Genomic DNA, 57,671 nt, shown 5'->3' with positions numbered 1-57,671 from the left:
TCGGCGTGGTCCGTCGAGGCATCGAGCTAAAAGACCTGCGTAACCGCGGCGTGCTGTTCGAGCCTTTGAAAAACCGCGTGCTGGGGATGGTGTTCGAAAAGTCTTCGACGCGCACGCGGGTGTCCTTCGAAGCGGGCATGATCCAGCTCGGCGGCCAGGCCATCTTCCTTTCGCCGCGCGATACCCAACTGGGGCGCGGCGAGCCGATCTGCGACAGTGCCAAGGTGCTGTCGCGGATGGTCGATGCCATCATGATCCGTACCCACGCCCACGCAACCCTGACCGAGTTCGCCGAACATTCACGGGTGCCGGTCATCAACGGCCTATCGGACGAATCGCACCCTTGCCAGTTGCTGGCAGACATGCAGACCTTCATCGAGCATCGCGGCTCGATCCAGGGCAAGACCGTGGCCTGGGTGGGCGATGGCTTCAACATGTGCAACTCCTATATAGAAGCGGCCGTTCAGTTCGACTTCCAGCTGCGCATTGCCTGCCCGGAGGGCTACGAGCCCGATCCGCGCTTCATGGCCTTGGGCGGTGACCGCGTGCAGATCGTGCGTGATCCCAAGGCCGCCGTCAGCGGTGCTCATCTTGTGACTACGGATGTCTGGACTTCCATGGGTCAGGAAGAGGAAACTGCACGGCGCCTGGCGCATTTTGCGCCGTACCAGGTCACCCGCGAACTGCTCGATCTGGCAGCACCCGACGCCCTGTTCATGCACTGCTTGCCTGCCCACCGCGGGGAAGAAATCAGCCAGGATCTGCTCGACGACCCACGTTCGGTCGCCTGGGACCAGGCTGAAAACCGCCTGCATGCGCAAAAGGCTCTTCTCGAATTCGTCATCGAACCGGCTTACCACCACGCATGAGTCAATCCCTACTGCTGAACCTGCGCAATCTGGCCTGCGGCTACGGCGATCAGCGTATCGTCCAGTCGCTCAACCTGCACCTCAACGCAGGCGACATCGGTTGCCTGCTGGGCTCGTCGGGCTGCGGCAAGACCACCACCCTGCGCGCCATCGCCGGTTTCGAGCCCGTGCATGACGGTGAAATCAGCCTGGCGGGCGAGGTCCTCTCCCGCCCGGGCTTCACCCTGTCGCCGGAGAAACGCCGGATCGGCATGGTGTTCCAGGATTACGCCCTCTTCCCCCACCTCACCGTGGCGCAGAACATCGCCTTTGGCATTGGCAAGCATCCACGGCAGGCCGCAGTGGTCGACGAGATGCTCGATCTGGTCAAGCTTGGCGGCTTGGGCGGGCGCTACCCCCATGAGCTGTCTGGCGGGCAGCAGCAACGCGTGGCGCTGGCCAGGGCGCTGGCCCCCGAACCTCAACTCCTGCTGCTCGACGAGCCGTTCTCCAACCTGGACGTCGAGCTGCGCCGCCGCCTAAGCCATGAAGTGCGCGACATCCTCAAGAGCCGCGGCACCAGTGCCATCCTGGTTACCCATGATCAGGAAGAAGCGTTCGCGGTCAGCGACCAGGTCGGGGTGTTCAAGGAGGGAAGGCTCGAGCAGTGGGATACGCCCTACAACCTCTATCACGAACCCCGGACGCCATTTGTCGCCAGCTTTGTGGGCCAGGGCTACTTCATCCGTGGCCAGATGAGCAGCCACGAAGCCGTCACCACCGAGCTGGGCGAACTGCGCGGCAACCGTGCCTACCCCATGGTCGCCGGCACTTCGGTCGATGTGCTGCTGCGCCCCGACGACATCGTCTACGCCCCGCACAGCCCGCTGCGCGCGCGCGTGGTGGGCAAGAGCTTCCTGGGGGCCTCGACCCTCTACCGCCTGCAGCTGCCCACCGGCAGCGAACTCGAAGCGATCTTCCCCAGCCATAACGACCATCAGTTGGGCGCGGATGTCGGTGTCAGCGTTGCGGCGGATCACCTGGTGCTGTTCGCCGCGCCTGGCAGCGTCGCCGCGTAGCTTACCGCCCTCGACGACATGCCCTAAAAGACATGCTCTGAAAGACACGCTCTGAAAGATAGCGCTCGCCGGCACAGCTCAGCCAGGTAACCGAACCTGGCCCGCCTCGTTCAAAGGGGTCGGGCCAGGCTGCATCTCATCCCCTGCCGATTACGGCAAAACTGCCTTGCGTGCACTGCGCCAGGACTGCCGCTGCCAGCTCGACCTCCAACCCCCGGCGCCCGGCGCTGACATGAATCGTCGCAAACGCCTGAGCCGACGTGTCGATGAAGGTACGCAGGCGTTTCTTCTGCCCTAACGGACTGATACCCCCCACCAGGTACCCCGTGGCCCTCTGCGCGGCAGTGGGGTCGGCCATTTCGCATTTCTTCGCGCCTGCGGCATGCGCCAGGGCCTTGAGGTCCAGGGTACCGACCACGGGTACTACGGCCACCAGCAACTCGTTTTTCTCGGTACAGGCCAGCAGCGTCTTGAAGACCTGCTGCGGATCGAGCCCAAGCTTCTCGGCCGCCTCCAGGCCATACGACGCTGCCTTCGGATCATGCGCATAACTGTGCACGCGGTGCTCGGCGCGCGCTTTCTTCAGCAGGTCAAGGGCGGGGGTCACGGGCAGCTCCGGTCAGCATCGGTGGGGTGGCTACTGTAGGCGAAAGCGCAGATTCGGCCAACGCATCGATGGTCACGCAAATGATCAAGATCATTGCGCTCGGTCAGAATATGGCCGAACGTTCACTTTCGACCTTTGACATCTGCGTTTCTTGTCTATATTTTTTCGTTTTTGAATAGAGGGTGCACTTTCTTGGTGCATCAACGCTGCTCGCCCACCGTCAACCGGACGACCACGGGCCTTGCTGTCAGGTGCCCTGCGCGCCTCACTACAACAAAAAAAGAGGTCATGTATGACGACTGCACTCCGCCAACCCACACTGGCAGCTCAATGTCTGGCCGAATTTCTCGGCACCGCACTTCTCATCTTCTTCGGCACTGGCTGCGTAGCAGCGCTCAAGGTCGCCGGCGCCAGCTTCGGACTCTGGGAGATCAGTGTCATCTGGGGTATCGGCGTCAGCATGGCGATCTATCTCACGGCCGGTGTCTCCGGTGCACACCTGAATCCGGCGGTCAGTATCGCGCTGGCCGTATTCGCCGACTTCGACAAGCGCAAACTGCCGTTCTACATCATTGCCCAGGTATTCGGCGCCTTCTGCGCCGCCGCGCTGGTGTACACCCTCTACAGCGCGCTGTTTTTCGATTACGAACACACCCATGCGATGCTGCGCGGCAGCGAAGCCAGCCTCGATCTGGCCTCGGTGTTTTCCACCTACCCGCACCCGTCCCTGACGATGGGCGGCGCGTTCCTGGTAGAGGTGGTGATCACGGCGATTCTGATGGCCGTGATCATGGCCTTGACCGATGACAACAACGGCCTGCCGCGCGGCGCCATGGCGCCGCTGCTGATCGGCCTGCTGATCGCGGTGATCGGCAGCGCCATGGGCCCGCTCACCGGTTTTGCGATGAACCCGGCACGGGATTTTGGCCCCAAGCTCATGACCTTCTTCGCCGGCTGGGGCGAGATCGCCTTTACCGGCGGGCGCAGCGTGCCGTATTTCCTGGTGCCGATCTTCGCGCCGATCCTTGGCGCCTGTGTCGGCGCCGGGCTGTATCGCGTCTTGATCGCGCGCCATCTGCCGGTTGGGCAAGCGCCCGTACCCGGCGATAATGCCCAGACTGAAACCCAGACTTCCTGACGTCATGCCGGGTGGCCTCACCCGCAAGACCTGACTCAATCCTTTGCAAGGCCAACGACCATGACTGCTACCCAGGATAAGCAATACATCATCGCTCTGGACCAGGGCACCACCAGTTCGCGAGCGATCATTTTCGACCGTGACGCCAACGTGGTGGGCACCGCCCAGCGCGAGTTCGTCCAGCACTACCCACAAGCCGGCTGGGTCGAACACGACCCGATGGAGATCTTCGCCACGCAGAGCGGCACCATGGTCGAAGCGCTGGCGCAAGCCGGCATCAGCCACGCACAAGTGGCCGCCATCGGCATCACCAACCAGCGTGAAACCACTGTCGTGTGGGACCGCGAAACCGGCCGCCCGGTGTACAACGCCATCGTCTGGCAGTGCCGACGCAGCACCGAAATCTGCGCTCAGCTCAAGCGCGATGGCCATGAAGACTACATTCGCGAAGCCACCGGCCTGGTCACCGACCCCTATTTCTCTGGCTCCAAGCTCAAGTGGATTCTCGACAACGTCGAAGGGGTTCGCGAGCGTGCCGAGCGTGGTGAACTGCTGTTCGGCACCATCGATACCTGGCTGATCTGGAAATTCACCGGCGGCAAGGTGCACGTTACCGATTACACCAACGCCTCGCGCACCCTGATGTTCAACATCCATACCCTGCAGTGGGATGAAAAACTGCTGGAAATCCTCGGTATTCCTCGGCAGATGCTGCCCGAAGTGAAGGCCTCTTCCGAGGTGTACGGGCATACCAAGAGCGGTATCGCCATCGCCGGCATCGCCGGTGACCAGCAGTCTGCCCTGTTCGGCCAGATGTGCGTGGAGCCGGGCCAGACCAAGAACACCTATGGCACCGGCTGCTTCCTGCTGATGAACACTGGCAGCAAGGCGGTGAAGTCGTCCCATGGCCTGCTGACCACCATCGCCTGCGGCCCGCGGGGCGAAGTGGCGTACGCCCTGGAAGGCGCCGTGTTCAACGGTGGCTCCACGGTTCAGTGGCTGCGCGACGAGCTGAAGATCGTCAACGATGCCCTCGACACCGAGTACTTCGCCAGTAAGGTCAAAGACAGCAACGGGGTTTATCTGGTACCCGCCTTCACCGGCCTGGGCGCGCCCTATTGGGACCCGTACGCCCGCGGCGCGTTGTTCGGCCTGACCCGTGGGGTGAAGGTCGACCACATCATCCGCGCGGCCCTGGAATCGATCGCCTACCAGACCCGCGATGTTCTCGACGCCATGCAGCAGGACTGCGGCGAGCGCCTGTCGGAATTGCGTGTCGATGGCGGTGCCGTGGCTAACAACTTCCTCATGCAGTTCCAGGCCGACATCCTCGGCACCTGCGTCGAGCGCCCGAAAATGCGCGAAACCACAGCGCTGGGTGCGGCCTACCTGGCCGGCCTTGCGTGCGGGTTCTGGAGTGGGCTGGACGAGTTGCGCAACAAGGCGGTGATCGAGCGCGAGTTCAGCCCGCAGCTCGATGATGCGCAGAAAGAAAAACTCTACGCCGGTTGGAAAAAAGCCATCGCCCGCACCCGCGACTGGGAAGACCACGAGGCCTGATCGGCAAGGGCCAATTGCACCCTGGAGCCTGTGGGCTCCAGGGTGGCGCCAGGCACAGTCCAGGCGCGCGCCTGGCATGCTGGTCGTCAGCCGTTTCCTACGGCATGATTGCAGGATTTTTCCGGCAGCCCAGAAGGACCGCCCATGAACCTGCCCCCACGCCAACAACAAATTCTCGAACTGGTGCGCGATCGCGCCTACGTCAGTATCGAGGAAATGGCGCAGTTGTTCGTCGTTACCCCTCAGACCATCCGCCGTGATATCAACCAGCTCGCCGAACAATCCTTGCTGCGCCGCTACCACGGCGGCGCTGCGCACGACTCGAGCATCGAAAACACCGCCTACACCATGCGCGCCGACCAGATGCGCGATGAAAAACAGCGGATCGCCGAGACCGTGGCGCGACAAATACCCGACCACGCCTCGCTGTTCATCAATATCGGCACCACCACCGAGTCGATCGCCCGCGCCCTGCTCAATCACCACCACCTCAAGGTGATCACCAACAATCTGCACGTCGCCTCCATCCTCGGTGCCAAGGAAGACTTCGAAGTCCTGCTGGCCGGTGGCACGGTGCGGCCCGACGGCGGAGTGGTCGGGCAGGCGAGTGTCGACTTCATCAGTCAGTTCAAGGTGGACTTCGCCGTGGTGGGAATCAGCGGGATTGACGAAGATGGCAGCCTGCTCGACTTCGATTACCAGGAAGTGCGGGTCTCCCAGGCGATCATCGCCAATGCCCGGCAGGTCATCCTCGCGGCCGACTCGAGCAAGTTCGGGCGCAACGCCATGGTCCGCCTGGGCTCGATCAGCCTGGTCGACTGCCTGGTGACCGATCGCCTGCCGAGCCCGACACTCGGCCAGCTGCTGACCCAGCACAAGGTGCGCCTGGACGTGGTCTGAGCGTGACCGCAGCGCGTTTGTCATGGAAATGTTCGTTAATGTTCATTTGATCGTCATCTGGTCGCCTTTCTGACGATCGAACTGGCAGGCGCCAGCCTGTTGCGTTAGTATTTTCGCAAACGAACACAAATGTTCATTTGTGATGATGATTGCATCCAGGAGGCTATCGCCCGTGTCCCAGCCCGCCCACCCCACCTCCCACCTCGCTGACTGCTATGACGTTGCCGTGATCGGTGGCGGCATCAATGGCGTGGGTATCGCCGCTGACGCTGCCGGGCGTGGCCTGAAGGTCTTCCTGTGCGAAAAGGACGACCTGGCCCAGCACACCTCTTCGGCCAGCAGCAAGCTGATCCACGGGGGGCTGCGCTACCTGGAGCACTACGAATTTCGTCTGGTGCGCGAGGCACTGGCCGAACGCGAGGTCTTGCTGGCCAAGGCGCCGCACATCGTCAAACCGATGCGTTTCGTGCTGCCGCACCGTCCGCACCTGCGCCCGGCCTGGATGATCCGCGCCGGCCTGTTCCTCTACGATCACCTGGGCAAGCGCAAGCGCCTGGGCGCTTCGCGCAGCCTGCGTTTCGGCCCCGGCTATCCGCTCAAGCCGGCCATCACACGCGGTTTCGAATATGCCGACTGCTGGGTCGATGACGCCCGCCTGGTCGCGCTCAATGCCATGGCCGCCCGTGAACAGGGCGCCGATATTCGTACCCGCACCCGCTGCCTCAGCGCCAAACGCGTTGACGGCCTGTGGAACGTCGAACTGCAGCAGGCCGATGGCACCCGTCATTCGATCAAGGCCCGCGCACTGGTCAATGCCGCAGGTCCTTGGGTTGCCAGCTTCATCAAGGATGACCTGCAGCTCACCGCCCCTTACGGCATCCGCCTGATCCAGGGCAGCCACCTGATCGTGCCGCGGCTGTACGAGGGTGAGCAGGCCTACATTCTGCAGAATGAAGATCAGCGCATCGTGTTCTGCATTCCGTACCTGGACCGCTTCACCCTGATCGGCACCACAGACCGCGAATACAGCGGGGACCCGGCCAAGGTGGCGATCACTGACAGCGAAACCGACTACCTGCTCAACGTGGTCAATGCTCATTTCAATCACCAGCTGAGCCGCAACGACATCAAGCACACCTACTCTGGCGTGCGCCCGCTGTGCAACGACGAGTCGGACAACCCCTCGGCGGTCACCCGCGATTACACCCTGGCGCTGTCGGCCGAAGCCGGGCAAGCGCCGCTGTTGTCGGTGTTCGGCGGCAAACTGACCACGTACCGCAAGCTGGCCGAGTCGGCCATGGCGCAGCTCAAGCCGTTCTTCTCGCAGATGCGTGGCAGCTGGACCGCCACTTCACCGCTGCCAGGGGGCGAGCACATGAGCAGCGTGCAGGCACTGGTTGATGAGGTGCTGGCCAAGCACGCCTGGCTGTCTGCTGATATCGCGCGGCGGTGGGTACTGACCTACGGCAGCCGTGTCTGGCGTCTGCTGGAAGGCATCGACGGGCCCGAGGCACTCGGCCAGCGCATTGGCGGTGGGTTGTTCGCCAAGGAGGTCGAGTACCTGTGCGACCACGAGTGGGCGATCGATGCGGACGACATCCTGTGGCGCCGCACCAAGCTGGGCCTGCTGACGACGCCTGCCGAACAACAGACCCTGCGCGACTACCTGGCCCTTCGCAAAGCCAGGTCCGCAGAAGGCTGTGCGGCCTGACGCGGCCAGCCAGGCAACTGCCGCTGCCCTGTCAACGGGCAGCGGCCCGAGCATAGGCTTCCTCAGCCAACGTCCTGATCAGGGTGCGCTCGGCGACCTCCAGTTCTTCTTTCAGACGATTGCTCGACTCCAGCCACTGGGCGGAACTTATCGAGTCCGCCTCGAGCGCCTCCAGTCGCTGATAGAACGGCTGCGCAAGCGCTTCAAAACGCGCTGCCGCGTGGTGACGGACGTACGCCTCCCAGAACGGGCGCTGGGCGAGCGAAGCGGACAGCGTTTCTGCGTTTTCCATCGCCAGCACCTCACGCGCTGCATGGCGCAGATCACTGGTGGTGACCGGGGCGAAATCTTCGTAGTGCATGTCTTCCGGCGTGGCAGGCAGGTCAAGCACCCGCCGAAGCTTGACCCTGAAGTACAACCGCACCTCGATTTCATCGACCAGCGGCAACTTCGCGGCATGCAGCCGTGCGATGTGCCGAGTGGCGATCGCGTCCAGCGCGTCCACCCGGAACAGTGACCGATCAAGTGCAAGCAGCCGCCCCTCTACCTCTTCTGCGGGTCCATCGATCAGCGCGCGCTCGGCCATTACGCTCAGCTCCAATTGGCTCATGATCAACAATAGGCGGTCATCGCAGGTCCTCTCACCGGCGGCGGTTTCGAACAGACGCGTTCGCAGTGCCTCGTGCGCATGGGCCGCTTCGAGCATCTGCCAGACCCGTCCCTGATAGTGGTCCTGTTGCTGGGCAAAATCCTCGGTGCTGACGAAGTCGGCCAGAAAGCGAAACAAGTCGCTGGAATCCTCTTGCTCACGCAACTCGTTCCATAGCTGCGTACGGCGGGAACGCTCCAGCACGGACGGCGAGCCGATCCAGTAGTCCAGCAGAGCTTCATGGGTCGGATTGTGCTCATAGGACACGCTTGCACGGGCGCTTGAATCGCTCGCACCGCTGAGGCGATCAAGGGCATTGGCGCTGGCCGCATCCAGCGGGTTGTCATGCAGACCCACTCGATGCAGGTTGTGCCACAGGCTGAGGATGTCCTGCCGCACTTGGCGGATGCGGTTATCGCGCAGATCCAGGTGTGCACGCCACGGCAATGCATCGGTGAGGTCGGGCAAATCCTGCACCCCGGTATCGCGCAACCGCACGTGGGTGAGGCTGTCCAGCTCGACCAGCTCCGGTAGCCGCCCCAACGGGTTATGGCTGAGATCCAGGACATGCAATCGCGTCAACGCCAGCAGTTGCTGGTTGCCTTCAGCCGTCATCACGATCTGATTGCGCGAGAGGCGCAACTGGCGCAGTCGGCTGAGCTGGTCGAGCCCCGGCGGTATCTGGGTCAGTTGGTTGCGACGCAGGTCAAGCTCGGTCAGCTGGCTGAATCGACCGAGAAAGTCGGCATCGATGCTGGAGAGTGCCATGTTACGTAGCACCAGTCGGCTGACGTGGGAAAAGTCCACGCCAGGCGGCAACTGCGGAAGGTGTCCAACACGCTCGCCATCGATCACCAGCACGTAGTCGCCCGCGTAGTTGGTGAGCTTTCGCCGCCAACAGCGGCGGAGCTGAGTGGCCACGCGCCTGCGTCTGAAGGAAGCGATCAGGCCGACTTCGCTGCGCCACTGCTGCAACGCCTGATTGAGCCGGGCCAGGGTTTCGTTCAGTTGCGCACAGTGCTGCCAGAGGTTGACGTGACGATCGAGCAAGTCGAATACGTAGCGATCGAGCTGCTCCCCCTCAAGCGTTGGGAAAATTCGGTGAAGCCCACTGCGCAGCGGCTGGCGCCCGCCCGGAAGTCGGCCACTGAGCGGGTAGCCCAGACGTCCATCGGCCAGGCGTATGGGAGGTCGCAGACCCGTGCCTACGGGCGCCATGCCGAGCACATCGGCGCAGCGCTGGCGGTCCGCTGCTGCCTGCTCGGCAAGCCACTGACGTAACTGCTCATCGCTGAGCGCCGGGTTGCCCAGCGCTTGCTTTTGCCCAGGCTCGAGGTGTTCCAGCAACGCCTGCCAGAGGCTGCCGCTCGATTGTGCGGATGGCGCAGCGCTGGCGAGGTAGCCCTCGGCCTCACGCACGATCACGCGGACCTGCGTCGCCAGGCGCCGCCGGGTCGCCGCGACGACCGGCCCTGTGGCGCTGCCATCACGAATTTCCACTCTGACGTCGTCCGGCCAGGGCGCTGCGCGTTCGAGCAGCCCGATGGCCAGGTGTTCCGTATCGGCGGTTACCGCTTGCGCCAATTGCAACCCCAGGCACGCCCGGTCCAGGCGCGCGTCGCGTATCGCCCAGCGAGCCTGTTCGGCAAGCGCCAGTGGCACTCGCCCTGTAGCCTGCATGGCGTCGATCTGGAGCGTGCTGCCGTGTTCGAGAATCTCCTCGGCCTGACGCTGGGACAGACTCGGAAAGGCCCTCAGCAATGGCGCTTGCGCTGGCGACACTGCCGGTTGGCGCCGCGCCAGCTCCGTTTCGAGGGCGCTGCCACGCAGGGCTGGCAACTGCTGATGCAGTTCGATGCGCTCGTGGGCGTCGAGCACCCTCGCCAGCGGCCCTGCTTGTTCAAGATGCAGGCGACGCACGTGCTCAGGCTTCAGCCCCGTGGTGTGCAGCAAGGCCTGTGCATGCCAGTCGGGCGCATCGACCAGAGGTGGGCCCAGACGCCGGATCAGCTCGCCCGGATCAGCAACGTGATGCATCGATTCGCCATCGTTGCGCAGGTAGATCTGCCCTGCAGCACCGCTGGCAGGCGTCAAACCATCGACGAACGTGACTCGCCGCAAGGCGCTGAGCGCCGTCAGGCCAACGGCAGTGCTCGCCGCACCCAGCACGACGCATTCGGCAACGCCGAACAGATGCTCGAGCGCCCCCTCGCGGTCACCCAACTGCCAGTCCTCATAGCCCTCATACACTTGACTGGCGATCTGGACGGCGGTGACCACCAGCATGATCTCACCCAGACCCGGCACGAACAGTGCGGCAAGGTTCAAGAGATCCAGCCCGGCGTTGAGCGACGCCTGCAGGCGCAGATGCCGGCTGGCCATGTCTTCGTCAGCGGTGGGCACTGCCAGAACCCGCGCATCGTCACGCATCTTGCCGATCTGAAGCATGCGCAGGTGGCTCAGCAGCGGGCCCTCCACGGCAAAATTGCGTCCATCGAGCATGAGCGGGGCGCCGCTCGCGCTGGCACTGCGCAGGTGCATCAGCGTTTGCAGGAACGCAGGTCGGTCTCGCTCACTGATGAAACGCGCGAAGAAGCGCGGGTATCGTTCATCGCGCAGGCGCTGCCCAAGCCACTGGTAGAGCGCCTCCCATGAAGCGTGCTGGCTCACCGGCGTTTCAGGATCGCGGGGGACCCAGAGGGTGATCGAGCGTGCCGCACCCTCCACGTGTGCGCGCTGCTCGAAGGCGACCACACCCCGAATGCATTTGCCCAGCAGATAGAGCTGGCGTGGCGTCGCACTGCCCTGGACCGGCTGCACGATGGGCGTCTTGGCCCAATGGGGCTGCAAGCGGTGATAATCGAACGTTTCAAGCGCGCCTTTGAGCCTGGCCAGGCGCATGGCGACTTCCAACTGCGCGCGCACGTTACGCTCCAGCAACTGTTCCACCGCTTGCGCTCCGGAACCCGGCGGTGCTGTGGGCCGGGTCTTGGGCGCCAACACCCTGGTCAGCAACTGCTGATAACGCCCGCCCAGATCCAGTTGCCTGCAGCAACGGGCGAAGCGTTCGAAGCTCAACGCCAGCCTGCTGCCATCGACGTCGATCAACCAGGCCTGCCGAAACAGGTCAGGGGCCAACTCTTGCTCGTCGAAATTATGCAGTGCAGCCGCGAGCAGGCTTCGCCGCGAACGATAGGTCAGGCGATTGACCAGAAGCCTGGGTGCTGCGCTGGGCAACTCGATCACCTGCTCTATCTCAACCTTCATCCCCCGTATGTCGGGTTGGGCAATGCCCGCCTCACGTAACGCGTGAACCAACAGCGGGGTGGCGAACGCCTCGATCGAGGGCAATGCCTTGAAGTGGCTGGCGACCTGAGCAGCTGCCTGTTGCTCCGTACGAATGGCACTGTGCAGCGCTCGCAACTGATCCACGTCGGTGTCGGTCAGCCAGGCGGGCAGGCGGTCGGCAATCAGGCGATCAATGGAATCGCCAGGTATGAAGGTGGTGGGCATGCGGGGTGTCCTCGGGGCAAAACCACAGAACACCCGATCCCGCGCCGGGCCGGGCTTGATGGGGCTACCGCCACCGCTCTAAAGGGTGCATTGAAGCGCGCCACTCGTTCGGAAATCCGAATGCAATAGGAAGATAGATTCGGAAAGCCGGACAAAATGAGCCTAAAAATCTCAGGAACAGGCGAAATAGACGTGCTGCTCGTCAAGCTTCTGCCGGTTTTCTCCCCCTTGGCACGACTCATGCTCTACACTTTGCAGCCGAATGCTCTGGTATTCGTTGAAACGAAAGAGTCCGCCAACGGCTCCATAAAAAAAACAAACACGTCGAGGAAAATTTGATGCGAATCGTTCGTCAATTGCTGGGCGCGGCCATCGCGGCTGCGGTAATCGCTTCTCCGGTCATGGCTGAAGAGCTGACCGGCACCCTCAAGAAGATCAAAGACTCCGGCACCATCACCCTGGGCCACCGTGACTCGTCCATTCCTTTCTCGTACCTGGCCGGCAAGTCTGAGCCTGTGGGCTACTCCCACGACATCCAGCTCGCCGTGGTCGATGCCCTGCAAAAGCAACTGGGCACCGACATCAAGGTCAAGTACAACCTCGTCACCTCCCAGACGCGCATCCCATTGGTGCAAAACGGCACCGTTGACCTGGAATGTGGCTCAACCACCAACAACGTGGAACGCCAGCAGCAGGTTGGCTTCACCGTGGGCATCTTCGAAGTGGGCACGCGCCTGCTGACCAAGGTCAAAGACGGTCAGCCGACCTACAAGGACTTCCCGGACCTGGCTGGCAAGAACGTGGTGACCACCGCTGGCACCACTTCCGAGCGTCTGCTCAAAGCCATGAACGCCGACAAGCAGATGAAGATGAACGTCATCTCGGCCAAAGACCACGGCGAAGCCTTCAACATGCTCGAAAGCGGTCGCGCCGTGGCCTTCATGATGGACGATGCCCTGCTGGCAGGCGAAATGGCCAAGGCCCGCAAACCGTCTGACTGGGTCATCACCGGCACGCCGCAGTCGTATGAAATCTACGGCTGCATGGTCCGCAAGGACGATGCGCCCTTCAAGAAAGCCGTGGATGAAGCGATCGTGGCCTACTTCAAGTCGGGCGATGTCAACAAGAGCTACGACAAGTGGTTCCAGCAGCCCATCCCACCGAAAGGTCTGAACCTGCAGTTCAAGATGAGCGACGAGCTGAAGAAACTGATCGCCGAGCCAACCGACAAAGCGGCTGACGACAAACAGTCCTGACCCCCACTCCAGGCCTGCAGTGCGTTACGCACACGAATTAACCCGGCAGGCCTTCCGTTAGTGTCTAACCTTTCATCCGAGGGCGCCCGCGCCCCCGGATGTTCAAAGGTGCCCGTGAAACAATCGTCTGAGGGGAAATCCCGATGAATTACAACTGGGACTGGGGCGTTTTCTTCAAGTCCACCGGCGTGGGCAGCGAGACCTACCTCGACTGGTACATCACAGGTCTGGGCTGGACCATCGCCATCGCCATTTCGGCCTGGATCATCGCCCTGCTTCTGGGTTCGGTGCTCGGCGTCATGCGTACCGTACCGAACCGCCTGGTGTCGGGAATCGCCACGGCTTACGTTGAGCTGTTCCGTAACGTGCCGCTGCTGGTGCAGCTGTTCATCTGGTACTTCCTGGTACCGGACTTGCTGCCCGAAGGCCTGCAGCAATGGTTCAAGCAAGACCTCAATCCGACCACCTCTGCCCTCATCAGCGTGATCATCTGCCTGGGCCTGTTCACCGCTGCACGGGTGTGCGAGCAGGTGCGTACCGGCATTCAGGCATTGCCACGCGGTCAGGAATCGGCCGCTCGGGCCATGGGCTTCAGCCTGTCGCAGATCTACACCAACGTGCTGCTGCCGCAGGCCTACCGGATCATCATTCCGCCGCTTACCTCCGAGTTCCTCAACGTGTTCAAGAACTCCTCGGTGGCCTCGCTGATCGGCCTGATGGAGCTGCTCGCACAGACCAAGCAGACCGCGGAGTTCTCTGCCAACCTCTTCGAAGCCTTCACCTTGGCCACGCTGATCTACTTCACCCTGAACATGGGCCTGATGCTGCTCATGCGCCTGGTCGAGAAGAAAGTGGCGGTACCGGGCCTGATTTCCGTAGGAGGCAAGTAAATGGAACTGGATTTCAGCGAGATCATTCCCGCCCTGCCCGCGCTGTGGGACGGCATGCTGCTGACCCTGGAGCTGATGGTGATGGGCATCATCGGCGGCATCGCACTGGGCACGGTGCTGGCGCTGATGCGTCTGTCGTCGAGCAAGCTGCTGTCGCGCCTGGCCGGTGCCTACGTCAACTACTTCCGCTCCATCCCGCTGCTGCTGGTGATCACCTGGTTCTACCTGGCGGTGCCGTTCGTGCTGCGCTGGATCACCGGCGAAGACACCCCCATCGGGGCGTTCACCTCGTGCATGGTGGCGTTCATGATGTTCGAGGCGGCCTACTTCTGCGAAATCGTCCGTGCCGGTGTGCAGGCCATCTCCAAGGGCCAGATGGGCGCCGCCCAGGCGCTGGGCATGACCTACGGCCAGACCATGCGGCTGATCATCCTGCCCCAGGCGTTTCGCAAGATGACCCCGCTGCTGCTGCAACAGAGCATCATCCTGTTCCAGGACACCTCGCTGGTGTACACCGTGGGCCTGGTGGACTTCCTCAACGCTTCGCGCGCCAACGGCGACATCATCGGACGCTCTCACGAGTTCCTGATCTTCGCCGGTGTCGTGTACTTCATCATCAGCTTCTCCGCTTCCTGGCTGGTCAAGCGTCTGCAAAAAAGGATCGCCGTATGATTTCCATCAAGAACGTCAACAAGTGGTACGGGGACTTCCAGGTACTGACCGACTGCAACACCGAGGTGAAGAAAGGTGAGGTGGTGGTGGTGTGCGGTCCTTCTGGCTCCGGTAAATCGACCCTGATCAAGTGCGTCAACGCCCTGGAACCGTTCCAGAAAGGCGACATCGTGGTCGACGGCACCTCGATCGCCGACGCCAAGACCAACCTGCCCAAGCTGCGCTCGCGGGTGGGCATGGTGTTCCAGCACTTCGAGCTGTTCCCGCACCTGAGCATCACCGAAAACCTCACCATCGCCCAACGCAAGGTGCTCGGCCGCAGCGAAGCCGAAGCCACCAAGAAAGGCCTGGCGCTGCTCGACCGCGTAGGCCTCAGCGCACATGCCAAGAAACACCCGGGGCAGCTGTCCGGTGGCCAGCAGCAGCGTGTGGCGATTGCCCGCGCACTGTCGATGGACCCGATCGTCATGCTGTTCGACGAACCCACCTCGGCGCTCGACCCGGAAATGGTCAACGAGGTGCTCGATGTCATGGTTGAACTCGCCCACGAAGGCATGACCATGATGTGCGTGACCCACGAAATGGGCTTTGCCCGCAAAGTGGCCAATCGCGTGATCTTCATGGACAAGGGCCACATCATCGAGGACTGCCAGAAAGACGCCTTCTTCGGTGATCCGACGGCACGCCACGAACGCACCCAGCACTTCCTCAGCAAGATCCTGCAGCACTGAGTATCGTCAGCCTGCGCCGCTTCGGTGGCGCAGGCTGGCGATGACAAGGCCACTGTGATGAAATGCAACCCCGCGCTTGTTCGCCTCACCAAGCCTGCCGTGAAATCCCGCCTGCTCCGCCAACTGCTCATCCCGCCCCTGATCATCCTGCTGATGCTCGGCTTTGGTGTGGTCGCCTATCTGATCAGTGAAAACAACGGCATCCGTAGCCTCAGCGAAAACGGCGAGCGCCAGCTGGAGCTGCATGCGCGCACTGTGGAAAGCGAGATCAGCAAGTACACCTACCTGCCCAGCCTGCTGGAGCTCGAAGGCTCGGTCTCGACATTGCTGCTGCAGCCTGAGGGCGCCGACCGGCAGTTCGTCAACGAATACCTCGAAGGCATGAAGCGGCGCAGCCGTAGCCGAGCGATCTACATCCTCGACACCAGTGGCCGGGTGCAAGCCACCAGCAACTGGCGCGATGCCGATTCCTTCCTGGGCGAAGACCTGTCGTTCCGCCCCTATTTCCAGGATGCGGTGCGCGGCAAACCCGGGCGCTTCTACGGCATCGGCAGCACCACCGGTGAGGCCGGTTACTACCTGTCCCACGGCCTTGAGGAGCACGGCAAGATCATTGGCGTGGCGGTCATCAAGGTGCGCCTGGACACCTTGGAAGAGCGTTGGCAGCGCGCGCGCCTGGAGGCCTTCGTCAGTGACGAGAACGGCATCATCATTCTTTCCAGTGACCCCGAGCGCCGGCTCAAATCGCTGCAGCCGCTGACGCCGCAGGTAAAAGAGCGGCTGGCGCGCAGCCTGCAGTACTACTGGTGGCCACTCAACGAGCTGCAACCGCTGGCGCGCGAGCCGTTGGGCGATGGCGTGGAAAAGCTCACCTTCCCGGTCAACAGCGAAACCGAGCCGACCGAGCAGACGGAGGTGACCTACCTGTCACAGACCCGCCGCCTGGCCGACACACCCTGGAACTTCACCCTGCTGACACCGCTGCAGGACCTGCGCCGCGAGTCGATGGTGCAAGGTGCTCTGGTCGCCTTCGCCTTTGCCCTGCTGACGATCCTTGGCATCGCCTGGAACGAGCGCCGCAAGGTGCTCGCCACGCGCCTGGCCGCACGTGAAGCCCTGGAAGAAGCCAACAGCCAGCTGGAGCGGCGCATCACCGAACGCACGGCCGACCTGCGCGCCAGCAATGAACGCCTCAAGGGCCAGATCCGCGAGCGCCGGCATGCCGAACAGACCTTGCGCCAGGCCCAGGACGAGCTGGTTCAGGCCGGCAAGCTGGCGGCCATCGGCCAGATGTCCACGAGTATCGCCCATGAACTCAACCAGCCGCTGGCCGCGCTGCGCACGCTGTCGGGCAACACGGTGCGTTTTCTCGAGCGCGGCGCGATCGATGTCGCCTCGACCAACCTGCGCACCATGAACGAGCTGATCGACCGTATGGGCCGCATCACTGCCAGCCTGCGTTCCTTTGCCCGGCGCGGCGACGACGGCGGTCAGGCTTCGCTGTGCAAGGCCGTCGACGCCTGCCAGCAGATGCTTGCCGCGCGTCTGACCAGCCGTGGCCTGCGCGTGCATCGCGACTTCGATGAACAGCGCCTGGCCATCGACCAGACCCGGCTCGAACAGATCCTCGCCAACCTGATCAGCAATGCCCTGGACGCCACCGCCGATCAGGAACGGCCTACGCTGTGGCTGGAGGGCGAACTGCTGGGCGACAAGTATCGTCTGCAGGTGCGAGACAACGGCCACGGTATCGATGACGAAACCCGCAAGCACCTGTTCGAGCCCTTCTTCACCACCAAACCCGGTGAACACGGCCTCGGCCTGGGCCTGACCCTCTCGGCCAGCCTCGCAGCGGCCGCCAAGGGCAGCCTCAACGTCGAACACCCGGGCGCTGGCGGCAGTGCCTTCGTGCTGTTGCTGCCGCTGGTCACACCCCCTACTGACACGGCCCCGCTACCATGACCCAAGCCCCCCTCACCGTCCTCATCGTCGAAGACGATCCCCATGTGCTGCTCGGCTGCCAGCAGGCGCTGGCCCTCGAGGACATCGCCTGCGAAGGCGTGGGCAGCGCCGAGCTTGCGCTCGAGCGCATCGGTGATGACTTCGCCGGCATCGTGGTCAGCGACATTCGCCTGCCCGGCATCGATGGGCTGGAGCTGCTGTCCAGGCTCAAGGCGCGGGACCGCAGCCTGCCCGTGGTGCTCATCACCGGGCATGGCGATATCGATATGGCGGTCGGCGCGATGCGCAACGGCGCCTATGACTTCATGGAAAAGCCGTTCTCCCCCGAGCGCCTGGTGGACGTGGTACGCCGTGCGCTGGAACAGCGCGGCCTGTCACGCGAGGTCAGCGCGCTGCGCAAGCAGTTGGCCGGGCACGGCTCGCTGGAAGCGCGGATCATCGGGCGTTCACCGGCGATGCAGCACTTGCGTGAGTTGATCAGCAATGTCGGCGACACCTCGGCCAACGTGCTGATCGAGGGCGAAACCGGCAGCGGCAAGGAGTTGGTCGCGCGTTGCCTGCACGAATTCAGCCGCCGCCGCAGCCAGCCGTTCGTGGCCATCAACTGTGGCGGACTGCCGGAAAACCTGTTCGAGAGCGAGATCTTCGGCCATGAGGCCAATGCCTTCACCGGCGCGGGCAAGCGGCGCATCGGCAAGATCGAGCATGCCAACGGCGGCACCTTGTTCCTCGATGAAGTCGAGAGCATGCCGATCAACCTGCAGATCAAGCTGCTGCGCGTCTTGCAGGAGCGCACCCTGGAGCGCCTCGGCTCGAACCAGAGCATTCCGGTGGACTGCCGGGTGATCGCGGCGACCAAGTCCGATCTGCAGGCTCTTGGCCAGCGTGGCGAATTCCGCAGCGACCTGTACTACCGGCTGAACGTGGTGACGCTGGAATTGCCGCCGCTGCGCGAGCGGCGCGAAGACATCCTGCAGTTGTTCGAGCACTTTCTTGAACAGGCCGCGTTGCGTTTCGACCGCGAACTGCCGCAAACCGACAGTCAGACCCTGTCCCAGATCATGGCCCATGAGTGGCTGGGCAACGTGCGCGAACTGCGCAACGTGGCCGAGCGCTTCGCCCTTGGTCTGCCGGCCTTCAAGAAGAGCGCCACCGGCACCAACCAGGGGCTGGGGTTTGCAGAAGCCGTCGAAGCGTTCGAGCGCAACCTGCTCAGCGAAGCGTTGTTGCGTACCGGCGGCAATCTCAGCCAGGCCAGCCAGGAGCTGGGCATGGCCAAGACCACGCTGTTCGACAAGGTAAAAAAATACGGGCTCGGCTGAGGCTGCTCCCCACCCTGCTACAAGCCCGCCAGGTGCGACGTCTGCAGTTGCTGGGTGTGCAGATAGGGCAGGATCGCGCCCAACAGTGCCGCCTTGAACGGTGCCTGAAAACGATGACCCAGGCCTGGAATCAAACGCAGCTGGCTGCCGCGCAGGTGCGCGGCCAGGTGCACACCATGCATCACCGGCAACAGTGGATCGGCCGTGCCATGCACGACCAGGGCCGGTACGCGCAAGCGATCGAGCAGCGGCACCCGGCTCGGCTCGGCCAGAATCGCCAGGATCTGCCGCCGCCCGCCCTCAGGCTGATAGGCGCGGTCGTAGGCAGTCGCGGCCTGGCGCAGCAGCTCGGCCCGGTCGTCACTGACCTGTGGACTGCCAAGCGCCGCCAGCAGATCGGCCTGTTGCTGGAGGGCGTCTTCGCGATTCGAGGCGCGGGGCCGGGCAAACAGTTGCACCAGGGCCGCACTCGGCGCAGGCAGGCCCGTTGCGCCGGAGCTGGTCATCACCAGGGTCAGGCTGCGCACCCGCTGCGGGGCTTGCGCGGCCAGGTGCTGGGCAATCATGCCGCCCATGCTCACGCCCAGTACGTGAAACCGCTCGATGCCCAATTGATTCATCAAACCAAGGCCATCGTCGGCCATGTCGGTCAGGCTGTAGGGCGCGCTGACGGTCAGGCCCAGCTTGAAGCGCAGCAACCCCAGGGTGAGGCCTGGCGAGGCAGGCGGCTGGCGCCAGCGGGTCAGGCCCGCGTCGCGATTGTCGTAGCGGATGACTCGAAAGCCTTGCAGACAGAGGGCTTCGACCACCTCGTCAGGCCAGTCGATCAACTGCCCGCCCAGGCCCATGACCAGCAACAAGGCCGGGTCGTGCGCTGCGCCCACGCTCTGGTACGCCAGGCTGACCTCGTTCAGTTCGACCCGCTGCACAGGCGCCTGTACATCGCAACGCGACGCCGCCCATCCGTAGGGTACTGCCAACAACCACCACACCATCACCATGAACACACGCATCGACCCGACACCAACTCGCCAACTTCCAGAGGAGCGCAAGTCTGCGCAAACCGGCGACAGCGCGCTGCCACACTTGGGTGACAGTTTGATGAAGCCAGCCGAGCGGTCAGCCGCATGCCTGTCGACACACATGGCAACATGAGGGAAACTCATTCCCCCCAAGATGCCGATGGCGCTTACCCCCGGAGCTGCGTGTGCTGGAAATCCGTCACCTGAAAACCCTTCATGCCCTGCGCGAGGCAGACAGCCTGGTCGAGGCTGCCGAGCGCCTGCACCTGACTCAATCGGCACTCTCGCACCAGTTCAAGGAGCTGGAAGAGCGTCTGGGCCTGCCGCTGTTCGTGCGCAAGAGCAAACCCCTGCGGTTTACCAGCGCCGGGCTGCGCCTGCTGCAACTGGCCGACGCAGCCTTGCCGCTGCTGCGGGGCGCCGAGCGCGACATCGCTCGCCTGGCCGGCGGCACCGCTGGGCGGCTGCACATGGCCATCGAATGCCACAGCTGTTTCCAGTGGCTGATGCCGACCATCGACCAGTTCCGCGATGCCTGGCCAGAAGTGGAGCTGGACCTGGCTTCGGGCTTTGCCTTCGCACCGCTACCGGCACTGGCGCGTGGCGATCTGGATCTGGTGGTCACCTCAGACCCGCTGGACCTGGCCGGCATCACCTACGTGCCGCTGTTCACCTATGAAGCGATGCTTGCCGTGGCCAACCAGCATGCGCTGGCCAGCAAGCCGTACATCGTGCCCCAGGATCTGATCGACCAGACCCTGATCACCTACCCGGTCGAGCGCGACCGGCTGGACATCTTCACCCGTTTCCTCGAGCCGGCCGACATCGAGCCCGCGGCCGTGCGCAATTCGGAACTGACGGTGATGATGATGCAGCTGGTGGCCAGCGGCCGCGGTGTGTGCGGCATGCCGCACTGGGCGCTGCACGAATACAGCGCGCGGGGCTATGTGAAGGGCAAGCGACTGGGTGAGAAGGGCCTGTTCGCCACGCTTTATGCGGCGGTGCGCACCGACATGCTCGATGCACCGTACATGCGCGATTTCCTCCTGACCGCCAAGGACACCTCGTTCGCTACCCTCGATGGCGTCAGCGCGGCGCGTTGAGCCGCGCGCGGTACAGCGGCAGGATCTGTTCGACGGTCAGCGGCGCGAGGGCCAGGTCGGGTGTGTCGTCGGCGCTCACCCAGCGGATTTCTTCGATTTCAGCCGCTGGGGTCACGCGCTCGGCGGTGAGCACTTCGAACAACTCAGCCTGCACTTCATGGCCAGGCTCGTTCGCAGCCGGCGCGCTGAAGCGGCCCAAGGGCAAGGCCTGGGCCGGATCGATGCGCAAACCCAGCTCCTCGAACAGCTCGCGGGCCAAGGCCTGTAGCGCGGTTTCACCGGCGTCGATCTTGCCGCCAGGCTGCATGAAGGCGGTGGTGCCGCGTTTGCGGACCAACAGGGTGCGCTGCTGGGGATCGATCAGCAGTGCGGCGGCGACACGGATCACGCTGGACATGAAGGACCTGCCTGGAAATGGGCGGGCGAGCTTGCCACGCACCCCCACCCCAGGCAACCCTCCTTTGGCAGGGTCGACAGCCTCACTCGCTGCGCGGGCGCGAGAAGCCGGCGAAGCGTTTGTTGAAGCCGGCAACTCGGCCCTCCACCGTGGTCTTGCGCTGTTGACCGGTGTAAACCGGGTGCGAGGCACTGGAGACGTCCAGCGCCACATAGGGGTAGGTCTGACCATCGGTGTGCTGCTGGGTACGGTCGGTGTCGACCGTCGAGCCGATGAGGAAATAGGTGTCTGCCGCCGTGTCATGGAACAGCACGGGACGATAGGTCGGGTGGATATCGGGTTTCATGGGGACTCGCCTGCTGGGTTAATTGATACCTTATAACATATTACTCAGGAATCACTCTCGACAAGCCCCTCGCTTGATTTCACCACCGATCAGGCCGCATGCCTTCTGCGGAACCGCCACCGCTCGCCGATGATCCTCTGCTCATGCCCTCACAACCAGGCCGTGCCCATGAACAGCCAACGCGATCTGCGCATCGACTTCTTCCGGGGCCTGGCACTGGTGTTCATCTTCTGGGACCACGTTCCCGACAACCCGCTGGCCAACCTGACGATTCGCAACCTCGGCTTCAGCGATGCCGCAGAAATCTTCGTGTTTCTCGCAGGCTTCGCTGCGGTGATGGCCTACGGCAAGATCGCCCGGCGCGATGGCTGGCTGGTGGCCTGCATGCGCATGCTGCGCCGCGCCTGGGTGTTGTACGTGGCGCACATCTTCCTGCTGGTGGTGCTGATGGGCATGGTGTTCGTGGCCAACAATCAGGTACAGACCCGCGACATGGTCGATGCCATGGGCCTGACCTATTTCATCGACCACCCCCAGCAGGCGCTGGTCGATGAGCTGTTGCTGCGCTTCAAGCCCAACCTGATGGACCCGCTGCCGCTGTACATCCTGCTGCTGGCCGGGTTGCCGGTCATCCTGCCGCTGCTGATGCGGCGTACCGCACTGACCGTCGGCGCGTCGCTGGCGCTGTATGGGCTGGTGCAAGTGTTTCACTGGAACCTGCCCGCCCAGCAAGGGCACTTCTGGTACTTCAACCCACTGGCCTGGCAGCTGCTGTTCATCCTCGGTGGCGCCGCAGCCTTGCACGCTGGCCGCGCTCAAGCCTCGCCACCTGCGCCTGCCAGCCCCTGGCGACAACCGCTGTTTCTGGTGGCAGCCGCGCTGGTACTGGTGTGCGCGGTCATCACCTTGCTCTGGCGCTGGCCGACCCTGCATGACGCGCTGATGCCGGCAACCTTTGCCCAATGGCTGTACCCGATTGACAAGACCGCCCTGGCCCCCGCGCGCCTGCTGCAGTTCCTGGCCCTGGCCTATTGCACCGCGCGGCTGGTGAGCGCGGGCCCCTGGCTCAACGGCTGGCTGGCCCGACAAAGCTGCCGCATGGGGCGTTTCTCGCTGGAAGTGTTCTGCCTGGGCGTACTGCTCGCGCCCCTGGCAGACATGCTCAATGCACTGGGTGGCGACCGCTGGCCGGTGCAGATCGCCACGGCGCTGGCCGGTGTGGCGGCCATGGCATTGCTGGCCTTGTGGTTGGACTGGAGCCGGCAACTGGGGCATGCCCAGCAGGGGCAACCGGTCTCTGCTTCATAGAGCGGAACCTGCGCGCAGCCGCTGCAGGGTAACGACGGTCACCAGCAAGTCCGCATTATCGTTGACAAATTTTTCACATTATCTGCCCAGGGTCTAAACTCCAGCCCAGCATGTGGAAACTACTTGGTCGGATTTTGAACTATGGGCGCACCGCGGCACACGGAACCTCCTCGAATGGAAGCACGCGATACCGAACACGCCCCGGCTCCTCGGCCTGAACTGCGCAGGCGGCGCAATAGGTGGTGGCTCCTGCTGGCCCTTGTCGTCCTGCTGGGCCTGATCGCCGTGGGCGTCGCCGTGTATGACGAAACGCAGACTTCCAAGCTGCAATCGCGCACCTTCAGCCGTCTGGCCAGCACCCTGACCTATTCGCTGCAGCCCGGCCCCAGCGAGACCGTGGTGTACCCGGGCGAGGGCCCGTTCGACAAACGTCTGGGTTACAGCAGCATTGGCGAATTCCTGCCACGCCTGCTCAAACGCGACTACGTGATCAGCGAGCAGACCCGTTTTTCACCCGCACTGGTCGATTACGTCAGTCACGGGCTGTTCGTGCCATTCGAGGAAAAGAGCCAGGCCGGCCTGTCGATCACCGACTGCCGCGGCGATACGCTGTATCAATACACCTACCCCCAGCATCTCTACCCGACCTTCGCTGACATCCCGCCGGTCATGGTCAACAGCCTGCTGTTCATCGAAAACCGCGACCTGCTCAATCCGCGGACCGTGCAGAACAACCCGGCCGTCGACTGGCCACGTTTTGCCAAGGCGGCGTACAGCCAGGTCGCCAAGTACCTTGCCCTGCCCGGCCAGTCCGCTGGCGGCAGCACCTTGGCGACGCAGCTGGAAAAGTACCGCCATTCACCCGATGGCCTGACCGTCTCGGGCGCCGAGAAGCTGCGGCAGATGTTCTCGGCCAGCGTACGTGCCTATCAGGGCGGCCCGGACACCACCCTGGCCCGCCAACGCATCGTGCGTGACTACCTCAACAGCGTGCCGCTCTCAGCCGTACCCGGCCACGGCGAGGTGCACGGCATGGCCGAGGGGCTGCGCGTCTGGTACGGCGCCGATTTCGACCAGATCAACGCCGCGCTCACCAGCACCGCCACTGATCAGAAAAGCCTCGCCGAGCGCGGTCTGGCGCTGCGTGAAGTGCTGTCGCTGATCATTGCCCAGCGCCGGCCCTCGCATTACCTGTCCAAGGGCCGCATCGAACTGGCCGAGCTGACCGATTCGCACCTGCGCGTGCTGGCCGCCAACGGCATCATCGAGCAGCCACTGGCAGACGCTGCGCTGGCCAGCAAGGCGGTGTACCGCGACTGGGTCGCGCAGCCGACCATCGTGCCGATCGTCACCAACAAGGGCATCAGCCTGGCGCGCAACCGCCTGGCGGCCATGTTCGCCCGCCCCTTGTACGACCTCGACCGCCTTGATCTTTCAGCCACCAGCACCTTGCAGGCCGGCTTGCAATTGCAGGCCAGCCAATACCTGAAAAACCTCGCCGACCCTGTGTTTGCCGGGCAGATCGGCCTGATCGGCCAGCGCCTGCTGACCGCCAGGACCACCGACCAGGTGAGCTACAGCTTCACCCTCTTCGAGCGCACCGCCGACGGCTCGCGGGTGCGGGTGCAGACCGACAGCACCAACCAGCCCTTCGACATCAACGAGGGCAGCAAGCTGGAACTGGGCTCCACTGCCAAGCTGCGGGTACTGACCACCTACCTCGAGATCATCGCCGAGCTGCACGAGCGCTACGCCGGCAAGCCGGTGGCCGAACTGCGCAAGGTCGAGGTGGCCGACCTCGACGCCATCAGCCGCTGGTCCCTGGGCTGGCTGATGCAGAACAGCAAGGACCCGAACCTCGACGCCATGCTCGACGCCGCGCTGGAGCGCAAATACTCGGCCAGCACGGGCGAGTCGTTCTTCACCGGGGGCGGCATGCACGTGTTCAACAACTTCCGCCGTGAAGACAACGGCCGCAACCCGAGCCTGAAGGACGCCCTGCGCGAATCGATCAACCTGCCGTTCATTCGGCTGATGCGCGATGTGGTGCGCTACGTGACCTACCAGCAGCCCTACAACCGCGAGCCGCTGCTCAAAGACGACGCCGACCCACGCCGCCAGGAATACCTGGCGCGTTTCGCCGACCGTGAGGGCACCAACTACCTGATGCGCTTCTGGAAAAAGTACCAGCGCAAAACCTCCCAGCAGCGCCTGGACACCTTCCTCGACAGCCTGCGCACCACGCCGCAACGGCTTGCCGCAGTGCACCGCTACCTGTTCCCCGAAGCCCGCCAGGAAACCTTCAACGCCTTCGTGCGCGCCCATAGCCAGGACAACAAGGCCGTACTGGCCAAGCTGAGTGACAGCCGTCTGGTCGAGATGTACACCGCCTATGGTCCGGGCAAGTACGACCTGCCTGACCAAGGCTATATCGCCAAGGTCCATCCCTTGGACCTGTGGCTGCTCGGCTACCTGCTGAAGAACCCCAGCGCCACCCAGCGCGAAGCGATCAACGCCAGTCGTTTCGAGCGCCAGGAGGTGTACAGCTGGCTGTTCAAGAGCCGTCACCAGGGCGCGCGTGACAGCCGCATCCGCACCATGGTCGAGATCGAAGCATTCCTCGACATCCATCAGCGCTGGAAACGCGTGGGCTACCCGTTCGATCACCTGGTGCCGTCGCTGGCCACCGCCATCGGCAGTTCGGGTGATCGCCCCGCGGCGCTGTCGGAGCTGGTCGGCATCATCCAGAACGATGGCGTGCGCCTGCCGACCTTGCGCATCGACACCCTGCACCTGGCGGCCGACACGCCCTACGAAGTGAAACTGGTCAGCGACCCGGACCGCGGCCAGCGCATCTTGCCCGTCGAGGTGGCGCGCGCACTGAAAGGTGCGATGTCGCAAGTGGTCGACGCTGGCACCGCGCGGCGCATCGCTGGCAGTTTCGTCCTGCGCGATGGCACTCCGCTGGTGATGGGCGGCAAGACCGGCACCGGCGACAACCGGATCGAAAGCTTCGGCGCCGGCGGCCGGCTGATCGGCTCACGCTCGCTGAACCGCACCGCCACCTTCGTGTTCTTCCTCGGCGAGCATCACTTCGGCACCCTCACCGCCTTCGTCCCGGGCCGTTCGGCAGAAGCCTTCACCTTTACCTCGGCGCTGCCGGTACAGGTGCTCAAGGGCATGGCGCCGATTCTGATGCCGTACCTGGAGCCGGGCAGCGCCACCGAGTGCAAGGCGCCGGGGACGGTCGACAGTGGTGCGCAGCCGCCGGCCGTGGCGGGGGTCACCGGCAATCCATCGATTTAGTTGATGAGAACGAGGCGCATTCAAGATTGGTCTTCGGATGGCGCTTGAGTAAGCTCTCAAGCGTTATCGCACGCCGGCAAACCTGTCGATGCGCAAGCCCCTTGCTCAAGGCGCCTGCGAACGCCGGAGCGGCCGTGCCCCCTCTGCGAAGGAAACACCCCATGAACGACACCAGCTACCGCGTCAACCATCCCCTCCGTCAACGTGCCCTGCAGGTTCTGCGGGTCACCGACCTGACCCCGCGTATGCGCCGCATCACCCTCGGTGGCGCGGCGCTGGAAGGCTTCACCAGCCTGGGCAGCGACGATCACGTCAAGCTCCTGTTCGCCGCCGACGCCCAGCAACAGGCGGCGCTGGAGGCCGGGGAGATGAGCCGTGACGCCAGTGCCCGCCCCGTGATGCGCGAATACACGCCGCGGCGCATCGACCTCGGGGCGTTGGAGTTGGACATCGATTTCGTGCTGCATGGCGACGGCCCTGCGTCCACATGGGCCGCCCAGGCGGCGGTCGGGCAAACCCTGCACATCGCCGGCCCGCGGGCTTCGCTGGTGGTCACCGACGCGTTTGACAGCTACCTGCTGATCGGCGACGAAACCGCCATCCCGGCCATCGCCCGGCGCTTGCAGGAACTGCCCGCCGGGCGCCGGGCCGTGGTGCTCATACAGGTGGAAGACGCGCGCGAACAGCAGCCTCTGGCGAGCGATGCCGAGGTTGAGGTCACCTGGGTATTGCGCCATGAAGACGACCTGCTGGAGCAGGTCCGCAGGCTCAGCCTACCGGCTGGCAGCCTGTACAGTTGGGTGGCCCTGGAAAAGCGGCTGAGCCGCGACATCAAAGGCCTGCTGCTGGAAAAAGGCGTAGCCGAGCAGGCCCTGAAAGCGGTCGCCTACTGGCGCGCCGATGACACGCCTGACGAGGACTGAGCCGCTCAGCGCGGCGCCGTTGCGCGGGCGCCCCGCCAGCGGTCCAGCGCAATGAAGACCAGGCCGGTAACCCAGAAGCCGGCCAGGACTGCCAGGGCATTGAGCATGACCTGCGCATAGCCGAGCTTGGCCACATCGATGAACGGATACGGATACATGCCGATCTCGAAGCCGCGCCACAGTGCATAGGCGAAGTACCCCGCCGGGTACAGGCTCCATGGCAGCAGGTGCCACAGCCGCAGGCAGCCCTTGGGCACCACACGCCACCAGTACACCACGAACAACAGCGGCATCACGTTGTGCAGCAGCACGTCTGCCAGCCACTGCCAGCCCTCGGGCTGCCACAGGTTGCGCAGCAGCAGGGTGTAGACCATCGCCACCAGCACGATGCTGACGCCCACTGCGGTGGTGAACGCCGGTGAGAGAAACCAGCGCCGCACCGCACCCGCCTGCCCCCAGGCGGCATAGCTGAGCACCGTGGCCACCAGGGTGTTGGTGAGCACCGTGAAATAGGTGAACACACTCACCAGCCCGCCCATCAGGCTGGCATCGGCCTGCCAGCGGGCCAGCAGCACCAGCCAGACCTGCACGGCAAGGCCGCTCCAGCCGAGCGCAGCGGCCACCGACAGCCAGGGGTGACGCACCCTCAACGACCGCGCTGCAGGGCGACGTACAGCTGTTCGACCTTGGTTCGCGCCCACGGCGTCTTGCGCAGGAAGGTCAGGCTCGACTTGATGCTCGGCTCGCTCTTGAAACAACGCACGTCGACGCGCTCGGCCAAGCCGGACCATTGGTAGTGGCCGACCAGCTCAGTGAGGATCTGTTCGAGGGTCTTGCCGTGCAGGACGTTGTGTTCAGGCAGGCTCATGGGCAGCTCCGATGGGAAAAGGGCGCACTGTACACGCCTGGCGTGCGCCGAGGTGGATTCACACCTCGATGCGCTGCGACGCTCTTCCCTACGGGTTTAGCACACGGCCTGCCACAGAGAAAAAACTGCTGGCCAGATGACACGTACTCATGCTGCAATGGCAACGTTATATTGTAACGTTATCGCTCTTTGCCAAGGAACGTCATCGCTCATGCGCCGCTCTCCCTCTACCCTCTCGCCCCTGGCTGCCGCCCTGTGCCTGGCCTCGCTCTCAAGCCACGCCGTGGAACTGCCCACCCAGGTCATTACCGCCAACCCGCTCGGCGCTGCGCAACTCGCCGCACCGAGCACGGTGCTCGAGGGCGATGACCTGCTCCAGCACCAGCATTCCAGCCTGGGAGAAACCCTCAACGGCCAACCCGGGGTGGCCTCGACCTGGTTCGGGCCCGGGGCCAGCCGCCCGGTGATTCGTGGCCTGGACGGCGATCGCATTCGTATCCTGCGTAACGGCGTCGGTGCGTTGGACGCTTCATCGCTGTCGTATGACCACGCCGTGCCGCTCGACCCCAACAGTGTCGAGCGCATCGAAATCGTCCGTGGGCCTGCCGCGCTGCTGTACGGCGGCAACGCCATCGGCGGGGTGGTCAATACCTTCGACAACCGCATCCCGGACGCGCCCATCGACGGCCTGCACGGCGGTGGCGAACTGCGCTATGGCGGCGCCGATACCACCCGCAGCAGCGCTGGCAAACTGGAAGCCGGCGATGGCACCTTCGCCCTGCACCTGGACGCCAACAGCCGCCAGTTCAACGACCTGCGCATCCCCGGTTACGCGCGCAGCAGCAAGGTACGCGAGGCCGATGACCCCGGCAGCCACGGTCGCCTGGAAAACAGCGATGGCCGCCAGGACGGCGGCGCCATCGGCGGTTCGTACAACTGGGAGCATGGGTACAGCGGCCTGTCCTATAGCCGCTACGACAGTAACTACGGCTCGGTGGCTGAACCCGGCGTGCGCCTGGACATGCAACAGGACCACTACGCCTTCGCCTCGGAACTGCGCGACCTCGAAGGCCCTTTCACCTCGGTCAAGCTCGACGCCGGCTACACCGACTACCAGCACCGCGAAATCGAAAGCGGCGAAGTGCATACCACGTTCAAGAACAAGGGCTACGAGGCCCGTGTCGAGGCCAGGCATCAGCCGCTCGGGCCCGTCGAAGGGGTCATTGGTGCGCAGGTCAGCCGTAATGAGTTCTCGGCCCTCGGTGAAGAAGCCTTCGTGCCGCACACCGATACCGACACCCTGGCGCTGTTCATGCTCGAACAGTGGAAAGCCACCGAGCGCCTGGACCTGAGCCTCGGCGCACGCCTGGACCACACCCGCGTCGAGCCCGATGGCAAAGGCAACGAGACCTTCGCCAACCTCGGCAGTACCCGCCAGTTCAATGCCGTGAGCCTGTCGTCAGGTGCGGTATACCAGCTCGACCCGGTCTGGGCGCTGGCCGCCAACCTCGGCTACACCGAACGCGCGCCGACGTTCTACGAGCTGTATGCCGACGGCGCCCACGTCGCCACGGGTGCCTATGAAGTGGGTAATGCCGGGCTGAGCAAGGAAAAGGCTGCATCGGCCGACCTTGCCCTGCGTTTCGACAACGGCACGCACAAAGGCAGTGTCGGTGTGTTCTACAGCCACTTTCGCAACTACATCGGCCTGATCGGCAGCGGCAACCTGCGCGAAGGCCACGACCATGGCGATGACGAAGCAGAGCATGATCACGACCACGATCATGACCACGGCGGTATCCCGGAGTACCTGTACCAGGGCGTGCGGGCACGCTTCTACGGCCTCGAGGCCCAGGACCGCTGGCAATTGCTGGAGAACCGCTACGGCCGCTTTGCCCTGGAGCTTTCCGGCGACTACACCCGCGCCAAGAACCTCGACAACGGCCAGCCTCTACCGCGTATCGCCCCGCTGCGCCTGAACAGCGGACTGCTCTGGGAACAGGACCGCTGGCAAGCGCGGGTCGATGTGCAGCACGCCGCGGCCCAGCGGCGCACGCCCAGCAATGAATCCCACACCTCGGGCTACACAACGCTGGGTGCCAGCATGGGCTATCGCTTCGACATCGGCGACAGTCAATGGCTGGCGTTCGTGCGCGGCGAGAACCTGACCAATGAAACCGTGCGTTATGCCAGTTCGATCCTGCGCGACATCGCCCCGGCACCGGGGCGCAGCGTCGAGGTGGGCTTGCGCACGACGTTCTGAGCCAAGCGCACTGCCGATGAGGCTGGCCCCAGCCTGATGCCGCTCTGGCTCGGGCCAGCAGCGGTGGCGCTCACCTGACTGCAATGGCGCCGGTCAACAGGGCCGGCCCCTATACCCTCACTGTTACCGGCAGCGCAACAGACCCCTGCGACATTTTGTCTTTTTTTTCCGCACATACCTCTATATCCTCGCCGCCTCGCTGAACCGCTTCAGCCCCCACACCCCCTGTTTCCATCGACGGTGGCCGCCACCCTCGATGCTTTTGGCATTCGTTCTGATCATGACAAGACAGCGCTACCTTTCGAGCACCGTGTCTCGCCCTTTCACTGTACCCGTCGCGCTTGCCGCCTTGCTTGCCGGCCTTGCGCCCGCCGCCAACGGGCAGTCGGCGTTCAGCAGCGACGCCCTCTGGATGCTCGGCGACTGGAACGGCACGCGCAGCGCGCTGCAAGCGCAAGGTTATGACTTCACCCTCGGCTACACCGGCGAGATGGGCAGCAACCTGCACGGTGGCTACGACCACGATCGCACCGCGCGCTACAGCGACCAGTTCACCTTTGGCAGCCACCTGGACCTGGAAAAGATCCTCGGCTGGCACGCCACCGACGTGCAGTTCACCGTCACCGAGCGCAGCGGTCAGAACATCAGCAATGACCGCATCAACGACCCACGGGTCGGCGGCTTCACCTCCGCTCAGGAAGTGTGGGGACGCGGCCAGACCTGGCGCCTGACCCAACTGTGGATTCGCCAGCAGTACCTCGATGGCGCCCTTGACCTGAAATTCGGCCGTTTCGGTGAAGGCGAAGACTTCAACAGCTTCCCCTGCGACTTCCAGAACCTGGCGTTCTGCGGCTCGCAGGTCGGCAACTGGGTGGGCGGCATCTGGTACAACTGGCCGGTGAGCCAATGGGCGCTGCGCGTGCGTTATCACCTGAACGACACGCTGTATGCCCAGGTCGGGGTGTTCGAGCAGAACCCCTCGAACCTGGAAACCGGCAACGGCTTCAAGCTCAGTGGCAGCGGCACGCAAGGCGCAGTGATGCCCATCGAACTGGTGTGGAGCCCGATGGTCAATGGGCTTAAGGGGGAATACCGCGCCGGCTATTACTACAGCAGTGCCAGCGCCAAGGATGTGCTCAAGGATGAACACGTACAGCCCGCCGCACTCAGTGGCGCCGCCTACCGCAGCAGTGCCAGCAAGCATGGCCTGTGGTTGGGCGTGCAGCAGCAAGTGAGCGCGCAGGCCAGCGATCGATCTCGCGGCTTGACTCTGTTCGCCAATGCCACGCTGCACGACAAGAAGACCAACGCCATTGACCACTATCTGCAAGCTGGCCTGGTGTACCGAGGCCCCTTCGATGCGCGCCCCAAGGACGACGTCGGCTTCGCCGTCGCCGGCGTGCACGTCAACCCCGCCTATCGCAAGAACGCCCGCCTGGCCAATCAGGCGAGCGCCATCGACGACTACCAGAACCCAGGCTTCCTGCCGGTGCAAGACACCGAGTACAGCGCTGAGCTCTATTACGGCATTCACTTGGCCAACTGGCTCACCGTGCGCCCCAACCTGCAGTACATCCGCCACCCGGGCGGGGTCAGCCAGGTCGACGACGCACTGGTGGCCGGCCTGAAACTGCAGAGCAGCTTTTGAACCCTTTCAACTTTGACATGACGGAGAACCTGCAATGAGCACTGACAGTGCCAAACACGCCTCGCCCTGGCTACCTCGGCTGATGGGCGTGCTGCTGCTGATGATGGGCCTGGGCCTGGTGGTCGGAGGTCTGCAACTGATCTCGGCCCACGGCTCGTGGTACTACCTGATCGCCGGGGCCGCCCTGGTGCTGTCGGGCATCCTGTTGCTGGCGCGCCGGCGTCTGGGCCTGGGCCTGTACGGCCTGATGCTGCTGGGCAGCACGGTCTGGGCGCTGCTGGAAGTCGGCCTGGACTGGTGGCAACTGGTGCCGCGCCTGTCGCTGTGGTTCGCCCTTGGCGTGGTGCTGTTGCTGCCGTGGGCACGCCGCCCGCTGATCGGCTCGGCGGCCGTTGCCAATACCGCCCTGCTGAGCGTCGCCGTCATTGCCTCCGGTGCTTGCGCCGTGGCCAGCCAGTTCACCCATCTGGGTGAAATCCGCGGCGAACTGGGCCGCGACAGCAGTGAGATGGCCAGCGCTGCACCGGCCATGCCCGAGGGTGACTGGCAGGCCTATGGGCGTACCGAATTCGGCGACCGCTACTCGCCGCTGCGCCAGATCACCGCGCAGAACGTACACGGCCTCGAAGAAGCCTGGCGCATCCAGACGGGCGACCTGCCCAGTGGCGACGACCCGGTCGAGCTGACCAACGAGAACACCCCGCTCAAGGCCAACGGCATGCTCTATGCCTGCACCGCGCACAGCAAGGTGTTGGCACTGAACCCGGATACCGGAGCGGAAATCTGGCGTTTCGACCCGCAGATCACCAGCCCGACGAAGTCGTTCAAGGGCTTTGCCCACATGACCTGCCGCGGCGTGTCGTACTTTGATGAGAACCAGTACGTCAGCCGTGATGGCAGCCCTGCGCCGAGAATCTCCGACGCCGGCAAAGTGGTGGCCCAGGCCTGTCCACGTCGCCTGTACCTGCCGACTGCCGACGCGCGCCTGATTGCCATCAACGCCGACACCGGCAAGGTCTGCGAAGGCTTCGCCAACCAGGGCGCGGTCGACCTCTCCCGCGGCATGGGTCCGTTCACCGCCGGCGGCTACTACTCCACTTCCCCGGTCGCCGTGACCCGCGACCTGGTGATCATCGGCGGCCATGTCACCGACAACGAGTCGACCAACGAGCCGTCCGGCGTGATTCGCGCCTATGACGTGCACGACGGTCGCCTGGTGTGGAACTGGGACAGCAACCGCCCAGAAGACACCAAGCCCCTGGCGGACGGCCAGACGTACAGCCGCAACTCCGCCAACATGTGGTCACTGGCCAGCGTCGACGAGTCGCTGGGCATGGTCTACCTGCCGCTGGGCAACCAGACCCCTGACCAGTGGGGCGCCGACCGCACCCCAGGTGCCGAGAAGTACAGCGCCGGCATCGTCGCGCTGGACCTGGCCACCGGCAAAGTACGCTGGAACTACCAGTTCACCCACCACGACCTGTGGGACATGGACCTGGGCAGCCAGCCGACCCTGACCCACCTGAAGACCGACGAGGGCGTCAAGCCTGCGGTGATCGTGCCGAGCAAGCAGGGCAGCCTGTACGTGCTGGATCGCCGCGACGGCACGCCCATCGTGCCGATCCGCGAGATCCCGGTGCCACAGGGCGCGGTCAAGGGTGACCACACCGCACCGACCCAGGCCCGCTCGGACCTCAATCTGCTCGGCCCCGAGCTGACCGAAGAAGCCATGTGGGGCGCCACCCCGTTCGACCAGCTGATGTGTCGCATCCAGTTCCGCAGCTTGCGCTACGAGGGCCAGTACACCCCGCCGTCCGAGCAGGGCTCGCTGATCTATCCGGGTAACGTCGGCGTATTCAACTGGGGCGGTGTGTCGATCGATCCGGCGCGCCAGTTGCTGTTCACCTCGCCCAACTACATGGCCTTCGTGTCGAAGATGGTGCCGCGCGCCGAGGTCGATGCCGACAGCAAGCGCGAAAGCGAAACCAGCGGCGTGCAACCCAATACCGGCGCGCCGTATGCCGTGATCATGCACCCGTTCCTCTCGCCGCTCGGCCTGCCGTGCCAGGCACCGGCCTGGGGCTATGTGGCCGCCATCGACCTGTTCACCCACAAAGTGGTGTGGAAGCACAAGAACGGCACCACCCGTGACAGCACCCCGGTACCGATCGGCCTGCCGGTCGGTGTGCCGAGCATGGGCGGCTCGATCGTCACCGCTGGCGGCGTCGGCTTCCTCAGCGGCACGCTGGACCAGTACCTGCGCGCCTATGACGTGAATAACGGCAAGGAGCTGTGGAAAGGTCGTCTGCCGGCCGGTGGCCAGGCCACACCGATGACCTACACCGGCAAGGACGGCCAGCAGTACGTGCTGATCACTGCCGGCGGTCATGGCTCGCTCGGCACCAGGATGGGCGATTACATCATCGCTTACAAACTGCCCAACTGACCCACCGCGCCCCGGCTCCGGGGCGCACCTGCCAACCCGCGCGCCCAGCGCGCGGCGTGGGCCAGCCCCTTCCCCGCCGCGGTCCATTGAAACCACTTCCCCTGCGCCCCATCTAAGCACCATTGCCCATCACGCAGGTGCCCCATGAGCGACCAGCAGGATCATCCGGACGCGCACGACGAAAGCAGCGAAGTCGAGCACATCGAAGCCGACAAAGACACCGGCCGCTACCTGGCCTTGCCCGGCCAGCAGTTGCCCGACAAGGTCTACGTCATCCCCATTCACAACCGTCCGTTCTTCCCGGCGCAGGTCTTGCCAGTCATCGTCAACGAAGAACCCTGGGCGGAAACCCTCGACCTGGTCGAGAAGACCCCGCACCACTCGCTGGCGCTGTTCTTCATGGACACCCCGGCCGAGGACCATCGCCACTTCGATACCAAGGCGTTGCCCGAGTACGGCACCCTGGTCAAGGTCCACCACGCCACCCGCGAGAACGGCAAGCTGCAGTTCGTCGCCCAGGGCCTGACCCGCGTGCGCATCCGCACCTGGCTCAAGCACCACCGCCCACCGTACCTGGTGGAAGTGGAATACCCGCGCCAGTTGTCCGAGCCTACCGATGAGGTCAAGGCCTATGGCATGGCCCTGATCAACGCGATCAAGGAACTGCTGCCGCTCAACCCGCTGTACAGCGAAGAGCTGAAGAACTACCTCAACCGCTTCAGCCCCAACGACCCCTCCCCGCTGACCGACTTCGCCGCCGCCCTCACCTCCGCCACCGGCAGCCAGCTGCAGGAAGTGCTCGACTGCGTGCCGATGCTCAAGCGCATGGAAAAAGTGCTGCCGATGCTGCGCAAGGAAGTCGAAGTCGCGCGCCTGCAGAACGAGATTTCCGCCGAGGTCAACCGCCAGGTCGGCGAGCACCAACGGCAGTTCTTCCTCAAGGAACAGCTCAAGGTCATCCAGCAGGAGCTGGGGCTGAGCAAGGACGATCGCAGCGCCGATCTCGAACAGTTCAAGCAGCGCCTGGAAGGCAAGACCCTGCCGGAGCAGGCGCAAAAGCGCATCGACGAGGAAATGGACAAGCTGGCGATACTCGAAACCGGCTCGCCCGAATACGCCGTGACCCGCAACTACCTCGACTGGGCCAGCGCCCTGCCATGGGGCGTGTACGGCAAGGACAAGCTCGACCTCAAGCACGCACGCAAGGTGCTCGACCAGCACCATGCCGGCCTCGATGACATCAAGGAACGTATCCTGGAATTCCTCGCGGTCGGTGCCTGGAAAGGCGAGATCAGCGGCTCCATCGTGCTGCTGGTGGGCCCGCCGGGGGTGGGCAAGACCAGTGTCGGCAAGTCCATTGCCGAATCTCTGGGCCGGCCGTTCTACCGCTTCAGCCTGGGCGGCATGCGCGACGAGGCCGAGATCAAGGGGCACCGCCGCACGTACATCGGCGCCCAGCCTGGCAAGCTGGTGCAGGCGCTCAAAGACGTCGAAGTGATGAACCCGGTGATCATGCTCGATGAGATCGACAAGATGGGCCAGAGCTACCAGGGCGACCCGGCCTCGGCGCTGCTGGAAACCCTTGATCCCGAGCAGAACGTCGACTTCCTCGACCACTACCTCGACCTGCGCCTGGACCTGTCCAAAGTGCTGTTCATCTGTACCGCGAACACGCTGGACTCGATCCCGGGGCCGCTGCTGGACCGCATGGAAGTGATTCGCCTGTCGGGCTACATCACCGAAGAAAAACTCGCCATCGCCAAGCGTCACCTGTGGCCCAAGCAACTGGCCAAGGCCGGCGTGGCCAAGACCAGCCTGAGCATCAGCGACAACGCGCTGCGCCTGGTGATCGAGGGCTACGCCCGCGAAGCCGGCGTACGCCAGCTGGAGAAACAACTGGGCAAGCTGGTGCGTAAATCGGTGCTCAAGCTGCTGGAAGACCCCGAAGCAAAACTCAAGATCGGCCCGAAAGACCTTGAGCCCGCGCTGGGGGTGGCGGTGTTCCGCAGCGAGCAGGTGCTGTCGGGCAAGGGCATCATCACCGGCCTTGCCTGGACCAGCATGGGCGGCGCCACGCTGCCCATCGAGGCCACGCGCATTCATACCCTCAACCGCGGCTTCAAGCTCACCGGCAAGCTGGGGGATGTGATGAAGGAGTCGGCTGACATCGCGCTGAGCTATGTCAGTTCCAACCTCAAGCAGTTTGGCGGCGACCCGACGTTCTTCGACGAAGCGTTCATCCATGTGCACGTCCCCGAAGGGGCAACGCCCAAGGACGGCCCGAGCGCGGGTGTGACGATGGCCAGTGCGCTGCTGTCGCTGGCACGCGATCAGGCACCGAAAAAAGGCGTGGCGATGACCGGCGAGCTGACGCTCACAGGCCAGGTCCTGCCAATTGGTGGCGTACGCGAAAAGGTGATTGCGGCGCGCCGGCAGAAGATCTTCGAGCTGATTCTGCCCGAGGCGAACCGCGGAGATTTCGAGGAATTGCCGGATTACTTGCGTAAGGGAATAACGGTCCACTTCGCGCGGCGTTATGAAGATGTTGCCAAGGTGCTGTTTTAACGGCTAGCACTGTCGCGTTGGCCAACACTGACTGAAGTCCCTCAGGCCGGACCTGCCGCAGACAATCAGGTATGTGCCTGTATCTGCGGCAGCACTGGCGGCTCAAACGGCTTCGAATTGCCTACGCACGCTCAGTAGATAGCCACGGCAGGCGCTAAGCGCACTGAAGACTGTTCTTGAATCCACCGCATCTGCCGCTGCGGCTTGCAGCGCACGCCACTGCGCCGAGAAGATGTCCATCTGGCTCAACCATTGCCCGCGCAGCGCCAGTAATGCCTCGGCACGATCATATTGCTGGACCTGCTCAGAGGACCTTTGTGCATGATCGAGCAGTCGCTTGAGGACTTCCCGGTCCTGCTCGATCGACTTTCGCATCTGCTTGGACACATCAAGCAGCTTGGTGAGCTCACGTCCTCGCTCGAAAAGCTCAACGTGCTTGTTGAGCTTGCTGACGGCGGCTTTCAACAGTTCTGAGGTAACCATCGGGTTCTTCAGCGTCTTGAGGATGATTTCCAGCTCTTCGTCCGTCGGAAGGATATGTTTCAATAATGAGCTGACAGATGGTGCAGTCAGCAAAGCCAAGCTGCTCTCAGTCTCCGCCAGAACGATTTCACGTTTTTTGAGCGTTTCCTCGGCCCTGGCGACGTTTTCGGCGTGTTGAGCAGTTTGAGACTGCGACTCTTGTTTCAGCGAAGTCAAATCGAGATCGGCATAGGCAGTGACTGCCTGAATACTCTGCATGACAGGGAGCACCTGTTCACTCAGATCGGTACGCAGGCGAACCAATTGCTCTTCATAGAACACCAAGGCATCGTCCTGAGGTTCTTCCAGGTCATTGTCGAGAAGCACCAGGGCTGCTGCATTGGAACGTCGCAATGCCTGATTGCCACTGACGATCAACGTACTGAGTGATTTCAGCCGCTCCTGGACCGCTGACAAGAGCAGATGCGTTTCGCTATAGCTGATCTTGTACGCGGCTTTTTCAATTCCCAGCAGCGCTTTGACGTCAGGTGCAGGGAGGGCACTGTAGTGAGCTGTCATAATTAAATCCTTATCAGTCAGATTCTGCTATTACATTGAAGAGCAACGACAGTTGCTGAGAAATCTTCAAAATGGATTTCCAGGGTCTTACGATACGTTGAAAGGTGATTACAAAGTGCATCAATTGGGCTCGGGTAGTCACAGTACTCGCGTTATTCAGCGATGTCTTCGCATAGGCCTCAAGTAAAATCCAGACATCCTCGAGATGTTTGACGGCGGTAATAACGTCGACAAGTCTGAAACGAATATCAAGAATCTCGCCTTGTAAATGCTCAAAGCTACCAAGCTCATCAGCCAACGATGCTCGCTCCGCAGCGACACGTTCACGCTCTTTGATCAGTTTGTTCTTTTCAGCGCGTTCTGCTTCCGCTTTGGAGCCGAAAATCCCACCTGTAATGATCAAACCCGCAGGGCCGAATACCAAACCTGTGAACGCGAACCCCACGAGTTGTGAGTAACGCGCCGCCGAGTCTTTGATCGCTGTATCCAGTTCATCCAGAAGTGCTCCCAGACCGGCGATTCTTCCGCTTGGATTGTGTTTCCTGAGCGAGTCAGCGAGCCCGTCCGCCATCGGCTGCAGATTTTTCGGAATGACCTCTTCAAAAGACTCGATCAGCGCTTTCACCGCGCGGATTGCTTCCAGCTTATCGGTAATCTCCTTTTTAATATGGCCGATGTAAAGCTCAACGCCCGCCTGAAAAGTCGTAGACTCTGACGTCGACAATGGGAGTGCCGAGCGAGCCCAATCGCCCGCCTCACTAAAACTTATCTTCAGCGCGGGATGTTCATTCAGGTGGCGAACAAAGTCATTGCCTTCCGCCAAAAAATTTTCGGCAAATACCTGCAGATCGCTGCCCATCCGTTTGCAGCTCGACTCGATAGCTCTCCATGAGGCAGCATGCTTGCGAAGATTTTCGTGAAATACTGATATATCCTCGATATTGAGCTTCAATATATCGAAGTTGGCAGACGCCTCTAGCGACATACGGTCTGGTGGTAACCGCCAGACCGCGCGAGTATAGTTTCTTATCTGAACCAGATTTTCCTTGCTGAAAATGAAAGCCGGCGCTTCACTCTTGAAGTCGAAAATTTGAGACGGAATAATTTCTGCCCGTTCCTCTTCATTCAGCTGTTCAAATGTTCGCCCCTCCGACTGACGCTGGATATCAGGCGCTCTTAGTTTTTCCATTGCACTTCTCCATCAACGTGCTTCTGTTATCAAAAGCAACAGCAGAGTGCAAAATGTATAGAATCGAGACAGATGCGAGACTCAGGGATATGCCTCACAGCGTTGTGAAAAGCGCGCTCTATGTTGCGGGAAAACTGAGAGAGGGAAAGTCTGACAGGGGTCTACTTACTGCCTGTAGAACAAACCGCGAAACACTCGGCAGAGCGCGGCAGGTTTGAGCTGAAACAATCGCCCGACCTTTCCACTTCATACCCAGGCAAGGTGGGTTACTGAGTGCTGAGCCAGGCACTGTCGGACGCAATTGGACTGAGCATCCCATCGATCAATGTGCATCGAGCCGTACAGGCGGTAGTTACTTTGGTTAGAATGCGCCCTTTTCTTATCTGTCCGAGCCCGTAGTGACCCATCCTGCAGACCGCCTTTTCGCCAAACCCCTGGAGCAGGTCCCTGACTTCGTCTTCAACGAAGACGTGGTGCAGGTCTTTCCTGACATGATCAAGCGCTCGGTGCCCGGCTACCCGACCATCGTCGAGAACCTCGGCGTGCTCGCAGCGCGCTTTGCGCAGCCCGACAGTGCGCTGTATGACCTGGGCGCCTCACTGGGTGCGGTCAGCCAGGCCGTGCGTCGCCATGTGCGCACAGAGGGTTGCCGGGTCATCGCGGTGGACAACTCTGCAGCCATGGTCGAGCGCTGCCGGCAGTACCTGACCGCCCAGGACTCGATGTTCCAGGAACTGTTGCCGGTGCAGGTGCTCGAGGCCGACATCCTCGAGCTGCCCTTGCAACAGGCCTCGGTGGTGGCCATGAACTTCACCCTGCAGTTCATCGCGCCCGAACAGCGCCTGGGGTTGCTCACGCGGATTCGTCAGGCCTTGCTGCCCGGTGGCGCGTTGATTCTTTCCGAGAAACTGCTGATGGCCGATACCCATGCGCAGCAGTTGCTCAACGACCTGCACCTGGACTTCAAGCGCGCCAACGGCTACAGCGAACTGGAAATCGCCCAGAAACGCAGCGCCATCGAACACGTGATGAAACCCGACACGCTGGACACGCACACCGAGCGCTTGCGCGCTGCGGGCTTCTCCAAGGTCGTGCCGTGGTTCCAGTGCCTTAACTTTGCCTCCTTGATAGCCCTGCCATGATCGATCTGTCCCCCCTCGTCCAGCGTCTGGCTGGCACCCCACTGGCGCGCTGGTCCCAAGGCCTGCAAGCGCAACTCGACACCAAGATGAGCAAGGGCCATGGCGACCTCGAGCGCTGGCGCGATGCGTTGGCCGCCTTGCCGGATGTGCAGGCGACCGAGATCGACCTGCGCGCCGGCCTGCGCCTTGACTGCGCCTGTGACGATGCCACCCGCGCGCAGATGCGCAGCGCGCTGATGGGGCTGTCGCCATGGCGCAAGGGGCCGTTCGAGTTGTTCGGCGTGCACATCGATACCGAGTGGCGTTCGGACTGGAAATGGGCGCGCATCGCCCCGCACCTGAACCTGCAGGGCAAGCGCGTGCTGGATGTCGGTTGCGGCAACGGTTACTACCAATGGCGCATGCTCGGCGCCGGGGCTGAGATGGTGATCGGGGTTGACCCCAACTGGCTGTTCTTCTGCCAGTTCCAGGCCGTGCAGCGCTACTTGCCCGAGCACGCCGCCTGGCACCTGCCGTTCGCCCTGGAGGAGCTGCCGGCCCAGCTCGAAGGCTTCGACACGGTGTTTTCCATGGGCGTCTTCTATCACCGGCGCTCCCCTGTCGAGCACCTGCTGGCGCTGAAAGACTGCCTGGTCAAAGGCGGTGAGCTGGTGCTGGAAACCCTGGTGATCGAAGGCGATGAACATCAGGTGCTGGTGCCCGAAGACCGCTATGCGCAAATGCGCAATGTGTGGTTCCTGCCCTCGGTGCCGGCCCTGGAGCGCTGGCTGCGCCGGGCCGGTTTCACTGATGTGCGTTGCGTGGACATCAGTGTCACCAGCATCGAGGAGCAGCGCAGCACCGAGTGGATGCGCTATCAGTCACTCGGCGACTTCCTCGATCCGAACGACCCGACGCGCACCGTCGAGGGCCTGCCGGCGCCGCGCCGCGCGACCTTACTGGCGCGCAAGTAGCCTCGGCACGCCGGTTCAGGCTTTGAGGGTCTTCTTCGGGTAGATGTCGTAGCGGCTCGACTTGCCGTCGATGCTGTGGCTGGGCTTGGCGCCCTCGATGATCGGCGCCTTGCGCGGGCGCTTGACCACCACCCGGTGGGTGGCCAGCGCCAGCGCCGCCGCCAGCAGCGCCGGAGCATCCTGATCGTCGCCCACCAGCGGGCGAAACACGCGCATTTCCTTCTTCACCAGCGCGCTCTTGTCGCGGTGCGGGAACATCGGGTCAAGGTAGATGACCTGCGGTGCCTCGCCTTGCCAGTGCTGCATGTGCTCGATGGCGTTGCCGGTCAGCAGGCGCATGCGTTCAACGATCGGTGCCACCTCGCCCGCCTGGCGGCCACGGCTCAGGCCGTCTTCCAACAGGGCGGCGATCAACGGCTGGCGCTCGATCAGGGTCATGTTGCAGCCCAGGCTGGCCAGGACGAATGCGTCCTTGCCAAGGCCCGCCGTGGCATCGAGCACCGTAGGCCTGATGCCTTGGGCGATGCCCACCGCCTTGGCGATCATCTGCCCACTCCCGCCACCGAACAGACGCCGGTGCGCCGCCTGGCCCTCGACGAAATCGACCCGTACCGGCCCCGGGGCCTGTGGCCCCAGTTGCTGGACCTGCAGCCCATCGCCGCCCACCTGCACGGCGAACCCCGCCTGGTCGTCTTCCAGCGGCAGACCCAGGCGTTGCGCCCACCTCTCGGCCTGGGCCTGAAACGGGGCAGCCAGCGCCTCGACCCGAATTGCGGTGCTTTGCTCTTGCTCGTCCATCACGTGCGTATCCAAAAATTAATGAAACACCGGCCAGTGCCGATAAAAGCGTAACGACCATTGTGCCAGAGCGCCTCGACCGCCACCGCCATGACTGACACCCTTCCCATCGGCCTGACCTACCTGTCGCCTGTTGGCCATTACGGCACGCAGAACACCCAGGCATCGAGCGGCGTGAGCCAGCTCTGGCAGGAGTTCCTTGCCCAGGCGGTGGCGGATCAGCAGGCGCTACCGGTCGATGCCTTCAGCCAGTCACTGGTGCAGCAGGACCCGGTCAGCGGCGAGCCCCTGGGCGGTGCACGGGCCCTGCAACTGATCGACGCTCAGCGCCAGTGCGCGGTGGATGATCATAGCGTCGACCCGCCCGAGCCGCTGTTCCTGCCCAAGGCCGAGCTCGACGGCACGCTGTTGCCGCCTGCTGCCGAACCGTTCGACGCCGCCGAGCTGATCGCCCAGCAGCGCGACCTGGACCTGAGCAACAGCTGGCTGCGCCCGGTGGTGATGGGCCAGGGCCATCCGCTGGCCGAGGCCGGTCCTGCTCCAGCGCCACGGCCACTGCACCTGCCGATTGCCGAGTTCGACCTCGACCTGCTCGAGCCGGCTGCCGAGCCCTACCCCGACCACGCGCTGGCTGACCAGGAACACGCATTGGCCTTCGACCTGCACTGGGCACGTCCGGTGGTGCTGAACAACCTGCGCGCCTACGCCTGAGATCAGCGGCAGGCCTGCCACAGGCCCATGTCGAGGTGAAAGTGGTTGGCGTGCGCCGCGTTGTAGTCAGGCCCCAGCACCATGCTGAAGGCTGTGCACCCGGCCTGCTGCACGTCGCGCAGAAACTGCGCCTTCTGCCCCCCACCCGACCAGTCGCGCGCCAGCGTGATGCGCTGCCCGTCCTTGAGCCGGAAACCGCTGATGTCCAAGGCGTTGGCCGTGGCGTGCTGGCTGAGCCGGCCTTGTTTGCGGTGGTACACGTTGCGACAGGCAAAGCTGCCCAGGTGATCGACCTGCACCACCGGCTGCCCGAACACCCGCTGCGCCGTCGGTTGCAGGCCGTGGCGCTCGAACAGGGCGTAGGCCACCGCCAAGGGGCAACTGGCGATGAAACTGCTGCTCAGCTGCGCCTGGCCACCCTCGATCCGCCACACATTGTGCAGCGGGCAGTTGGCCGTGGCCGGGCTGTCGGCCTGGGGGCGATAACGCAGACCGGTGCTTTGCAGTGCCTCGCGGCACAGTGCCGGGTCGTCACGCAGCCGCGACAGCTTATAGGCCGTCAGCCAGTTCGGCGGCTGACTCACATCCAGCGCCGCCCAGGGATTCCAGGCTGTCGGCGGTCGCCAGCCCAGGTGCCAGGCCTGGCCGACCACCAGCGCCAGACCAAACAGCAACAGGGTCACCACGCGCATGCCGATCAGCGCCGGAACAGGTCATTGAGTCGAGAGAACGGCATCGCCTGTTCGCCATAACTGAAGCGGCCTTCGCGTATCTCCAGCGCGGCCCGCTGCAACGCACCGAACGCCGCCCGTGCCAACGACGAGCCGACGCTGATGCGCCGCACGCTGAGGTCCTGCAGTTGCTGCACGTTCAGCGTCAGCCCCGCTGAGCCCATCAAGACATTCACCGGCTTGGGCGCCACGGCCTGCACCACGCTGCGCACCTGCTCGGCACTGCTCAGCCCGGGCGCATACAGCACGTCAGCGCCAGCCTCGGCGTAGGCCTGCAAACGCGCGAGCGTGTCGGCAAAACGGGTGGGATCGTGCAGCAGATTTTCCGCGCGCGCGCAGAGGATGAAGGGAAACGGCAGCGAGCGGGCCGCCTGCACCGCCGCACGCACGCGCTCGACTGACAGCGCGAAGTCGTAGATAGGTGTATCGACCCGGCCACTCGCATCTTCGATGGAGCCGCCCACCAACCCCATGGCAGCGGCGCGCAGCACGGTGTTCGCGCACGCTTCGGGCGAATCGCCAAAGCCGTTTTCCAGGTCGGCAGCCACCGGCAAGGCTGTGGCCTGCACGATACTGCCAGCGTTCTCCAGCACTTCATCCCTGCTCAGCGCGCCCTCGGCATCGGGCCGCCCAAGGCTGAATGCCAACCCGGCGCTGGTACTGGCCAACGCCTCGAAACCCAGGCTGGCCAGCAGTTTGGCCGAACCGGCGTCCCACGGGTTGGGCAGAACGAACGCGCGTTCGCGGTCGTGCAGCGCCTTGAAGGTTTCGGCACGCAGGGTTTGCACATCCATGATCACCACCTCAGCACAGGAAAAGATTCAGAGTAGCCCGAGCTGCTCGACTACAGGCGCGCGGGGAATCACCGGCAGCGGTGCCAGCCCTGGCAGCCGCTCGCTCAAGCGCTGATGAAAATGCTGGGCCAGCGCCGCAGCCTGATAATTGTTGGCCGTGTGCAAGAACACGTAAGGGCATTTGCCCGCCTCGATCCAGCTCGCCACCTTATCCACCCAAGGGGTCAGGAATGGGTCGTTCTCGGCCAGTTGCGGGTGGCCGATGAAACGTACCTGGGGGGCGTCGGTAAAGGCTGCCGGGCGCAGCGGCACACGCGGCTTCTTGCTTTGCGCATGCAGCACCGCAGGATCACGTGACGTGCAACTGAACAGGGCGCGCGGGTCGAGGCAGATGCGCTCCACGTTCAGGCCGTGCAACAAGCGGTTCAACTGCCGCTCATCGTCACCCCGAGCAAAAAATGCCTGATGACGCACTTCCACCGCGACCGGTACGCCGATCTCGCGTAAGAAAAATTGCAGTTCGGCCAGACGCTGCGGGCCGAAGCTTGCAGACAACTGCAGCCAGTAGGGTGAGACGCGTTGACCCAGCGGCGCCATCAGCCGGATGAAGGCCAGTGCTGCTTCGAGGTTGTCACGCAGGTCGCCTTCATGGCTGACCTCGCGGGGGAATTTTGCAGTGAACCGGAACGTCTCGGGCATGAGCTGCGCCCAGCGCTGAAGGGTTGAGTGCGGAGGCTGCGCGTAGAACGTGGTGTTGCCCTCGACCGCGTTGAACACTTGGGCATACAGACCCAGGTAGTCGTTAGGGCGGGCATCGGCGGGGTAGAGATAATCGCGCCAGGCATCATCGCGCCATGACGGGCAGCCCAGGTGATATGGCAGGATCGGCGCACTCATGCGTCAGATGTACAGGTCGAGCCCAAGCACATCCATGTCCCACTCGCTGAACCCGGCAGTGGAAAGGTAGCTGGCCAGGGCGCAAGCGGTACGCCGGTCACGAGCACGGGGGAAAACCAGGTCTTGGGGGCGGGCAGGCAGACCGCCACGGCGCTGACCTTTGGCCAGCGCGACCAGATCAGGCTCTTCGAGGATTTCCGCATCGTCCACGACATCATCGGCCACAGGCGCTTTGCGCGGCGGCGTGCGCTTGACCGGGTAGGACGGCTGGGGAAAACCATTGATGCGCATGAAGACATACTCATAACCATTGGTGGCAATCTAGCAGCACTGGACACGCCTGCGGTACTGCCTGCTGATAACTGGACCACAGTTACGAGGGAATGTTTATCGCGCGGGGTGATTAGCCGACGGATGCACCGGTTAAACGTCGGATTTCAGTAGAGCTGACCCTTTAACGCCTCATGACGATGTTCGGGCCGGGTCGCTCAGCGTGCTTTGGGAACGGCGACATTGTCGCGCAAGTAAACGGGCTGCGCTTGATCAGCCGCAACCGCTTCGCCACGAGCCCAGGCAAAGGCCGCCAAGGCCAACACATCTTGCGCGGTGGGTAGCCGTTGCGCATCGAACGTGCCAACCGTTGCTGGCAGGCGTTCGGCATAGCCCCAGCCCGTACCGGCCCCAAACCACTGCGCGGCAGCGATATCAGGCAGGGCAACACGTTCGGGCGGCAGTACCGCTTCCTGGCCAAGCAAGCGCATCTCACCGGCCTCTGCCTGATAACAACCCCAATACACTTCGTCCATGCGCGCATCGATTGCCGCAGCCACCTGCTGTACGCCCTGCGCGCGCAACGCGCCCTGGGCCAGTGCAGCGAGGTTGGACACCGGCAATACCGGGCGCTCGAGGGCAAAGCCCAGGCCCTGGACCACGCCGATCGCGATGCGCACCCCGGTGAACGCACCAGGCCCGCGACCAAAGGCGATGGCATCCAGCGCATTCAGTGGCAGGCCAGCGTCGGCGAGCAGGTGCTTGATCATCGGCAGCAGCTTTTGCGCGTGCTGGCGGGGAATCACCTCGTGATGGCTGGTAACCTTGCCCTCATGCAGCAGCGCAACGGAACAGGCTTCGGTGGCGGTATCCAGGGCCAGCAAGGTGGTCATCGAACGGGGTATCCAGGCAGGAAAAAAAAGGTGCGGCAGTATAAACGACAACGGCCCGCAAGCGGGCCGTGGCGAGACAACAGGTGGATCAGTTCAGCACAGCGAGCACCTTGGCGGTGATCGATTCGACCGAGCCGACGCCAGGGACGTGGCTGCACTTGGGCTTGCCACTCGCTGCCGACAGGTTTTCGTAGAAGGCTACCAGCGGCTTGGTCTGCGCATGGTAGACCGCCAGGCGCTCACGCACGGTTTCTTCGCTGTCGTCTTCGCGCTGGATGAGGTCTTCACCGGTGACGTCGTCTTTGCCTTCGACTTTCGGCGGGTTGTACTGGATGTGGTAAGTACGCCCTGACGCAGGGTGCACACGGCGACCAATCACGCGGCCGACGATCTCTTCGTCGTCAACGGCGATTTCGATCACGTGATCGATGTCAACGCCCGAGGCCTTCATGGCTTCGGCTTGCGGGATGGTCCGCGGGAAACCGTCGAACAGGCAACCGTTGGCGCAGTCGGGTTGGGTCAGGCGCTCTTTCACCAGGTTGATGATGAGCTCGTCGGACACCAGATGACCAAGGTCCATGACCTTCTTCAGTTCCAGGCCCAGCGGGGTGCCGGCCTTCACCGCAGCACGCAGCATGTCGCCGGTGGAAATCTGCGGAATACCGAACTTTTCGGTGATGAATTTTGCCTGAGTACCTTTGCCGGCCCCGGGAGCTCCCAGCAGAATTACGCGCATCTCGTGCTCCTCATAATTTTTATGTAAATCAATGGATTCGGCTGAACGGGCCAACTCCGGAAAATCGGTCTCGACCGAAAATCGGTCAAAAGGCTGCTCAAGATACACAGCGCCTGTCAGCCAGACAAGCATCCCAAAGTGGCAGGAATATGCCCCTTGCGACCGTAGGCCGCAGGGGTTGCGACCGGTGCAACCCCATGACCGACTGTGCTTGGCAGAAAGCGCCGAGCGGTCTGGATGACCACGCCTCTACTTCAGCCGGTGTTGCGTAAACCTGCAGCGATCCCCGCCACGGTGACCAGCAGGGCCTGTTCCAATGGGCTGTCCAGCGCGGCCTCACGGCCTCGGGTGCGCGCCAGAAGCTCTGCCTGCAAGCGATGCAGCGGGTCCAGATAGGTGTTGCGCAGGCGAATGAACTCCAGCGTTTCAGGGCTGTGCGCGAGTAGCACCGACTGCCCCGTCAGGCCCAGCACCACCTCGCATGACTGCGACAATAGGTCGCGCAGATGCATCCCCAGCGGCAGCAGTTCGGGTTGCACCAGACGTTGGTCGTAGGCCTCGGCAATTTGCGCATCGGCCTTGGCCAGGACCATTTCGAGCATGTCGATGCGGGTGCGGAAGAACGGCCACTGCTCACGCATCTGCCCCAGCACATCGCCCTGCCCCCGCGCCAATGCATTGCGCAACGCCGTTTCCCAACCCAGCCAGGCGGGCAGCATCAGACGCGTCTGGGTCCAGCCAAAGATCCACGGGATCGCCCGCAGGCTTTCAATGCCACCGGCGCGGCGCTTGGCCGGGCGGCTGCCCAGCGGCAGGCGGCCCAGCTCCTGCTCCGGGGTGGACTGGCGGAAGTACTCGACGAAATCGGCATGCTCACGCACCACCCCGCGATAGGCCGCCACGCCATCCGCTGCCAGTTGGTCCATGACCTCGCGCCAGGCGGGTTCCGGCAATGGCGGCGGCAGCAGGGTCGCCTCCAGTACCGCGGCCAGGTAGAGGTTGAGGTTCTGTTCGGCGATACCCGGCAGCCCGAACTTGAAGCGAATCATTTCGCCCTGCTCGGTGGTGCGGAAGCGCCCGGCCACGGAGCCCGGTGGCTGCGAGAGGATCGCCGCGTGGGCAGGGCCGCCGCCACGCCCGACGGTACCGCCGCGACCATGGAACAGCAGCAGTTCAACGTCATGCGCTTTGCAGATTGCCACCAGGCTTTCCTGAGCGCGGTACTGCGCCCAGGCCGCTGCCGTGGTGCCGGCGTCCTTGGCCGAGTCGGAGTAGCCGATCATCACTTCCTGCGGGCCTTGCAGGCTGGCGCGGTAGCTCGGCAATTGCAGCAGTTGCTCGATGACCGGGCCGGCGTTGTCCAGGTCTGCCAGGGTCTCGAACAGTGGCACCACGCGCATGTGCCGGGTCAGCCCGGCTTCTTTGAGCAGCAACTGCACGGCCAGCACGTCGGAGGCCGCTCCGGCCATGGAAATCACATAAGAGCCCAGGGAGGCCGCGGGGGCGGCAGCGATTTCGCGGCAGGTCGCCAGCACCTCGGCGGTATCGTCTTCGGCACTGAAGTGCGCCGGCAACAGCGGGCGCGGGTTGTCCAGCTCGGCCTGGAGGAAAGCCACGCGCTGCGCCTCGTCCCACTCGGCGTAGTCACCCAGGCCCAGGTAGCGGGTGATCTCTGCCAGGGCGTCGCGGTGGCGGGTGGCGTCCTGGCGCACGTCCAGGCGCACCAGGAACAGGCCGAAGGTGACCGCCCGGCGCAGGCAATCGAGCAACGGGCCCTCGGCGATCACGCCCATGCCACAGGCGTGCAAAGACTGGTAGCAGAGCTGCAGCGGGGCGATCAGGTCCTGGTTGTCGAGCAGCACATCGGCCGCCAGCGGCTGAGGCTGGGTCAACGATGCCTGGGCCCAGGCGCGAGTGGCACGCAGGCGCTCGCGCAGTTGCTTCAACAACGCGCGGTAGGGCTCGACGCTGTCGCCGACCTGTTCACGTAGCGCAGCGCTGGCCTGCTGCATCGACAGCTCGGCGGCCAGCGCGTCGATGTCGCGCAGAAACAGATCCGCCGCCATCCAGCGTGCCAGCAGCAGCACTTCACGGGTCACGGGCGCGGTGACGTTTGGGTTGCCGTCGCGGTCGCCGCCCATCCACGAGGCGAAGCGCACGGGCGCGGCATCCAGCGGCAGGCGCTGGCCGGTGGCCGCGCGCAGGGCGCCATCGACCTGGCGCAGGTGGTTGGGAATGGCCTGCCAGAGCGAATGTTCGATGACCGCAAAGCCCCACTTGGCCTCATCCACCGGGGTTGGCCGGGTGCGGCGGATTTCCTCGGTGTGCCAGGCTTCGGCAATCAATCGCTGCAAGCGCTCACGCACGTGCTGGCGTTCGGCTTCGGTGAGGTCGCGGTGGTCCTGCGCGGCCAGTTGCGCGGCGATGGCGTCGTATTTCTGAATGAGGGTGCGGCGCGCCACTTCGGTAGGATGAGCGGTGAGCACCAGTTCGATGTCCAGTGCGCCGACCTGTCGCGCCAGGGCCTGCTCGTCGTGACCCTCGGCCTTCAGCCGGTCGAGCAGTTCAGGCAGGACCCGCGCTTCGAATGGCGGCGGCTGATGATCGCTGCGGCGGTGGATCAACTGATATTGCTCGGCGATGTTGGCCAGGTTGAGGAACTGGTTGAACGCGCGCGCCACCGGCAGCAGCTCGTCATCCTCGAGGCTGCCGAGGGTGCTGCTTAATTGCTCGCCGGCGCCGCTGCGGTCGGCCTTGGCGCTGTGGCGAATGGCTTCGATCTTGCGCAAGAAGTCCTCGCCGTGTTGCTGACGAATCGTTTCACCCAACAGCTCTCCCAACACGTGGACATCTTCACGCAAGCGCACATCGATATCGGTCATCAGCCCTTCTCCAGTCCAGGAAACAGCTCCTGCCCAAGAGTGCACACGCGGCCACCGCCAAGGCAAGCGGCGCGAGCCGGCGCAACTTAGCTGCGCCACGCGCCTCTGACATCAAGTACTCCCTGACCGATGGAGAAGATCATGAAAATCCGCGAACTCGCCCAGCACTGGGAACACAGCGCCAAGGGCCGCCTGAGCCCGACCTCGCACGTCCTGCACCTGGACCTGGAAGCCGAAGCGCGCCTTGCCGCGCTGATCGACATGTACCCCAAGCGCACCGCACAGGAGCTGCTGGGTGAGCTGGTGGGGGCAGCGCTGGAGGAACTGGAAGCCAGCTTTCCCTATGTGCGCGGGCCACAGGTGATCGCCACCGATGAAGAGGGCGATCCACTGTACGAGGATGTGGGCTCGACACCGCGATTCCTGGCGTTGGCCAAGGCCCACCTGCACAAGCTCGATAGCCCGGAGGAGGACCCTCAACCCTGAGTGGATACGCAGCGAGGCGGACCATCGTGCGGGATCAGGTGCTGTCGCTGAGCGCTCGGACTGCCTCGCCTGCGTCAGGACGGCTACACCCTCTGTAGCGACCAACCGGAGCGCCGGATCGGCCGCTCCTGACCGGATCTCATGCCTCTGTAAAAACAACGCTTTCACGTTCACGCGCACCGCGAGGAGCGGCCGGATTACCCCGCCAAGTGCAGTAAGTTCCCCGGAAAAACCGCTGACCAATCAGTCAGCTAAAAAGATCGTTAGCGCACGAATTTATCGGAACTATTCAAAAAACAGCCCGGTCACACCCAGTAGCCATCACGGCAGAACCCTGTAAACACGGGCGTTGCGGCGCTCGAAAAGACCAGGGAAACAGCGATAGCCACTTTTCGGCAATCGTCGTTATCAGGAGTGACCAATGGAGTTGACCACCATGAAGACCCGCATCGCAAAACCCTCTTCCTTCAACGTGCGCGGGCTCAAGCTGGCGGCACTGGCCCTGGGCAGCAGCCTGGTACTGGCCGGTTGCGCCGGCAAGCCCCCGACCGAGCAGTATGCCGTGACTCAATCGGCGGTGAACTCTGCGGTCAGCGCTGGCGGCACCGAGTTCGCGGCAGTCGAGATGAAGGCTGCTCAGGACAAGTTCAAGAAAGCCGAAATCGCCATGCACGACAAGAAGTACGAAGACGCCAAGGTCCTCGCCGAGCAGGCCGAATGGGATGCCCGCGTTGCCGAGCGTAAAGCTCAGGCCGCCAAGGCCCAGAAAGCCGTACAGGACGCTCGCCAAGGGGTCCAGGATGTGCGTGAAGAAGGCCTGCGCGCCGCTGAATAAGCGCCCCGCCTGACCGCCTCTAGCCTTCGTTAATGATCAAAGGATGAATACAATGCGCAAACACGTCATGATCCCTGCCCTCCTCGCCATGAGCGTCGGTCTTGCAGCTTGCTCGCACGATCCGAACCCTAACCTGGAATCGGCTCGCACCAACTTCTCGGCGCTGCAGAGCGATCCGCAGTCGAGCAAAGTCGCCGCCCTGGAAACCAAGGACGCACAAGACTTCCTGAACAAGGCTGACAAAGCCTACATGGACCGCGAAGACGACCATAAGGTTGACCAACTGGCCTACCTGACCAACCAGCGCGTTGAAGTTGCCAAGCAGACCATTGCCCTGCGTACCGCCGAAGGCGAGCTCAAGGGCGCTGCGGCCGAACGTGCCAAGGCCCGTCTGGACGCTCGCGACGCACAGATCAAGAAGCTGCAGAACGAGCTGAACGCCAAGCAGACTGAACGCGGCACCCTGGTGACCTTCGGTGACGTGCTGTTCGACTTCAACAAGGCCGAGCTGAAAAGCAGCGCCCTGCCGAACGTCACCAAGCTGGCTCAGTTCCTCGCCGAGAACCCTGAGCGCAAAGTCATCGTAGAGGGCTACACCGACAGCGTCGGTTCGGCCAGCTACAATCTGTCGCTGTCCGACCGCCGTGCCGGCGCCGTGAGCACCGCTCTGGTGCGTGCCGGTGTCGACCCAGCGCGTATCGTGTCGCAGGGTTACGGCAAGGAATACCCGGTTGCCGACAACACCAGCAACTCGGGCCGTGCGCAGAACCGTCGTGTGGAAGTGACCATTTCCAACGACAACCAGCCGGTGAAAGCGCGTTCGACCATGCGCTAAGCGCCTGGCCTGATGCACAAGAAACCCGCCTTCATGGCGGGTTTTTTTATGCCTGATGCCTGCGTGTGCCCGGGCGATAAACTGGCTGGGCGCGTTACTCAGGGCTGGGCCGGCCCCACTGTCTTCAGGGCTGTGCCGGCGCCACGGCGCAGCGCACGGCACGCTTGCGGTTATCCACCAGCACACCGGTCAGCCCCTTCTGCTGGGTATCGAACAGCACCAGCACGCCATCGATGCACTGCGCCACTTGGTCGGCCGGGGTCAGCGAGACTTTGTAGTCTTCGCCGGGCACGGTCTTGAGCATGGTGTAGTCCTGCAGCAGCAGGGCGTCTTCGGGCTTGGCGAAGTGCAGGTAGCCGTAGTACCAGAGTGCGCCCACGGTGAGGATGATGGTGCCCACCGCGGTCAGGATCAGCGGGATGGCGTTGCGTTCTTCACTCATTGCGGGGGGTCTCGTGAGGAGAGTTGGAGGGTTCAGCCTGGGGGCCTTCGGTCACGGGTATTTCAGCCAGACGCCGCAGGCCGTTGAAGCGCTTCGGGTCGTCGAGAAAGCGCAGCATCACTTCACGCCAGTTGGGGTCAGCGAAGGTCTGCACATGACCGCCTCGGGTCAGCTGCAATACCCGCGGGGGCGGTGCCTGCTGGTACAGGCGGATGCCGTTGTCGAGCGGCACGAGGGTGTCGTCGATGCTGTGGAAGAACAGCTTGGGTGGGCTGTCGAGCTGGGCGATCGAGTTGATTGCACTGTCGCCGTCGGGCACCAGCCAGGCCAGCGGCACTTGCAGCGGCCAGGTCAGCCAGGAGGTACCGAGCGCGTAACGGCCGACATCGCGATAACTGGCAGGCACGCCATCGAACACCAGCGCAGTGAAGCGCCGACGCTGCTCGGGATGTGCTGCCAGGTAGTGGATCGCCAGTGCGCCGCCCAGGCTCTGCCCCAGCAGGTAACGGGGTTTGCCCTGCACCTCGGGGGCCTGATCGAGCCAGGCCAGCGCGGCCGCTACATCCTCGTAGACCGCCGGCAGGCTGGGCGTACCGGCAGACAGGCCATAGCCGCGGTAGTCGAGCATCAGCACCTGATAGCCCTGCTCGGGCAGCCAGTAGCTGCCGCCCAGATGGCCCGGCAAGTTGCCACCGTTGCCATGCAGGTGCAACACCGTACCCTTGACCGCCACCCCGGCTTTGGCCGGCAGCCACCAGGCATTCAGGCGCACGCCGTCGGCGGTGGTCAGGGTCAGGTCTTTCCAGGCGATGTGCGCACGTTCGGGGGTGAACGCCTGGCCGGGCTCGGGGTAGAACAACAGGCTGCTGCAACCGCTGGCCAGCATCAGGGCCGACGCCACGGCCAGGGCACGCAACCGCTTAGAGAATGTTCGCGTAATCGGCTTCAATGCGGTCGAGGCTCAGGTGGTTGAGGAAGTTGGAGAAGCACATCCAGGCGGCCAGCGCATTGATGTCGCGAAACTGCTCGGGGAGGTACTTGGGCGGCTCGACCAGGCCTTCTTCGACCAGTTGGCGCAAGGTGCGCATGTCTTCGAGGGTGGTCTTGCCGCAGAACAGCAGGGGAATCTGCTCCAGCTTGCCCTTCTTCACGGCCAACTGAATGTAGTTGTAAACCATGATGAAACCCTTGAGGTAGGACAAGTCCTTGGTAAACGGCAGGCCATCGGGCACCGAACCGCGGAATACACGGCTGGCGTTGCTGTAACTCTGGCCCAGGTCGAAGCCTTGCTCGCGGAAGAACGCGTAGACCTGCATGAAGTCGGCGCCCTCCTCGACCATGTGGATGGCGCGGGTGCGGTTGGCCAGCTTGCGCAGGCGGCTGGGGTAGGAAGCGAAGGCGATCACCTCCATCAGAATCGCCAGGCCTTCCTGGGTGACGGTCGAGGATGGCGGGCCCTTGGCCAGGAAGGTGCAGATCGGCTGGTTCAGCCCGTTCAGCGTGGTGCCTACGTGCACCAGCCCCTCATGCACTTCCAGGGCGCGCACGTCGCGGCTGTTGAACATGGCATCGGCGCGCACCTTGATGTAGTCGGCGCCGGCGGCGGCATCGGCCACGATGCCATCGGACTCGAACACGCGGATGGTGCTTTCCGCCTCGCCGAACACCCTGTTCAAGCGCTGCTGGAGAATCTCCACGGCCTGTTTGGCGGTGAGGGTCTTGGGCTCGTCCTTGAGGTCGCCGCGACCGTCGATGTTGTCGAGGTAGTTCGACAGCATCAGGCCCAGGTCGGCGAGCGTCGGGTCACCGGCGTGGAAGGCGTCGGACGCGGCGCCGTAGAGCTCTTGGGAAATCAGGCCGAAGTCTTCGGTGCCGCGCGCTTCGAGCATGCGCACCACCATGCGGTACTCCTTGCACATGCGCCGCATGATCTGCCCGACCGGGTTGAACTGGCCCAGGCGTCGGGTGATGTCGCGCTCGATGCTCTGGAACTCGGCCTTGACGGCCGCAGAGTCGAAGCCCAGCGGGCGGTTCTGGTAATAGGCGCGGTCTACGGCGGGCGGAATCTTGCCTTTGCCCTCGAGAAACGCCTGCTTGATGCTGTCGTCCCACTTCACCGCGTCGAGCACGCGAATCGGGGTCTGCGCTGCGACGATACGGTCGGACAGCGCGCGAATGGTCTGTTGATACTCGTCCACGGCGGACTCCTTGAGGCGCTTACGGGCGAGCGCGCTGCAAGCGCGCGGTTTCCACGAACACGTCGGAATTGGCAGGGTCGTCGAGGTAGGCCAGCACCCGCTCGGCAGGGCTGTCGATGTGCAGGCCCTGGCCGTTGTCGCGGCGGTCGTCGCCGTCGGCGACGCTGCGACCGCTCAGTTCCTGCTGGTCCACGGCCTGGCGCAGTTGCTCGCGGTCCAGGGTGTAGAGCAGCAACTGGTGGTCGTCGTTCAGCTCGAAGCCGCCAATGACGAAACCATGACCGATGGACGCCGGCGCGGCGCCCGAGACGTACCAGCGGTTGCCATGCCGAGCGACGCTGAAGCGATAGGTGTGTACCGAGTTGTCTTTGCCGCGCGCCACAGCCTGGTAGGTAGTGCCCTTGGCCTGGGTGATGGTCAGCGTCAGCGGCTCGCCCCAGGCATCCTTGCTGCGCCACTGGCCAAGCAACGCCTTGGGTGCGGCCTGAGCGCCGGGCAAGGCGGTTTCGAAGGTGTCCAGACAACCGCCCAACAGCAGGAATGACAACGTCAACAGCACTTGCCAGGGTTTCATCGAAAGCTCCTTGAATGACGGATTCGCCTACCCCGCCGCCAGCACCAGGTGCAGGAAGCGCGTGAGCAACGCGAGCATCCGTGTTTCGGCTTGGGCGTCGGCGTCGTTGAGCAGGCCCTGATATTCCATCTGCTCGATGAGGGCCGTCAACATCAGTGCATCCTGCTCGGGCTGTGGCGAGCCGATCACCTGCAGCAACTGGTGCGCGCCGTGCAGCAGGATCTGCTCATGGGCCCTGACCAGTTCGGCCAGGCGCGGGCACAGCAGCGCTTCCTGGCGAAACGCCTGCTCGGCAATGAGGTAGTCGCGGCGGGTGTGCAGTTGCCGGATGACGTAGTCCACTGCCATGCGCGCCACTTCGTCGGCCAGCTGCGCCCGGGCCGCCGGGCTGCCGTCGCCGCGGGCGATCAGTTCGAGCAGCACCCCTTCGGTGGCTGTCCAGCGCGTGGCCATGTAGTCGGCGCTGCGCGCGACATACTGTGCGAAGGTGTCGGTCAGCAGGTCTTCGATGTCCTTGAAGTAATAGGTGGTGGCGGACAGCGGCACCTGCGCCTCTGCCGCCACCGCGCGATGACGGACACCCCGCACGCCGTCGCGCACGACGATGCGCATGGCCGCGTCGAGGATCTGCTGGCGGCGCTGTTCACTGCCCTGGCGGGCGGTTTTGCGGCCTTGGTACTGCACGCTTTCGGCGACAGCGCTGGCAATGCCGGCGGCGCCTTGTTGGGCCATTGTGGACGTCACAGTGGTACCTCATGGAAAGTGGTTGACCTGGACCGGCCTTATCGCGGCTGAGCGGCCGCTCCTGCAGAGATCGCGCCATTGGGGCTGCTGTGCAGCCCATCGCGGCTGACCGGAGCGCCGGACCGGCCGCTCCTACAGACCCCGTATGCGCCTTGGAGCAGCAAATTCCTTACAGATCACGCATGCGCCTTGGCGCAGTAAAGTCCCTACAGACCCCCGTGTGCGCCTTTAGGGCAGCAGCGTGTCGATGGGAGTGCCTGTTGAAATATTGCACACGCCTTGAACGCGGTGAAGCCCATGTCGGGGCAACTCCTGTGGAGCTGCTCTGGTGGCGACGGCCCTTGTAGGAGCGGCTTTAGCCGCGAAGCGTCTTGCCGGGTCAGTACCGGTGTACAGACAATAAAAAGCCGCCTCGTAAGGCGGCTCGTTCATTCAGCTCAGGCCTGCGGACGCATGTGCGGGAACAGGATCACATCGCGGATCGACGGCGAGTTGGTGAGCAGCATCACCAGACGGTCGATACCGATGCCCTCGCCCGCCGTTGGCGGCATGCCGTACTCCAGCGCACGCACGAAGTCGGCGTCGTAGTGCATGGCTTCGTCGTCACCGGCGTCCTTCTCGGCCACCTGGGCCAGGAAGCGCTCGGCCTGGTCTTCGGCATCATTGAGCTCGGAGTAGGCGTTGGCGATTTCGCGGCCACCGATGAACAGCTCGAAGCGGTCGGTCACCGCAGGGTTGTCGTCGTTGCGACGCGCCAGCGGCGAGACCTCGAACGGGTACTCGGTGATGAAGTGCGGCTGTTCCAGCTTGTGCTCGACCAGCTCCTCGAAAATCATCACTTGCAACTTGCCCAGGCCTTCATGGCCGAGCACCTTGGCGCCAGCCTGCTTGGCAATGGCGCGAGCACGTTCGACGTCTTGCAGGTCGGCGGCGGTCAGCTCCGGGTTGTACTTGAGGATCGAGTCGAACACCGACAGGCGCACGAACGGCTCGCCGAAATGGAACACCTTGTCGCCATAGGGCACGTCGGTGCTGCCGAGAATGGTCTGGGCCAGCTCGCGGAACAGCTCCTCGGTCAGGTCCATGTTGTCTTCGTAGTCGGCGTAGGCCTGGTAGAACTCGAGCATGGTGAACTCGGGGTTGTGCCGGGTCGAGACGCCTTCGTTACGGAAGTTGCGGTTGATCTCGAAGACCTTCTCGAAGCCACCGACCACCAGACGCTTGAGGTACAGCTCCGGCGCAATACGCAGGAACATGGCCATGTCCAGGGCATTGTGGTGCGTCTCGAACGGCTTGGCCGCGGCGCCGCCGGGGATGGTCTGCAGCATCGGCGTTTCGACTTCGAGGAAGTCACGCTCGATGAGGAACTGGCGAATGTGCGAGATCACCTGCGAGCGCACACGGAAGGTGTGGCGGGTGTCTTCATTGACCATCAGGTCGACGTAGCGCTGGCGGTAGCGCTGCTCGGTGTCGGTCAGGCCGTGGTG

Annotated in this window: 50 protein-coding genes (1 of these 50 running past the window's edge); 27 read left to right on the top strand and 23 right to left on the bottom strand. The window is 63.6% G+C overall.

Annotated elements, in window-relative coordinates; genetic code table 11:
* Together argF and RT028_RS03680 are read left to right on the top strand one after the other, a co-directional pair.
* Window positions 1-869, top strand: the 3' portion of a protein-coding gene (gene argF, locus RT028_RS03685; protein ID WP_312932574.1) for an ornithine carbamoyltransferase. 52 nt of this gene lie to the left of the window's left edge; only the last 869 of its 921 coding nucleotides appear in the window; its start codon lies off the left edge, out of view; the stop codon is at window positions 867-869.
* A complete protein-coding gene (locus tag RT028_RS03680) occupies window positions 866-1,927 on the top strand; it encodes an ABC transporter ATP-binding protein (protein WP_312932572.1) in 1,062 nt (353 codons plus the stop codon). Before argF ends, RT028_RS03680 begins: the two co-directional genes overlap by 4 nt.
* Before the next feature lie 136 nt (window positions 1,928-2,063).
* On the opposite strand, the gene ybaK is transcribed toward RT028_RS03680, so the two are convergent.
* On the bottom strand, window positions 2,064-2,534 hold the full coding sequence (gene ybaK / locus RT028_RS03675) for a Cys-tRNA(Pro) deacylase (protein ID WP_312932570.1): 471 nt from the start codon (window positions 2,532-2,534) through the stop codon (window positions 2,064-2,066).
* 292 nt (window positions 2,535-2,826) lie between these two features.
* Between ybaK and RT028_RS03670 the strand changes: the two genes are divergently transcribed.
* The 4 genes from RT028_RS03670 to glpD all read left to right on the top strand — a co-directional run bounded on the left by RT028_RS03670 (window position 2,827) and on the right by glpD (window position 7,843).
* Window positions 2,827-3,672 carry an MIP/aquaporin family protein gene (locus RT028_RS03670; RefSeq protein WP_312932595.1) on the top strand — a complete coding sequence of 282 codons (846 nt, stop codon included), beginning with the start codon at window positions 2,827-2,829 and terminating at the stop codon, window positions 3,670-3,672.
* A gap of 60 nt (window positions 3,673-3,732) precedes the next feature.
* Window positions 3,733-5,232 (top strand): glycerol kinase GlpK, encoded by a 1,500-nt coding sequence (gene glpK / locus RT028_RS03665; RefSeq protein WP_312932568.1) that lies wholly within the window; start codon window positions 3,733-3,735, stop codon window positions 5,230-5,232.
* 144 nt (window positions 5,233-5,376) lie between these two features.
* Complete coding sequence (locus RT028_RS03660) at window positions 5,377-6,132, top strand: DeoR/GlpR family transcriptional regulator (protein ID WP_312932566.1); 756 nt, start codon at window positions 5,377-5,379, stop codon at window positions 6,130-6,132.
* A 145-nt stretch (window positions 6,133-6,277) separates the two neighbouring features.
* The gene (gene glpD / locus RT028_RS03655; RefSeq protein WP_409567154.1) at window positions 6,278-7,843 is read left to right on the top strand and encodes a glycerol-3-phosphate dehydrogenase; all 1,566 of its coding nucleotides are present in this window, start codon (window positions 6,278-6,280) and stop codon (window positions 7,841-7,843) included.
* A gap of 31 nt (window positions 7,844-7,874) precedes the next feature.
* On the opposite strand, the gene RT028_RS03650 is transcribed toward glpD, so the two are convergent.
* Complete coding sequence (locus RT028_RS03650) at window positions 7,875-12,005, bottom strand: NEL-type E3 ubiquitin ligase domain-containing protein (protein WP_312932563.1); 4,131 nt, start codon at window positions 12,003-12,005, stop codon at window positions 7,875-7,877.
* 156 nt (window positions 12,006-12,161) lie between these two features.
* On the opposite strand from RT028_RS03650, the gene RT028_RS03645 reads away from it, so the two are divergent.
* The 7 genes from RT028_RS03645 (at window position 12,162) to RT028_RS03615 (ending at window position 18,838) form a co-directional block, all read left to right on the top strand.
* Entirely contained in the window at window positions 12,162-12,344 is a 183-nt protein-coding gene (locus tag RT028_RS03645; protein ID WP_312932561.1) for a hypothetical protein, read from the top strand.
* Window positions 12,344-13,261: a glutamate/aspartate ABC transporter substrate-binding protein gene (locus RT028_RS03640; protein ID WP_312932559.1), complete on the top strand. Its 918-nt coding sequence runs from the start codon at window positions 12,344-12,346 to the stop codon at window positions 13,259-13,261. The genes RT028_RS03645 and RT028_RS03640 overlap by 1 nt, the downstream gene beginning before the upstream one ends.
* A gap of 143 nt (window positions 13,262-13,404) precedes the next feature.
* Window positions 13,405-14,151 carry an amino acid ABC transporter permease gene (locus RT028_RS03635; RefSeq protein WP_312932557.1) on the top strand — a complete coding sequence of 249 codons (747 nt, stop codon included), beginning with the start codon at window positions 13,405-13,407 and terminating at the stop codon, window positions 14,149-14,151.
* Window positions 14,152-14,823, top strand: a complete 672-nt coding sequence (locus tag RT028_RS03630; RefSeq protein ID WP_312932555.1) for an ABC transporter permease subunit — start codon at window positions 14,152-14,154, stop codon at window positions 14,821-14,823.
* Window positions 14,820-15,554 (top strand): amino acid ABC transporter ATP-binding protein, encoded by a 735-nt coding sequence (locus tag RT028_RS03625; RefSeq protein WP_312932554.1) that lies wholly within the window; start codon window positions 14,820-14,822, stop codon window positions 15,552-15,554. Before RT028_RS03630 ends, RT028_RS03625 begins: the two co-directional genes overlap by 4 nt.
* A 57-nt stretch (window positions 15,555-15,611) precedes the next feature.
* On the top strand, window positions 15,612-17,516 hold the full coding sequence (locus tag RT028_RS03620) for an ATP-binding protein (RefSeq protein ID WP_312932552.1): 1,905 nt from the start codon (window positions 15,612-15,614) through the stop codon (window positions 17,514-17,516).
* Entirely contained in the window at window positions 17,513-18,838 is a 1,326-nt protein-coding gene (locus RT028_RS03615) for a sigma-54 dependent transcriptional regulator (RefSeq protein ID WP_312932551.1), read from the top strand. The genes RT028_RS03620 and RT028_RS03615 overlap by 4 nt, the downstream gene beginning before the upstream one ends.
* Window positions 18,839-18,855: 17 nt before the next feature.
* On the opposite strand, the gene RT028_RS03610 is transcribed toward RT028_RS03615, so the two are convergent.
* Entirely contained in the window at window positions 18,856-19,851 is a 996-nt protein-coding gene (locus RT028_RS03610; RefSeq protein ID WP_312932549.1) for an alpha/beta hydrolase, read from the bottom strand.
* Between the two features lie 194 nt (window positions 19,852-20,045).
* Here RT028_RS03610 and metR point away from each other — a divergent pair, with 194 nt between their 5' ends.
* Window positions 20,046-20,963, top strand: coding sequence for a transcriptional regulator MetR (gene metR / locus RT028_RS03605; protein WP_312932547.1), 918 nt, complete (start codon window positions 20,046-20,048; stop codon window positions 20,961-20,963).
* On the opposite strand, the gene RT028_RS03600 is transcribed toward metR, so the two are convergent.
* Both RT028_RS03600 and RT028_RS03595 read right to left on the bottom strand, forming a co-directional pair.
* Window positions 20,947-21,360 carry an NUDIX domain-containing protein gene (locus RT028_RS03600; protein WP_312932545.1) on the bottom strand — a complete coding sequence of 138 codons (414 nt, stop codon included), beginning with the start codon at window positions 21,358-21,360 and terminating at the stop codon, window positions 20,947-20,949. The two genes, metR and RT028_RS03600, sit on opposite strands and share 17 nt — an antisense overlap.
* 82 nt (window positions 21,361-21,442) lie before the next feature.
* A complete protein-coding gene (locus tag RT028_RS03595) occupies window positions 21,443-21,706 on the bottom strand; it encodes a type B 50S ribosomal protein L31 (RefSeq protein ID WP_312932543.1) in 264 nt (87 codons plus the stop codon).
* Between the two features lie 168 nt (window positions 21,707-21,874).
* Between RT028_RS03595 and RT028_RS03590 the strand changes: the two genes are divergently transcribed.
* From RT028_RS03590 to RT028_RS03580, 3 genes are all read left to right on the top strand, one after another.
* A complete protein-coding gene (locus RT028_RS03590) occupies window positions 21,875-23,014 on the top strand; it encodes an OpgC domain-containing protein (protein ID WP_312932541.1) in 1,140 nt (379 codons plus the stop codon).
* 141 nt (window positions 23,015-23,155) lie between these two features.
* Entirely contained in the window at window positions 23,156-26,320 is a 3,165-nt protein-coding gene (locus RT028_RS03585) for a transglycosylase domain-containing protein (RefSeq protein ID WP_312932539.1), read from the top strand.
* 161 nt (window positions 26,321-26,481) lie between these two features.
* Window positions 26,482-27,243 (top strand): siderophore-interacting protein, encoded by a 762-nt coding sequence (locus RT028_RS03580; protein ID WP_312932537.1) that lies wholly within the window; start codon window positions 26,482-26,484, stop codon window positions 27,241-27,243.
* Between the two features lie 5 nt (window positions 27,244-27,248).
* Here RT028_RS03580 and RT028_RS03575 read toward each other — a convergent pair whose 3' ends face one another.
* The gene (locus tag RT028_RS03575) at window positions 27,249-27,887 is read right to left on the bottom strand and encodes a Pr6Pr family membrane protein (protein ID WP_312932535.1); all 639 of its coding nucleotides are present in this window, start codon (window positions 27,885-27,887) and stop codon (window positions 27,249-27,251) included.
* Window positions 27,888-27,889: 2 nt separating this feature from the next.
* Entirely contained in the window at window positions 27,890-28,111 is a 222-nt protein-coding gene (locus tag RT028_RS03570) for a VF530 family protein (protein ID WP_312932533.1), read from the bottom strand.
* A 211-nt stretch (window positions 28,112-28,322) separates the two neighbouring features.
* Here RT028_RS03570 and RT028_RS03565 point away from each other — a divergent pair, with 211 nt between their 5' ends.
* The 4 genes from RT028_RS03565 to lon all read left to right on the top strand — a co-directional run bounded on the left by RT028_RS03565 (window position 28,323) and on the right by lon (window position 37,033).
* Complete coding sequence (locus RT028_RS03565; protein WP_312932531.1) at window positions 28,323-30,374, top strand: TonB-dependent receptor; 2,052 nt, start codon at window positions 28,323-28,325, stop codon at window positions 30,372-30,374.
* A gap of 280 nt (window positions 30,375-30,654) precedes the next feature.
* A complete protein-coding gene (locus tag RT028_RS03560) occupies window positions 30,655-32,022 on the top strand; it encodes a carbohydrate porin (RefSeq protein WP_409567151.1) in 1,368 nt (455 codons plus the stop codon).
* Between the two features lie 34 nt (window positions 32,023-32,056).
* On the top strand, window positions 32,057-34,468 hold the full coding sequence (locus tag RT028_RS03555; protein ID WP_312932526.1) for a glucose/quinate/shikimate family membrane-bound PQQ-dependent dehydrogenase: 2,412 nt from the start codon (window positions 32,057-32,059) through the stop codon (window positions 34,466-34,468).
* A 144-nt stretch (window positions 34,469-34,612) separates the two neighbouring features.
* Entirely contained in the window at window positions 34,613-37,033 is a 2,421-nt protein-coding gene (gene lon / locus RT028_RS03550; protein WP_312932524.1) for an endopeptidase La, read from the top strand.
* Between the two features lie 102 nt (window positions 37,034-37,135).
* On the opposite strand, the gene RT028_RS03545 is transcribed toward lon, so the two are convergent.
* Window positions 37,136-38,074 (bottom strand): alpha-xenorhabdolysin family binary toxin subunit B, encoded by a 939-nt coding sequence (locus RT028_RS03545; protein WP_312932522.1) that lies wholly within the window; start codon window positions 38,072-38,074, stop codon window positions 37,136-37,138.
* 13 nt (window positions 38,075-38,087) lie between these two features.
* Complete coding sequence (locus RT028_RS03540) at window positions 38,088-39,263, bottom strand: alpha-xenorhabdolysin family binary toxin subunit A (RefSeq protein WP_312932520.1); 1,176 nt, start codon at window positions 39,261-39,263, stop codon at window positions 38,088-38,090.
* A 398-nt stretch (window positions 39,264-39,661) separates the two neighbouring features.
* Here RT028_RS03540 and cmoA point away from each other — a divergent pair, with 398 nt between their 5' ends.
* Together cmoA and cmoB are read left to right on the top strand one after the other, a co-directional pair.
* Entirely contained in the window at window positions 39,662-40,405 is a 744-nt protein-coding gene (gene cmoA, locus RT028_RS03535; protein ID WP_312932518.1) for a carboxy-S-adenosyl-L-methionine synthase CmoA, read from the top strand.
* Window positions 40,402-41,358 carry a tRNA 5-methoxyuridine(34)/uridine 5-oxyacetic acid(34) synthase CmoB gene (gene cmoB / locus RT028_RS03530; RefSeq protein WP_312932516.1) on the top strand — a complete coding sequence of 319 codons (957 nt, stop codon included), beginning with the start codon at window positions 40,402-40,404 and terminating at the stop codon, window positions 41,356-41,358. Before cmoA ends, cmoB begins: the two co-directional genes overlap by 4 nt.
* Before the next feature lie 15 nt (window positions 41,359-41,373).
* Here cmoB and RT028_RS03525 read toward each other — a convergent pair whose 3' ends face one another.
* Window positions 41,374-42,156 carry a class I SAM-dependent methyltransferase gene (locus RT028_RS03525; protein ID WP_312932514.1) on the bottom strand — a complete coding sequence of 261 codons (783 nt, stop codon included), beginning with the start codon at window positions 42,154-42,156 and terminating at the stop codon, window positions 41,374-41,376.
* A gap of 90 nt (window positions 42,157-42,246) precedes the next feature.
* Between RT028_RS03525 and RT028_RS03520 the strand changes: the two genes are divergently transcribed.
* Window positions 42,247-42,867 (top strand): energy transducer TonB, encoded by a 621-nt coding sequence (locus RT028_RS03520; protein ID WP_312932512.1) that lies wholly within the window; start codon window positions 42,247-42,249, stop codon window positions 42,865-42,867.
* Between the two features lie 2 nt (window positions 42,868-42,869).
* On the opposite strand, the gene RT028_RS03515 is transcribed toward RT028_RS03520, so the two are convergent.
* The 7 genes from RT028_RS03515 to ppc all read right to left on the bottom strand — a co-directional run bounded on the left by RT028_RS03515 (window position 42,870) and on the right by ppc (window position 50,070).
* A complete protein-coding gene (locus RT028_RS03515; RefSeq protein WP_312932510.1) occupies window positions 42,870-43,559 on the bottom strand; it encodes an extensin family protein in 690 nt (229 codons plus the stop codon).
* A gap of 5 nt (window positions 43,560-43,564) precedes the next feature.
* Window positions 43,565-44,392, bottom strand: coding sequence for an isocitrate lyase/phosphoenolpyruvate mutase family protein (locus RT028_RS03510; RefSeq protein ID WP_312932508.1), 828 nt, complete (start codon window positions 44,390-44,392; stop codon window positions 43,565-43,567).
* A 27-nt stretch (window positions 44,393-44,419) separates the two neighbouring features.
* Window positions 44,420-45,289 carry a DUF72 domain-containing protein gene (locus tag RT028_RS03505; protein ID WP_312932506.1) on the bottom strand — a complete coding sequence of 290 codons (870 nt, stop codon included), beginning with the start codon at window positions 45,287-45,289 and terminating at the stop codon, window positions 44,420-44,422.
* Between the two features lie 3 nt (window positions 45,290-45,292).
* On the bottom strand, window positions 45,293-45,580 hold the full coding sequence (locus RT028_RS03500) for a hypothetical protein (protein ID WP_312932505.1): 288 nt from the start codon (window positions 45,578-45,580) through the stop codon (window positions 45,293-45,295).
* A gap of 197 nt (window positions 45,581-45,777) precedes the next feature.
* On the bottom strand, window positions 45,778-46,452 hold the full coding sequence (gene tsaB / locus RT028_RS03495; RefSeq protein WP_312932503.1) for a tRNA (adenosine(37)-N6)-threonylcarbamoyltransferase complex dimerization subunit type 1 TsaB: 675 nt from the start codon (window positions 46,450-46,452) through the stop codon (window positions 45,778-45,780).
* Between the two features lie 88 nt (window positions 46,453-46,540).
* The gene (gene adk / locus RT028_RS03490) at window positions 46,541-47,188 is read right to left on the bottom strand and encodes an adenylate kinase (protein ID WP_312932501.1); all 648 of its coding nucleotides are present in this window, start codon (window positions 47,186-47,188) and stop codon (window positions 46,541-46,543) included.
* 254 nt (window positions 47,189-47,442) lie between these two features.
* A complete protein-coding gene (gene ppc / locus RT028_RS03485; RefSeq protein ID WP_312932500.1) occupies window positions 47,443-50,070 on the bottom strand; it encodes a phosphoenolpyruvate carboxylase in 2,628 nt (875 codons plus the stop codon).
* A 141-nt stretch (window positions 50,071-50,211) separates the two neighbouring features.
* On the opposite strand from ppc, the gene RT028_RS03480 reads away from it, so the two are divergent.
* From RT028_RS03480 to RT028_RS03470, 3 genes are all read left to right on the top strand, one after another.
* Window positions 50,212-50,556 (top strand): pilin assembly protein, encoded by a 345-nt coding sequence (locus tag RT028_RS03480; RefSeq protein WP_312932498.1) that lies wholly within the window; start codon window positions 50,212-50,214, stop codon window positions 50,554-50,556.
* Between the two features lie 421 nt (window positions 50,557-50,977).
* Window positions 50,978-51,391 (top strand): DUF4398 domain-containing protein, encoded by a 414-nt coding sequence (locus RT028_RS03475; protein ID WP_312932496.1) that lies wholly within the window; start codon window positions 50,978-50,980, stop codon window positions 51,389-51,391.
* A gap of 52 nt (window positions 51,392-51,443) precedes the next feature.
* Window positions 51,444-52,226, top strand: coding sequence for an OmpA family protein (locus RT028_RS03470; protein ID WP_312932494.1), 783 nt, complete (start codon window positions 51,444-51,446; stop codon window positions 52,224-52,226).
* Window positions 52,227-52,350: 124 nt separating this feature from the next.
* Here the strand turns inward: RT028_RS03470 and RT028_RS03465 are convergent, their stop codons facing one another.
* The 6 genes from RT028_RS03465 to lysS form a co-directional block, all read right to left on the bottom strand.
* Entirely contained in the window at window positions 52,351-52,668 is a 318-nt protein-coding gene (locus tag RT028_RS03465) for a hypothetical protein (protein WP_312932492.1), read from the bottom strand.
* The gene (locus tag RT028_RS03460) at window positions 52,661-53,617 is read right to left on the bottom strand and encodes an alpha/beta hydrolase (protein WP_312932490.1); all 957 of its coding nucleotides are present in this window, start codon (window positions 53,615-53,617) and stop codon (window positions 52,661-52,663) included. The genes RT028_RS03465 and RT028_RS03460 overlap by 8 nt, the downstream gene beginning before the upstream one ends.
* Window positions 53,589-54,866: a flavohemoglobin expression-modulating QEGLA motif protein gene (locus RT028_RS03455; RefSeq protein WP_312932488.1), complete on the bottom strand. Its 1,278-nt coding sequence runs from the start codon at window positions 54,864-54,866 to the stop codon at window positions 53,589-53,591. The genes RT028_RS03460 and RT028_RS03455 overlap by 29 nt, the downstream gene beginning before the upstream one ends.
* A gap of 19 nt (window positions 54,867-54,885) precedes the next feature.
* Window positions 54,886-55,440: a hypothetical protein gene (locus RT028_RS03450; RefSeq protein ID WP_312932486.1), complete on the bottom strand. Its 555-nt coding sequence runs from the start codon at window positions 55,438-55,440 to the stop codon at window positions 54,886-54,888.
* A 27-nt stretch (window positions 55,441-55,467) separates the two neighbouring features.
* A complete protein-coding gene (locus RT028_RS03445) occupies window positions 55,468-56,172 on the bottom strand; it encodes a TetR family transcriptional regulator (RefSeq protein ID WP_312932592.1) in 705 nt (234 codons plus the stop codon).
* Between the two features lie 449 nt (window positions 56,173-56,621).
* The coding region (lysS, locus tag RT028_RS03440) for a lysine--tRNA ligase (protein WP_312932484.1) at window positions 56,622-57,671 on the bottom strand (1,050 nt) is incomplete at its 5' end.

The sequence above is a fragment of the Pseudomonas sp. genome (assembly GCF_032058845.1).
GTDB lineage: Bacteria > Pseudomonadota > Gammaproteobacteria > Pseudomonadales > Pseudomonadaceae > Aquipseudomonas.
This window is presented reverse-complemented; position numbering and strand designations above follow the sequence as displayed.

Coding starts and splice junctions, on each gene's coding strand:
- RT028_RS03680 (WP_312932572.1), top strand. CDS start 866: ATGAGTCAATCCCTACTGCTGAACCTGCGCAATCTGGCCTGCGGCTAC.
- RT028_RS03670 (WP_312932595.1), top strand. CDS start 2,827: ATGACGACTGCACTCCGCCAACCCACACTGGCAGCTCAATGTCTGGCC.
- glpK (WP_312932568.1), top strand. CDS start 3,733: ATGACTGCTACCCAGGATAAGCAATACATCATCGCTCTGGACCAGGGC.
- RT028_RS03660 (WP_312932566.1), top strand. CDS start 5,377: ATGAACCTGCCCCCACGCCAACAACAAATTCTCGAACTGGTGCGCGAT.
- glpD (WP_409567154.1), top strand. CDS start 6,278: ATGATTGCATCCAGGAGGCTATCGCCCGTGTCCCAGCCCGCCCACCCC.
- RT028_RS03650 (WP_312932563.1), bottom strand. CDS start 12,005: ATGCCCACCACCTTCATACCTGGCGATTCCATTGATCGCCTGATTGCC.
- RT028_RS03645 (WP_312932561.1), top strand. CDS start 12,162: ATGAGCCTAAAAATCTCAGGAACAGGCGAAATAGACGTGCTGCTCGTC.
- RT028_RS03640 (WP_312932559.1), top strand. CDS start 12,344: ATGCGAATCGTTCGTCAATTGCTGGGCGCGGCCATCGCGGCTGCGGTA.
- RT028_RS03635 (WP_312932557.1), top strand. CDS start 13,405: ATGAATTACAACTGGGACTGGGGCGTTTTCTTCAAGTCCACCGGCGTG.
- RT028_RS03630 (WP_312932555.1), top strand. CDS start 14,152: ATGGAACTGGATTTCAGCGAGATCATTCCCGCCCTGCCCGCGCTGTGG.
- RT028_RS03625 (WP_312932554.1), top strand. CDS start 14,820: ATGATTTCCATCAAGAACGTCAACAAGTGGTACGGGGACTTCCAGGTA.
- RT028_RS03620 (WP_312932552.1), top strand. CDS start 15,612: ATGAAATGCAACCCCGCGCTTGTTCGCCTCACCAAGCCTGCCGTGAAA.
- RT028_RS03615 (WP_312932551.1), top strand. CDS start 17,513: ATGACCCAAGCCCCCCTCACCGTCCTCATCGTCGAAGACGATCCCCAT.
- RT028_RS03610 (WP_312932549.1), bottom strand. CDS start 19,851: ATGCGTGTGTTCATGGTGATGGTGTGGTGGTTGTTGGCAGTACCCTAC.
- RT028_RS03600 (WP_312932545.1), bottom strand. CDS start 21,360: ATGTCCAGCGTGATCCGTGTCGCCGCCGCACTGCTGATCGATCCCCAG.
- RT028_RS03595 (WP_312932543.1), bottom strand. CDS start 21,706: ATGAAACCCGATATCCACCCGACCTATCGTCCCGTGCTGTTCCATGAC.
- RT028_RS03590 (WP_312932541.1), top strand. CDS start 21,875: ATGAACAGCCAACGCGATCTGCGCATCGACTTCTTCCGGGGCCTGGCA.
- RT028_RS03585 (WP_312932539.1), top strand. CDS start 23,156: ATGGGCGCACCGCGGCACACGGAACCTCCTCGAATGGAAGCACGCGAT.
- RT028_RS03580 (WP_312932537.1), top strand. CDS start 26,482: ATGAACGACACCAGCTACCGCGTCAACCATCCCCTCCGTCAACGTGCC.
- RT028_RS03570 (WP_312932533.1), bottom strand. CDS start 28,111: ATGAGCCTGCCTGAACACAACGTCCTGCACGGCAAGACCCTCGAACAG.
- RT028_RS03565 (WP_312932531.1), top strand. CDS start 28,323: ATGCGCCGCTCTCCCTCTACCCTCTCGCCCCTGGCTGCCGCCCTGTGC.
- RT028_RS03560 (WP_409567151.1), top strand. CDS start 30,655: ATGACAAGACAGCGCTACCTTTCGAGCACCGTGTCTCGCCCTTTCACT.
- RT028_RS03555 (WP_312932526.1), top strand. CDS start 32,057: ATGAGCACTGACAGTGCCAAACACGCCTCGCCCTGGCTACCTCGGCTG.
- lon (WP_312932524.1), top strand. CDS start 34,613: ATGAGCGACCAGCAGGATCATCCGGACGCGCACGACGAAAGCAGCGAA.
- RT028_RS03545 (WP_312932522.1), bottom strand. CDS start 38,074: ATGACAGCTCACTACAGTGCCCTCCCTGCACCTGACGTCAAAGCGCTG.
- RT028_RS03540 (WP_312932520.1), bottom strand. CDS start 39,263: ATGGAAAAACTAAGAGCGCCTGATATCCAGCGTCAGTCGGAGGGGCGA.
- cmoB (WP_312932516.1), top strand. CDS start 40,402: ATGATCGATCTGTCCCCCCTCGTCCAGCGTCTGGCTGGCACCCCACTG.
- RT028_RS03525 (WP_312932514.1), bottom strand. CDS start 42,156: ATGGACGAGCAAGAGCAAAGCACCGCAATTCGGGTCGAGGCGCTGGCT.
- RT028_RS03520 (WP_312932512.1), top strand. CDS start 42,247: ATGACTGACACCCTTCCCATCGGCCTGACCTACCTGTCGCCTGTTGGC.
- RT028_RS03515 (WP_312932510.1), bottom strand. CDS start 43,559: ATGCGCGTGGTGACCCTGTTGCTGTTTGGTCTGGCGCTGGTGGTCGGC.
- RT028_RS03510 (WP_312932508.1), bottom strand. CDS start 44,392: ATGGATGTGCAAACCCTGCGTGCCGAAACCTTCAAGGCGCTGCACGAC.
- RT028_RS03505 (WP_312932506.1), bottom strand. CDS start 45,289: ATGAGTGCGCCGATCCTGCCATATCACCTGGGCTGCCCGTCATGGCGC.
- RT028_RS03500 (WP_312932505.1), bottom strand. CDS start 45,580: ATGCGCATCAATGGTTTTCCCCAGCCGTCCTACCCGGTCAAGCGCACG.
- tsaB (WP_312932503.1), bottom strand. CDS start 46,452: ATGACCACCTTGCTGGCCCTGGATACCGCCACCGAAGCCTGTTCCGTT.
- adk (WP_312932501.1), bottom strand. CDS start 47,188: ATGCGCGTAATTCTGCTGGGAGCTCCCGGGGCCGGCAAAGGTACTCAG.
- ppc (WP_312932500.1), bottom strand. CDS start 50,070: ATGACCGATATCGATGTGCGCTTGCGTGAAGATGTCCACGTGTTGGGA.
- RT028_RS03480 (WP_312932498.1), top strand. CDS start 50,212: ATGAAAATCCGCGAACTCGCCCAGCACTGGGAACACAGCGCCAAGGGC.
- RT028_RS03475 (WP_312932496.1), top strand. CDS start 50,978: ATGGAGTTGACCACCATGAAGACCCGCATCGCAAAACCCTCTTCCTTC.
- RT028_RS03470 (WP_312932494.1), top strand. CDS start 51,444: ATGCGCAAACACGTCATGATCCCTGCCCTCCTCGCCATGAGCGTCGGT.
- RT028_RS03465 (WP_312932492.1), bottom strand. CDS start 52,668: ATGAGTGAAGAACGCAACGCCATCCCGCTGATCCTGACCGCGGTGGGC.
- RT028_RS03450 (WP_312932486.1), bottom strand. CDS start 55,440: ATGAAACCCTGGCAAGTGCTGTTGACGTTGTCATTCCTGCTGTTGGGC.
- RT028_RS03445 (WP_312932592.1), bottom strand. CDS start 56,172: ATGGCCCAACAAGGCGCCGCCGGCATTGCCAGCGCTGTCGCCGAAAGC.